Annotated in this window: 50 protein-coding genes and 5 tRNA genes (1 of these 55 running past the window's edge); 46 read left to right on the top strand and 9 right to left on the bottom strand. The window is 41.6% G+C overall.

Features of this window, described 5'->3' with window-relative positions; translation table 11 throughout:
- From htpG to IEV91_RS13780, 9 genes are all read left to right on the top strand, one after another.
- Window positions 1–839: the 3' end of a molecular chaperone HtpG gene (gene htpG / locus IEV91_RS13820; protein WP_188498003.1), read on the top strand. 1,042 nt of this gene lie to the left of the window's left edge; only the last 839 of its 1,881 coding nucleotides appear in the window; its start codon lies beyond the left edge, outside the window; its stop codon occupies window positions 837–839.
- Window positions 840–953: 114 nt separating this feature from the next.
- Complete coding sequence (locus IEV91_RS13815; RefSeq protein ID WP_188498002.1) at window positions 954–1,379, top strand: OsmC family protein; 426 nt, start codon at window positions 954–956, stop codon at window positions 1,377–1,379.
- A 403-nt stretch (window positions 1,380–1,782) separates the two neighbouring features.
- Window positions 1,783–1,858 (top strand) — tRNA-Val (locus IEV91_RS13810).
- A 144-nt stretch (window positions 1,859–2,002) separates the two neighbouring features.
- Window positions 2,003–2,077, top strand: a tRNA-Met gene (locus IEV91_RS13805).
- 192 nt (window positions 2,078–2,269) lie between these two features.
- Window positions 2,270–2,345 (top strand) — tRNA-Asp (locus IEV91_RS13800).
- Between the two features lie 181 nt (window positions 2,346–2,526).
- Window positions 2,527–2,602, top strand: a tRNA-Phe gene (locus IEV91_RS13795).
- A gap of 12 nt (window positions 2,603–2,614) precedes the next feature.
- Window positions 2,615–2,690: transfer RNA gene (locus IEV91_RS13790), tRNA-Thr, on the top strand.
- 148 nt (window positions 2,691–2,838) lie between these two features.
- Entirely contained in the window at window positions 2,839–3,363 is a 525-nt protein-coding gene (locus IEV91_RS13785; RefSeq protein ID WP_188498001.1) for an RNA polymerase sigma factor, read from the top strand.
- Window positions 3,356–4,129, top strand: a complete 774-nt coding sequence (locus IEV91_RS13780; RefSeq protein WP_188498000.1) for a hypothetical protein — start codon at window positions 3,356–3,358, stop codon at window positions 4,127–4,129. Before IEV91_RS13785 ends, IEV91_RS13780 begins: the two co-directional genes overlap by 8 nt.
- A gap of 92 nt (window positions 4,130–4,221) precedes the next feature.
- On the opposite strand, the gene IEV91_RS13775 is transcribed toward IEV91_RS13780, so the two are convergent.
- On the bottom strand, window positions 4,222–4,779 hold the full coding sequence (locus IEV91_RS13775) for a GbsR/MarR family transcriptional regulator (protein ID WP_188497999.1): 558 nt from the start codon (window positions 4,777–4,779) through the stop codon (window positions 4,222–4,224).
- Between the two features lie 303 nt (window positions 4,780–5,082).
- On the opposite strand from IEV91_RS13775, the gene IEV91_RS13770 reads away from it, so the two are divergent.
- From IEV91_RS13770 to IEV91_RS13755, 4 genes are all read left to right on the top strand, one after another.
- Complete coding sequence (locus IEV91_RS13770; RefSeq protein ID WP_188497998.1) at window positions 5,083–6,219, top strand: betaine/proline/choline family ABC transporter ATP-binding protein; 1,137 nt, start codon at window positions 5,083–5,085, stop codon at window positions 6,217–6,219.
- Window positions 6,220–6,426: 207 nt separating this feature from the next.
- Entirely contained in the window at window positions 6,427–7,083 is a 657-nt protein-coding gene (locus tag IEV91_RS13765) for an ABC transporter permease (protein ID WP_188497997.1), read from the top strand.
- 108 nt (window positions 7,084–7,191) lie between these two features.
- A complete protein-coding gene (locus IEV91_RS13760; protein ID WP_188497996.1) occupies window positions 7,192–8,118 on the top strand; it encodes an osmoprotectant ABC transporter substrate-binding protein in 927 nt (308 codons plus the stop codon).
- Between the two features lie 13 nt (window positions 8,119–8,131).
- Complete coding sequence (locus tag IEV91_RS13755) at window positions 8,132–8,806, top strand: ABC transporter permease (protein ID WP_188497995.1); 675 nt, start codon at window positions 8,132–8,134, stop codon at window positions 8,804–8,806.
- 56 nt (window positions 8,807–8,862) lie between these two features.
- Here the strand turns inward: IEV91_RS13755 and IEV91_RS13750 are convergent, their stop codons facing one another.
- Together IEV91_RS13750 and IEV91_RS13745 are read right to left on the bottom strand one after the other, a co-directional pair.
- On the bottom strand, window positions 8,863–9,732 hold the full coding sequence (locus IEV91_RS13750) for a hypothetical protein (protein ID WP_188497994.1): 870 nt from the start codon (window positions 9,730–9,732) through the stop codon (window positions 8,863–8,865).
- Between the two features lie 135 nt (window positions 9,733–9,867).
- Window positions 9,868–10,776, bottom strand: a complete 909-nt coding sequence (locus IEV91_RS13745; protein ID WP_188497993.1) for a nuclease-related domain-containing protein — start codon at window positions 10,774–10,776, stop codon at window positions 9,868–9,870.
- Between the two features lie 178 nt (window positions 10,777–10,954).
- Here IEV91_RS13745 and IEV91_RS13740 point away from each other — a divergent pair, with 178 nt between their 5' ends.
- From IEV91_RS13740 to IEV91_RS13715, 6 genes are all read left to right on the top strand, one after another.
- Window positions 10,955–11,827, top strand: coding sequence for a proline iminopeptidase-family hydrolase (locus tag IEV91_RS13740; RefSeq protein ID WP_188497992.1), 873 nt, complete (start codon window positions 10,955–10,957; stop codon window positions 11,825–11,827).
- A 325-nt stretch (window positions 11,828–12,152) separates the two neighbouring features.
- Window positions 12,153–13,130, top strand: a complete 978-nt coding sequence (locus tag IEV91_RS13735) for an ABC transporter ATP-binding protein (RefSeq protein WP_188497991.1) — start codon at window positions 12,153–12,155, stop codon at window positions 13,128–13,130.
- Window positions 13,127–13,930, top strand: a complete 804-nt coding sequence (locus tag IEV91_RS13730) for an ABC transporter permease (RefSeq protein WP_188497990.1) — start codon at window positions 13,127–13,129, stop codon at window positions 13,928–13,930. Before IEV91_RS13735 ends, IEV91_RS13730 begins: the two co-directional genes overlap by 4 nt.
- A 4-nt stretch (window positions 13,931–13,934) precedes the next feature.
- Window positions 13,935–14,717: an ABC transporter permease gene (locus IEV91_RS13725; protein WP_188497989.1), complete on the top strand. Its 783-nt coding sequence runs from the start codon at window positions 13,935–13,937 to the stop codon at window positions 14,715–14,717.
- 118 nt (window positions 14,718–14,835) lie between these two features.
- Window positions 14,836–16,275 (top strand): MFS transporter, encoded by a 1,440-nt coding sequence (locus IEV91_RS13720; RefSeq protein WP_188497988.1) that lies wholly within the window; start codon window positions 14,836–14,838, stop codon window positions 16,273–16,275.
- 749 nt (window positions 16,276–17,024) lie between these two features.
- Window positions 17,025–18,236 (top strand): threonine synthase, encoded by a 1,212-nt coding sequence (locus tag IEV91_RS13715; protein WP_229745603.1) that lies wholly within the window; start codon window positions 17,025–17,027, stop codon window positions 18,234–18,236.
- Window positions 18,237–18,488: 252 nt separating this feature from the next.
- Here the strand turns inward: IEV91_RS13715 and IEV91_RS13710 are convergent, their stop codons facing one another.
- A complete protein-coding gene (locus IEV91_RS13710; protein ID WP_229745602.1) occupies window positions 18,489–20,210 on the bottom strand; it encodes an alpha-keto acid decarboxylase family protein in 1,722 nt (573 codons plus the stop codon).
- 205 nt (window positions 20,211–20,415) lie between these two features.
- Between IEV91_RS13710 and IEV91_RS13705 the strand changes: the two genes are divergently transcribed.
- From IEV91_RS13705 to IEV91_RS13685, 5 genes are all read left to right on the top strand, one after another.
- Window positions 20,416–22,356, top strand: a complete 1,941-nt coding sequence (locus tag IEV91_RS13705; protein WP_188497986.1) for an aconitate hydratase — start codon at window positions 20,416–20,418, stop codon at window positions 22,354–22,356.
- 38 nt (window positions 22,357–22,394) lie between these two features.
- Window positions 22,395–22,574: a hypothetical protein gene (locus tag IEV91_RS13700; protein WP_188498028.1), complete on the top strand. Its 180-nt coding sequence runs from the start codon at window positions 22,395–22,397 to the stop codon at window positions 22,572–22,574.
- A 389-nt stretch (window positions 22,575–22,963) separates the two neighbouring features.
- Window positions 22,964–23,875, top strand: coding sequence for an AEC family transporter (locus tag IEV91_RS13695; protein WP_188497985.1), 912 nt, complete (start codon window positions 22,964–22,966; stop codon window positions 23,873–23,875).
- A gap of 306 nt (window positions 23,876–24,181) precedes the next feature.
- Complete coding sequence (dgoD, locus tag IEV91_RS13690; RefSeq protein ID WP_188497984.1) at window positions 24,182–25,330, top strand: galactonate dehydratase; 1,149 nt, start codon at window positions 24,182–24,184, stop codon at window positions 25,328–25,330.
- Window positions 25,331–25,605: 275 nt separating this feature from the next.
- On the top strand, window positions 25,606–25,752 hold the full coding sequence (locus tag IEV91_RS13685; RefSeq protein ID WP_188497983.1) for a hypothetical protein: 147 nt from the start codon (window positions 25,606–25,608) through the stop codon (window positions 25,750–25,752).
- Window positions 25,753–25,825: 73 nt separating this feature from the next.
- Here IEV91_RS13685 and IEV91_RS13680 read toward each other — a convergent pair whose 3' ends face one another.
- Together IEV91_RS13680 and IEV91_RS13675 are read right to left on the bottom strand one after the other, a co-directional pair.
- Window positions 25,826–26,368 (bottom strand): EXLDI protein, encoded by a 543-nt coding sequence (locus IEV91_RS13680; RefSeq protein ID WP_188497982.1) that lies wholly within the window; start codon window positions 26,366–26,368, stop codon window positions 25,826–25,828.
- A gap of 87 nt (window positions 26,369–26,455) precedes the next feature.
- On the bottom strand, window positions 26,456–27,730 hold the full coding sequence (locus tag IEV91_RS13675; RefSeq protein ID WP_188497981.1) for an MFS transporter: 1,275 nt from the start codon (window positions 27,728–27,730) through the stop codon (window positions 26,456–26,458).
- 90 nt (window positions 27,731–27,820) lie between these two features.
- Here IEV91_RS13675 and IEV91_RS13670 point away from each other — a divergent pair, with 90 nt between their 5' ends.
- Window positions 27,821–28,555: a thermonuclease family protein gene (locus tag IEV91_RS13670; protein WP_188497980.1), complete on the top strand. Its 735-nt coding sequence runs from the start codon at window positions 27,821–27,823 to the stop codon at window positions 28,553–28,555.
- Between the two features lie 137 nt (window positions 28,556–28,692).
- On the opposite strand, the gene IEV91_RS13665 is transcribed toward IEV91_RS13670, so the two are convergent.
- From IEV91_RS13665 to IEV91_RS13655, 3 genes are all read right to left on the bottom strand, one after another.
- Complete coding sequence (locus IEV91_RS13665) at window positions 28,693–29,223, bottom strand: HD domain-containing protein (protein ID WP_188497979.1); 531 nt, start codon at window positions 29,221–29,223, stop codon at window positions 28,693–28,695.
- 198 nt (window positions 29,224–29,421) lie between these two features.
- Window positions 29,422–29,661, bottom strand: a complete 240-nt coding sequence (gene yvfG / locus IEV91_RS13660; protein WP_188497978.1) for a protein YvfG — start codon at window positions 29,659–29,661, stop codon at window positions 29,422–29,424.
- 18 nt (window positions 29,662–29,679) lie between these two features.
- Window positions 29,680–30,345 carry a B3/B4 domain-containing protein gene (locus IEV91_RS13655; RefSeq protein WP_188497977.1) on the bottom strand — a complete coding sequence of 222 codons (666 nt, stop codon included), beginning with the start codon at window positions 30,343–30,345 and terminating at the stop codon, window positions 29,680–29,682.
- Between the two features lie 94 nt (window positions 30,346–30,439).
- Here IEV91_RS13655 and queG point away from each other — a divergent pair, with 94 nt between their 5' ends.
- From queG to ilvA, 21 genes are all read left to right on the top strand, one after another.
- Window positions 30,440–31,591: a tRNA epoxyqueuosine(34) reductase QueG gene (queG, locus tag IEV91_RS13650; protein WP_188497976.1), complete on the top strand. Its 1,152-nt coding sequence runs from the start codon at window positions 30,440–30,442 to the stop codon at window positions 31,589–31,591.
- 120 nt (window positions 31,592–31,711) lie between these two features.
- A complete protein-coding gene (locus tag IEV91_RS13645; RefSeq protein WP_188497975.1) occupies window positions 31,712–32,242 on the top strand; it encodes a methylated-DNA--[protein]-cysteine S-methyltransferase in 531 nt (176 codons plus the stop codon).
- A gap of 278 nt (window positions 32,243–32,520) precedes the next feature.
- The gene (locus IEV91_RS13640; protein WP_188497974.1) at window positions 32,521–33,438 is read left to right on the top strand and encodes an amidase domain-containing protein; all 918 of its coding nucleotides are present in this window, start codon (window positions 32,521–32,523) and stop codon (window positions 33,436–33,438) included.
- A 140-nt stretch (window positions 33,439–33,578) separates the two neighbouring features.
- Window positions 33,579–34,058: a tRNA (uridine(34)/cytosine(34)/5-carboxymethylaminomethyluridine(34)-2'-O)-methyltransferase TrmL gene (trmL, locus tag IEV91_RS13635; RefSeq protein WP_188497973.1), complete on the top strand. Its 480-nt coding sequence runs from the start codon at window positions 33,579–33,581 to the stop codon at window positions 34,056–34,058.
- Window positions 34,059–34,648: 590 nt separating this feature from the next.
- Window positions 34,649–36,544 carry a PrkA family serine protein kinase gene (locus IEV91_RS13630; protein WP_188497972.1) on the top strand — a complete coding sequence of 632 codons (1,896 nt, stop codon included), beginning with the start codon at window positions 34,649–34,651 and terminating at the stop codon, window positions 36,542–36,544.
- Window positions 36,545–36,691: 147 nt separating this feature from the next.
- On the top strand, window positions 36,692–37,246 hold the full coding sequence (lepB, locus tag IEV91_RS13625; RefSeq protein ID WP_188497971.1) for a signal peptidase I: 555 nt from the start codon (window positions 36,692–36,694) through the stop codon (window positions 37,244–37,246).
- A gap of 536 nt (window positions 37,247–37,782) precedes the next feature.
- Window positions 37,783–38,934, top strand: a complete 1,152-nt coding sequence (yhbH, locus tag IEV91_RS13620; RefSeq protein WP_188497970.1) for a sporulation protein YhbH — start codon at window positions 37,783–37,785, stop codon at window positions 38,932–38,934.
- Between the two features lie 144 nt (window positions 38,935–39,078).
- Entirely contained in the window at window positions 39,079–39,945 is an 867-nt protein-coding gene (locus IEV91_RS13615; protein ID WP_188497969.1) for a ComEC/Rec2 family competence protein, read from the top strand.
- Window positions 39,946–40,031: 86 nt separating this feature from the next.
- The gene (locus IEV91_RS13610) at window positions 40,032–40,439 is read left to right on the top strand and encodes a CBS domain-containing protein (RefSeq protein WP_188498025.1); all 408 of its coding nucleotides are present in this window, start codon (window positions 40,032–40,034) and stop codon (window positions 40,437–40,439) included.
- An 807-nt stretch (window positions 40,440–41,246) separates the two neighbouring features.
- On the top strand, window positions 41,247–41,912 hold the full coding sequence (locus tag IEV91_RS13605; protein ID WP_188497968.1) for an HAD family hydrolase: 666 nt from the start codon (window positions 41,247–41,249) through the stop codon (window positions 41,910–41,912).
- Window positions 41,913–42,009: 97 nt separating this feature from the next.
- Window positions 42,010–43,746, top strand: a complete 1,737-nt coding sequence (locus IEV91_RS13600) for a phospho-sugar mutase (protein ID WP_188497967.1) — start codon at window positions 42,010–42,012, stop codon at window positions 43,744–43,746.
- Between the two features lie 226 nt (window positions 43,747–43,972).
- On the top strand, window positions 43,973–45,547 hold the full coding sequence (locus IEV91_RS13595; protein WP_188497966.1) for a peptide chain release factor 3: 1,575 nt from the start codon (window positions 43,973–43,975) through the stop codon (window positions 45,545–45,547).
- A gap of 488 nt (window positions 45,548–46,035) precedes the next feature.
- Window positions 46,036–47,703: a dihydroxy-acid dehydratase gene (gene ilvD / locus IEV91_RS13590; RefSeq protein WP_188497965.1), complete on the top strand. Its 1,668-nt coding sequence runs from the start codon at window positions 46,036–46,038 to the stop codon at window positions 47,701–47,703.
- A 363-nt stretch (window positions 47,704–48,066) separates the two neighbouring features.
- The gene (gene ilvB, locus IEV91_RS13585) at window positions 48,067–49,776 is read left to right on the top strand and encodes an acetolactate synthase large subunit (protein ID WP_188497964.1); all 1,710 of its coding nucleotides are present in this window, start codon (window positions 48,067–48,069) and stop codon (window positions 49,774–49,776) included.
- On the top strand, window positions 49,773–50,294 hold the full coding sequence (gene ilvN, locus IEV91_RS13580) for an acetolactate synthase small subunit (protein ID WP_188497963.1): 522 nt from the start codon (window positions 49,773–49,775) through the stop codon (window positions 50,292–50,294). Before ilvB ends, ilvN begins: the two co-directional genes overlap by 4 nt.
- 122 nt (window positions 50,295–50,416) lie before the next feature.
- Window positions 50,417–51,448 carry a ketol-acid reductoisomerase gene (ilvC, locus tag IEV91_RS13575; protein ID WP_188497962.1) on the top strand — a complete coding sequence of 344 codons (1,032 nt, stop codon included), beginning with the start codon at window positions 50,417–50,419 and terminating at the stop codon, window positions 51,446–51,448.
- Window positions 51,435–52,979 (top strand): 2-isopropylmalate synthase, encoded by a 1,545-nt coding sequence (locus IEV91_RS13570; RefSeq protein WP_188497961.1) that lies wholly within the window; start codon window positions 51,435–51,437, stop codon window positions 52,977–52,979. The genes ilvC and IEV91_RS13570 overlap by 14 nt, the downstream gene beginning before the upstream one ends.
- Before the next feature lie 31 nt (window positions 52,980–53,010).
- Entirely contained in the window at window positions 53,011–54,111 is a 1,101-nt protein-coding gene (gene leuB, locus IEV91_RS13565) for a 3-isopropylmalate dehydrogenase (RefSeq protein WP_188497960.1), read from the top strand.
- A gap of 85 nt (window positions 54,112–54,196) precedes the next feature.
- On the top strand, window positions 54,197–55,615 hold the full coding sequence (gene leuC / locus IEV91_RS13560) for a 3-isopropylmalate dehydratase large subunit (RefSeq protein WP_188497959.1): 1,419 nt from the start codon (window positions 54,197–54,199) through the stop codon (window positions 55,613–55,615).
- 54 nt (window positions 55,616–55,669) lie between these two features.
- On the top strand, window positions 55,670–56,257 hold the full coding sequence (leuD, locus tag IEV91_RS13555; protein WP_188497958.1) for a 3-isopropylmalate dehydratase small subunit: 588 nt from the start codon (window positions 55,670–55,672) through the stop codon (window positions 56,255–56,257).
- A gap of 51 nt (window positions 56,258–56,308) precedes the next feature.
- Complete coding sequence (gene ilvA / locus IEV91_RS13550) at window positions 56,309–57,262, top strand: threonine ammonia-lyase (protein WP_188497957.1); 954 nt, start codon at window positions 56,309–56,311, stop codon at window positions 57,260–57,262.
- Window positions 57,263–57,671 lie beyond the last annotated feature (409 nt).

Genomic DNA, 57,671 nt, shown 5'->3' with positions numbered 1-57,671 from the left:
GTCAGCTTAAAACGATTGCTAAAAATATAAAAAATAAAATCAAAAGCAATTTGAAGAGTATGATCAAAGAGTCTAGAGAAGACTATGAAAAGTTTTTTAATGCTTTTGGTAGACAATTAAAATACGGTGTATATAGTGATTTTGGAGCCAATAAGGATGATTTACAAGACTTACTCATGTTCTACTCATCCAAGGAGAAAAAGCTTGTTACCTTAGACGAATACGTTTCCAGAATGCCTGAAGACCAAAAGTATATTTATTATGCTTCTGGGGAAAGTTTTGATCGTATCGAAAAACTGCCACAAACCGAAGTTGTCGCAGAAAAGGGCTACGAAATTTTATATTTCACGGATGAAGTGGACGAGTTTGCGATTAAAATGCTCATGAATTATAAAGAGAAGGAATTCAAATCGGTCTCTAGTGGCGACTTAGGTATTGAAGAAGAGGGCAAAGAGAAAACTGAATCAGAGGAAAAGGAAAATAAAGAGCTCTTTGATTATATGAAAAATGTGTTATCTGACAAGGTCAAAGCAGTTCGAGTATCGAAACGCTTGAAAACTCATCCTGTTTGCTTGTCTTCGGAAGGTGACATATCCATTGAAATGGAAAAAGTCTTACAAGCGATGCCTGATAATCAAAATATAAAGGCAGATAAAGTCTTGGAAATTAATACTGATCACGAAGTTTTCCAGGCTCTTAAAGCGGCTTTTGACACAGATAAAGAAAAACTCGATCTCTATACCCAATTATTATACAATCAAGCACTGCTTATTGAGGGCTTGCCTATTCATGATCCTGTGGCGTTTACAAATGATATTTGTAAGATAATGGTTTCCTGATATTGGAGGGAGACTCTCTTGTAATAAGAGACAACAGATCATGAAAGTTGAAAATATGCCCACTGATCTATAAAATGAAGACGATTATTCCTTCAAAGACAAGGTGGTCTGATTATGAAAACAACAATTAAGTGGACGGATCCGATGGGCTTTTCTGGAACAACACCCTCAGGACATGAGCTTAAAATGGATGCCGCGCCTGAAGTCGGTGGGCAAAATACGGGGGCAAGACCGACAGAGCTCCTTTTATATGCGGTCGCTGGATGTACAGGCATAGATATTATTTCAATCCTGAAAAAGATGCGCTTAGAACCCTCCAATTTCGCTATGGATGTTGAAGGAGAGCGTGCCGACGATCATCCTAAACGCTTTACTGCTATTCATATTCACTATGCCTTGGACGGAGAATTACCAGAAGATAAAGTTGTACGAGCAATCAAACTTTCAAAAGACAAATATTGCTCCGTCGCGCACTCACTCAATGCTGAAATCACAGCGAGCTACTCCATCAATGGTAAAGAAGGAGAACAGGACGTTTAATAAAATAATAAGGCTGATTCCTATGAGTGTGGGAATCAGTCTTTTCTATCTGAATTGCAACATACCCTTCTTATAGAAGGGAGGACAAAATATGCTCCAAAAAAGGGGCATGACACTCATTTTAAAAGAAAAAAGATAAAGTAGTGGATGCTTGATCTAACATAGGTTTTTAAATATGGGATTGACAGATTGTCCCTCAAAAGACTAAACTAAAACTTGCGGTTGAATTAAAGGATAGACACTATTAGAAGGAACCTACAGGCTGACCGTCTTAAACCGCGAATACCTGATATTTAAGTCAGTTATCAAGCGTAGTTAAATGGATGTGACAACAAAATAAAAAAATTTTAAAAAACACTTGCTTATTTAATTTATGTATGTAATAATAATACATGTCGCTAACGGAGGATTAGCTCAGCTGGGAGAGCACCTGCCTTACAAGCAGGGGGTCGCAGGTTCGAGCCCTGCATCCTCCACCATCTTTAATTACATAGCTTTATATTGCCGCAAGGTGGAGCAAGCCAACAACTTTGAGGATTCATCAGTGTTAGCTTGTAAAATTTAGCCTAAACCTCTTGAAACACATCGGATTTTACAGGGGAAAGCGGCCGTATTAACATCGTCGCGGGGTGGAGCAGGGGTAGCTCGTCGGGCTCATAACCCGAAGGTCGCAGGTTCAAATCCTGCCCCCGCAACCATAATGTATTAAACGTACTACGTCGAATATATGTCAAGCTCGTTTAATATTAGGTGTGCTGGAAAGTGCAACCATAATGTGTTAAACGTACAACATCGATTAGACATCAAACTCGTTTAACATCAGGTGTGCTGAAAATCTTAATCAAGTGGTAGTTAAACCCTACATTGAATTAAAGATAACCTTTCATAAAGGACCCGTGGTGTAGCGGTTAACATGCCTGCCTGTCACGCAGGAGATCGCCGGTTCGATTCCGGTCGGGTCCGCCATTAAAAATACCTTTAATGAAAAGTATTTAATAAAACAATGGCTCGGATAGCTCAGTCGGTAGAGCAACGAGCAAAGCTTCAGTGAATAATGTACGAGTTGTCCCGATGCATAAGCATCGAAGCGAAAGCTTGAAGAAGCAGGGACAGAGGCTTTTAAAAGAACCGACACAAATATTAGCATGGCTCGATAGCTCAGTCGGTAGAGCAGAGGACTGAAAATCCTCGTGTCGGCAGTTCGATTCTGTCTCGAGCCACCACCATAAATATATGCCGGCCTAGCTCAATTGGTAGAGCAACTGACTTGTAATCAGTAGGTTGGGGGTTCAAGTCCTCTGGCCGGCACCATTTAAATTTAGAATAATAACAACGCTGATCCTATAGAGGAATCAGCGTTTTTTGCGTTTAAATAGGGTAAAGTAATTTTGTTTGTTTGAAACTGTAAGCAATGGTCTTTTCATTACGTCAAATTAAGTAGCAAAGGGGGAGGGGCTTATTGTCTGCTAAAGAGACCATTGAAGAATGGTTCATTACATATGGAAAAGAAATCTATAATTACTTAATTTATTGTGTGTGGTCGGAGGATGTGGATGATCTATTACAAGAAGTCTTCCTAAGGGCATATAGGGGGTATGGATCTTTTAAAGGAGACAGTCATCCGAAGACATGGCTCTATACTATTGCAAGGCGTGTGATTGTCGATGCAAAGAGAAAAAATAAGAGCAGCTTTACAAAACTCAATTTATTAAAAAGCGCTTTACATGATACACCAAAAACACACCGATCTCCAGAACAAATTTATGAATATAGTAAGCGTTATCAATTACTCATGAAACATGTCAATACATTAAACAAGAATCAACGAGACGTAGTCATTCTCAGAGGGATTAAGGAGTTTTCTGTAAAGGAATCAGCAGAAATTCTTAGGTGGACGGAAGCGAAGGTCAGTGACACGTTTCATAGGGCTTTAAAACATTTAAAGGTGAAAATTGAAGCAGAAGGTAGGGAAGACTTTGAATAGAGATCAAGAGATACTTGAGAACTTAAAGCAGCTTCCATTAGATAAAGAGATCCCAGAGAAAACGCATCTACGAATCAAAAAAATGCTCGAAACTGTAGGTACTACAGAAGAGAATGAGAATCTAAGAGTACGAAAGCTCCCCACATTTCCTTCAGCTTCAAAAATATGGTTGGCAGCAGTTGCTTGTCTCATTATCGTATTGCCCTTAATCTTTTTTACTATGCAAAATAAAGAGGCCACAAATGGAATATCTGGAGATTCTGCCTTAGATAGAGGCTTCCAGTCGTATATGAGAAGCTTTGACTACCATGAAGGCGATTACTCGGTTCTAACGGAACATGTCAAAGGTAATGATGGTCTCATTATTTATGAGGACAAAAAACAAGAAGAACCAGAAGCTTACTGGATGGCATTTTTTAAGAAGGAACATAATCAATGGAATTGGGCAGGGGGAACCTCATGTGCAGATGGCTGGTCCTCAAATCCAAATCAACCTGACTTGTGGTGTGGGAGTTTGCAAGGTTCACACTTTAGTAAAGTATTGATTGGTGGTAACAGCACAACCCCTAATAAAGAAGTGAACCTACTGCGAATAAAGGATAACAAAATTATTTGGTACTATCTAGATTATGATCATTATAAGGATATAAGTATATTGGCCAAAAAGGATGATGGAGCGAAACTGTGGGTGAAACTGCTCTCCTCTCAAAAACCAGTAGATGCAAAAGACCATTACTTTACATCAGATGAGCGCAAAAAAGAATAAGTTTAAAAAACGAACCTGTCGAATGTTGACAAGTTCGTTTTAGGTTGAAGTGTGCTATTTGAAAGGCAACGCTTCATGAGATGATGTTGGAATCATTCTTCAAATTCAGGGACTCTTTTTTTGGGAACATGTTTAAAAACTTCTCCACTCTCAAAGAAATCCACTAGTCGACTAATCCAATCATAATAAGCAAGCCATATTTGTGTTTCCTTTAATAATTCATTTATTTCATTTTCGACGTCAGGACTCAATGATCCCTCATTTTTAATGTCTAAAATTCTTTGCCGCCATTTTTGTTCGAATAAGCGACTTTTATTAATCGCTTGTCTCCAGTTTGAAATGAATAATGAAATGAACGTTTGATAATAGTCTTGCTCTACTGTATATAAGTCTTTCCTAACGCCTTTTTCAAACACTTTATCTGCAATATTGAGATCAATCATCTCACGGACAACTTGACTCATACGTGTTTTACTCATACCAGTGGCTTCGGATAATTGATCGAGTGTCATGGGTTCTTTATTCATATAAATAATCCCCAGCACCCGTCCTAGAGTCGGGGAGATCCCGAATGCGCGCATATTATCAGCAATCTTTTCAATGAAGTGCTCTTTCGTCTGTTCTACCATGTTTGACGATACATCTCCCATAGTCTGACTCCTTTCTACCACTTTTCTCTCAGTTAACTTACCATATTCACAAAAAAAATCAAATTACAAATTAGCAAGAATTTTGACGTAAATGTGAGTAATTATAAGAAAACCCTCTCATTAACATTGTACAATATATAGTTTACAAATATTATTCACTATATGGATTGAATACAAACTTTATGCAATATAAATTTTATATTATACTTATTAAAGTGAGAAAAAAAGGAAAAAGGAAATATATTGAGTTTCCAAAATGATGAACGGATTAAGTTTTTATTTTTTATTGGAGGTGGCTGTGATTTGCTAACATTTGATCATGTTTCAAAAGTATATGATGAAGGTCATAAGGCAGTCGATGATATGTCTTTGGAAGTGAAAAAGGGTGAGTTTGTTGTTTTCATAGGCCCAAGTGGCTGTGGGAAAACGACAACAATGAAGATGATTAATCGTCTGATTGAGCCGACCGAAGGGACCATCCTTTATGAAGGTGAAGACATTATGAAGAAAAATCCGGTAGAGCTTAGAAGATCTATTGGTTATGTTATTCAGCAAATTGCCCTTTTCCCTCATATGACCATTCGTGAAAATATAGCTTTAGTCCCCAAACTTCTCAAGTGGCCTAGTACAAAACGGCGAGCTCGTGCTGAAGAACTTCTCGAACTGGTCGATATGGATGCAAGCTATTTAGACCGTTATCCACATGAATTAAGTGGTGGGCAACAACAACGTATTGGTGTGTTGCGTGCACTTGCGGCGAATCAACCGCTTATTTTGATGGACGAGCCGTTCGGCGCTCTTGATCCAATTACAAGAGATTCATTACAAGAGGAATTTAAAAAGTTGCAACAACGCTTGCAAAAAACCATTGTCTTTGTCACTCATGACATGGATGAAGCCATTAAACTTGCGGATAAGATCGTCATTATGCGTGCAGGTCAAATTGTGCAAGTGGGAGAGCCGGAAGAAATTTTACGTCATCCTGCTAATGATTTTGTAGAAGAATTCATTGGTAAAGATCGTTTGATCCAAAGTCGTCCAACCGTGAAAACAGTGGATCAGATTATGAGTAAAACACCTGCTACGATTTTGAAAGAAAATACTTTAGTTGAGGCTATCCAAGTCATGCGTGATAAACGTGTCGATTCTCTTTTAGTTGTGGATCAAAATAACCATTTGGAAGGTTTTATTGATGTTGAAACCATTGATGAGCACCGGAAGAGAGTCAAGACGGTTGGGGATGTCATGACGAAAGAACTTTATACCGTGTCATCGGGTGATCTCTTACGTGATACAGTGCACAAGTTTCTGCGCCGTGGGATTAAATATGTTCCTGTTGTGAACGATCAGCGCCATTTAATCGGTATTGTGACCCGTGCGAGTCTAGCAGATTTAGTTTATGACTCTATCTGGGGGGAAGAAGAGCCGACCCCATTGTAGGGGAGAAATGGGCCTCTTTTAACGTCAGAATGTAAAGTTTGTGCAAGATCTTTTAAGGCGAGTTTAGTTTCAGCATGAAGGCTTGGGCTATACCTTTAGTGGGTGAAGGCATAGGCCTAATCATCAGGCTGTGCTTAGTGAAGCGGTGAAGTATAAGCCAAGTTTTTTAAACCAACATGATCTATTTTAGATAAAAGGAGGGTTTTGATGGGGGCATTCATGGATTTTTTATCTGATAATGGAAGTCAAATTTTACTTAAAACGTGGGAGCAACTCTATATTTCTCTTATCGCCGTAGTGCTAGGGATTATTGTTGCGATTCCCTTAGGTATTGTTCTATCGCGCTTTCCTAAGGTTTCTGGATTTGTGATTGGCATTGTTAGTGTGATTCAAACCTTTCCAAGTTTGGCGATTCTCGCTTTTTTTATCCCCCTTCTAGGTGTCGGAAAGTTTCCAGCTATCGTTGCTTTATTTATTTATTCAATGTTACCGATTCTGCGTAATACGTATACAGGTCTAAAGGGTGTGGATAAAAACTTACTAGAAGCCGGTAAGGGGATGGGAATGAAAACCCTTGAATTAATCTTCAGTGTAGAGTTGCCACTTGCGGTCCCCGTTATAATGGCGGGCATTCGTTTATCAACAGTTTATCTTATCGGTTGGGCTACACTCGCTTCTTTTGTAGGCGCGGGGGGCTTAGGTGATTTTATTTTCGACGGTCTTAATCTCTTTCAACCTTCATTAATTCTAGCCGGCGCAATTCCCGCAACCATTTTGGCACTCATCATTGATTTTATCTTAGGTAAATTAGAAAAATGGTTAACCCCCAAAGGCCTAGCAAAATCAAATGAAGAGACGGCCTAATGAGGAATAGAATAAAAAAATTGTAGTGTTTGATAGATTTCAGTTTTAAACGCTTGGATAGAAGCGACGGTTTGAGACGAACGTGTGAAAAGGAGGGAGCAACGATCGATGAAAAAGATGGTAACTATATTCGTCCTCACCATATTGTCTCTTGTTCTTTTGACGGGATGTTCTGGTGTGGCATTACCGGGATTAAGCGGATCATCAAAAAACACAATAAAAATAGGCTATATAACAACAACAGAGTCAGCAATACTCGCTAATATAACGAGTCAAATGATTACTCATTATACCGATCTTCATGTCGAACAAATCGGAAATTTAGGCTCTTCAATTGTTCAACAAAAAGCGATGGTAGATGGCGAGGTAGACATTACGCCAACACGTTATACAGGGACGGATATGGCGGCTCTTGGCATGGAGCCTGTAAAAGATCCAGATAAAGCAATGGCAATTGTTCAGAAGGAATTTAAAAAGCAGTTTGATCAAACCTATTTTGATTCTTACGGGTTTGAAAATACCTATGCCTTTACGATTAGAGCAGACCTAGCGAAAAAAGACCATATCACAAAAGTTTCAGACCTTGAGAAATATAAGGACCAGTTTAAATTTGGTGTCGATAACTCTTGGGTTCATCGCAAAGGTGATGGTTACGATGAATTTCAAAAAACATATGGATTTAAGTTTGCTGACACCTATCCTATGCAAATTGGTCTCGTCTATAAAGCGGTCGATAGTAAAAAAATGGACGTTGTCTTGGCTTATTCAACGGATGGGCGCATTAAGGCGTTTAATTTAAAAACGTTAAAAGATGATAAGCATTTCTTTCCGCCCTATAATGCAGCACCTGTCGCTCGCAATGAGATATTACGAAAACATCCAGAAATTAAAACGATTTTACAGAGGCTTGTAGGTCAAATAAGCACAGAGGATATGACAGAAATGAACTACGAAGCGGATGTAAACTTAAAAGAACCAAGCACTGTGGCGAAAGAGTTTCTAAAGAAACACCATTATTTTGAAGATGGAAAATAGGAGGTGCTAAAAAATGAATACCCTAAGTGAATTAGTAACTTACTATGGACAGAACTATGGCTATGTTTTGACAGAGTTTTGTCGGCACTTTTTAATGTCGGCTTATGGTGTGATTTTTGCTGCGATTGTGGGTATTCCAGTAGGTATCCTTATTGCCCGCTACTCTAAGCTAAGTCCTTGGGTGATAGCCATTGCGAATGTCATTCAAACAATCCCTGCTCTCGCTATGCTTGCTATGCTGATGTTAGCTATTGGGTTAGGGACAAATACAGTCGTATGTGCACTATTCCTCTATTCACTCTTGCCAATTATTCGTAACACTTATACGGGGATTAAAGGGGTCGATAGTGCTTTGTTAGAAGCGGGTAAAGCAATGGGTATGACCCGCTTTCAAGTACTAAAAATGGTTGAGCTGCCCCTTTCTCTTGCGGTGATTATGGCTGGACTGCGGACAGCACTTGTTATTGCGATCGGGATCACGGCTATTGGGTCCTTTGTAGGTGCTGGTGGCCTCGGAGATATTATCATCCGTGGGACGAATGCCACAGAGGGTGCCTCCATTATTTTAGCTGGAGCCATACCCACCGCTCTAATGGCTGTAATCGCTGATATTGTGATGGGCTGGCTTGAACGACTTCTTACTTCAGCTAAAGGAAAAGGCGTTAAAAAATTGAAAGAAGCTGCCTAAGACGGTCATCGTAAGAAAGCGATGGTGCTGTTTTAGAAAAGGCGTTAAAACAGGTATCATAATAGAGCAATGATACCTGTTTTTTTATGAGCAGAAAAAACGGTCATCAAAAGAGAGTAGTGAAGCCCGTTTTCAGACAGAGCAGAAAAAACGGTCATCACAGGAGCGTAGTGGTGCCCGATTTCAGACAGAGAGGAAAAAACGGTCATCAAAGCAGAGTAGTGAAGCCCGATTTCAGACAGAGAGGAAAAAACGGTCATCAAGGAAGCGTAGTGAAGCCCGATTTCAGACAGAGCAGAAAAAACGGTCATCAAAGCAGAGTAGTGAAGCCCGATTTCAGACAGAGCAGAAAAAACGGTCATCACAGGAGCGTAGTGGTGCCCGATTTCAGACAGAGAGGAAAAAACGGTCATCAAAGCAGAGTAGTGAAGCCCGATTTCAGATAGAGGGGAAAAAACGGGCATCAAAAGAGAGTAGTGAAGCCCGATTTCAGACAGAGCAGAAAAAACGGTCATCAAGGAAGCGTAGTGAAGCCCGATTTCAGACAGAGCAGAAAAAACGGGCATCAAAAGAGAGTAGTGAAGCCCGTTTTCAGACAGAGCAGAAAAAACGGTCATCAAGGAAGCGTAGTGAAGCCCGATTTCAGACAGAGCAGAAAAAACGGGCATCAAAAGAGAGTAGTGAAGCCCGTTTCCAGATAGAGGGGAAAAAACGGTCATCAAAGCAGCGTAGTGAAGCCCGATTTCAGACAGAGGGGAAAAAACGGTCATCAAAGCAGCGTAGTGAAGCCCGTTTTCAGATAGAGGGGAAAAAACGGTCATCAAAGCAGCGTAGTGAAGCCCGATTTCAGACAGAGCAGAAAAAACGGGCATCAAAAGAGAGTAGTGAAGCCCGTTTTCAGACAGAGGGGAAAAAACGGTCATCAAAGCAGTAGTGAAGCCCGTTTTCAGATCGAGAGGAAAAAACAGTCATCAAAGCAGGGAAGTGAAGCCCGTTTTCAAATTGAGAATCCAAAACGGGCATCAAAAGAAACCGTATTAACTTATGCTCTTAGGAAATGTCTAAACATAATAAGAAGAAATTCCATGGCCCATGATTTTAAAATTTTTTAAAAGGATTCGGCGGATCGTTTTCTTTGATTTAATAATTTTACACCATTCGAAAACAGTGTTTGTTGTTAACTTTCTATCTGGAAAGAGTAACTTTAATTCTTCTATACTCCGCAAAATTGCAGATTCGAGCTTTTCTTCATGGCCGCACTCATTACAGTGTATTAAGGCTTGTCCCTTACAATCGGTATGTAATGAGCAGCAATCCTTACAAATTATACCTTTCTTCAGTGTGGCATAAGTATAATCTGGCACCCGCTTATAAGGCGATGATTTTACATGTAGAGAGAGTAACCTATCCGCAAGTTGTGAATCCTTTTCGTTCAATTTTGCCTTTTTCATATTGAGTTTTTCTATAAAGCGCTTGAGTTGTGTAGGGAAGATAATGGGTAAGTTCAGTGGTGCCTCGTATAAATAAAATTCGGGGTTGACGAAAATAAGGTAGGGTTCAATCGAAAAGTTAAAACCGAGATCTTGGAGGAGACGCCGGAGTAGAGATTCACTTCTCTTTAGCTGTAATAAGGGGTTCTTTATTTCGGCCCCGGAGCGTGTGAACCATTTGTCGTTATCAATGTAAAAGTCACCATCGTAATTTTTGATTTCAAGAGGAAAAAGTGTCTCGTGGGAGATTAACAGAGTATCAATTTGAAAAAACGTATTGTTCTTCTCAAGAAGTAAATCATCAATAATGATCCAGTCATTGGAAAGCGTTTCTGACCAAATATCAAAGTTTTGCTCACCTTCAAAACCCTTTTCGAGGTTTAAATAATAACTGGAATCCTTCACAGACAGGTTCATACGGAGATTTAATGCTCTTAGAAGCTTTAATTCCAATGACTCATTCCGTTGTTTAATAGCCATTTCCCACATCCTTTTTAATAATTTTAATACTATTTTATAAATAATTACCTATATTCACAATGATTTATTATATTTTATTTTTGAGAAAAACTTATTAAAAAACTAAGCATTAGGACATGGCTTAAATATTTAGTAAAATGGAATGAGACGTGTTTTACATACTGAAGGGGTTGATAGCATGGAAGAGGGATATGTATCAGTAACGGGTGGTAAGGTTTATTATAAAAAAGTAGGAACGGGATCAGGGTTACCTCTTATTTTGCTGCATGGAGGTCCTGGCGGGACACATGTTTCTATGAAGGCCTTAGAGGCATTAGGTGATGAGCGGCCGGTTATCTTTTACGATCAATTAGGTGCGGGGCGATCGGACCGTCCCGAAGATCCTTCGCTCTGGCATATTGATCGCTTTGTTGAAGAACTCGGGCAAATTCGTGAGGCGCTTGGATTAGAAGAGCTCCATATTTTGGGACATTCGTGGGGCACCATGCTCGCAGCGGAATATTTATTGAAGCAACCTAAAGGCGTTCACAGTGTGATTTTTTCCGGTCCTTGTTTGAGTGCACCACAATGGGCAAAGGATCAGGATGAACATCGTAAGGAACTGCCGCAGGATGTTCAAGATACCCTAGCGAAGTGTGAAAAAGAAGGGACCACTGATTCTGAAGAATATAAAGAAGCGATTAAGGTATTTAACAAGTATTTTGTGAATCGCATGGATGAGCGCGATAAACCCGCTGAACTAAAATCAGAGGCTGCCAAAGGGAATGATGTGGTCTATCAAACCATGTGGGGGCCATCAGAATTTTATACAACAGGTAATCTTAAGCATTTTGATGTGACCTTAAGATTGTCAGAAATCAAAATCCCCGCCCTATTCACTTGTGGACGTTATGATGAGGCGACACCAGCCTCAACTGAAAGCTACAGCCGTCAACTTCCGGGATCGACATTTCATGTCTTTGAAAAGAGTGCTCATGTCCCTTATTTAGAGGAGCCCGAAGAATATATTCGAGTAATGCGGGACTTTTTACAAAGTGTTGAGGGAAAATAGAGTATTTTAAGGAAGAGGGTAGTCTCACACTCATAAATTTAAGTTTTTAGACTTTAAGCCCACGGGTTTAAGGTCTTTTTTTATTAATTTTTTACAACGTCAGAAGTTAGAGATTTAATGAAACCTTTTTATCGATAACTTTGACCTCAGCTATTAAGGACTGGCACCCCTCCTTAGTATGCGAGTGTGAAAGCCTGAACATCAGGTTGTACTTAGAAAAGTGGTAAAGCATAAGCCAAGTTTCCTAATAAAAAAAATATTGTGTCTTTTGATTTTTAGTGGTAGAATAAGAGCCTTCGACTGAAAAATGAGGAGGGATAAAGGAATGATTTCGGTACAAGGCTTAAATAAATCTTTTAAGGTTGCAAGGCGGTCGAGTGGATTAAGACAAGCGACCAAGGCGCTTTTTCATCGTGATTATCAGACGGTTCATGCGTTAAGTGACATCTCATTCTCCATTCAGCCGGGTGAGATTGTAGGCTATATTGGTCCGAATGGGGCGGGGAAATCGACGACGATTAAAGTGATGAGTGGGATTTTAGTGCCTGACAGTGGCTCCTGTGAGATTATGGGTTATACACCGTGGAAAGATCGGGCGCGCTACGTAAAAAATATCGGTGTTGTTTTTGGGCAACGCTCGCAGCTCTGGTGGGATGTTCCCGTTATTGACTCATTTGAACTCCTTAGAGATATTTATAAAGTATCGCCATCAGAATATAAGGCAAACTTAAGTCTTCTTGTTGAAACCCTTCAGCTTTCTGACCTCTTGCACACCCCTGTGAGACAACTTAGTCTCGGTCAGCGCATGCGTTGTGAAATTGCCGCTTCTCTCTTACATAGTCCAACTCTCTTATTTCTTGATGAACCGACGATTGGTCTTGATGCTGTTTCAAAACTTGCAGTCAGGCAATTTATAAAAACTTACAACAACGAGCGGAACCTGACCGTGATTTTAACAACCCATGATATGAATGATATTGAGGCCTTGGCTGAGCGCCTTATTTTAATTGGAAAAGGTCACATCTTATTTGATGGGAGATTAAAAGCATTACGCGAGAAATTTGGTGCCCATAAAACATTAACTATTGATTACAAGGAAAGCGCCTCTAACATTGACATTATTGGCACCACTATTCTGTCACAAACGGGTCAAAGAGCGGTGCTCGGTGTGGATACAAAACAGATTAATGTCTCTGAAGTTATCGGAAAACTTTCTGAGCAGCTAGAATTGTCTGATGTGTCGGTTGAGGCGCAACCCATTGAGGAACTGATTGTCCAACTGTACCAGGAGTATGAATTATGAAGCCCTATTTTTCGGTGATAAAACTGCGACTTCTTTATGGTTTGCAGTATCGTGGGGCTGCTTTTGCAGGCGTGGCCACACAATTTTTCTGGGGTTTTATGTACATTATGATTTTTGAGGCCTTTTATAGTCACACCCATACGGAACCTCCGATGACCTTGAATGAACTGGTTGCCTATGTGTGGTTACAGCAAGCGTTTCTCACACTAATGGCTTTATGGTTTAGCGATAATGAAATTTTCGATTTAATTACCAAAGGAAATATTGCCTACGAGCTTTGCCGACCTTGTGAGCTGTATGGCTTATGGTATGCTAAATTACTCGCTCAGCGTCTTGCTGCGGCTCTACTTCGTTCATTTCCAATACTCATCATTGCTTTCTTGCTTCCGCAGCCTTATAGAATGATGCTTCCTCCGAGTTTAACAACGTTTTTATTCTTTTTGATTGCTTTAGTCCTAGGTTTATTGATTCTTGTCTCTATTTCTATGTTTATTTATATTTCAGTGTTTATCACCATGTCGCCAACAGGCTCTTTGCTGATGCTAGGGGTTGTGGGTGAATTCTTTGCCGGGCTGATTTTACCGATCCCTTTGATGCCCTCTTGGATGCAAGTACTGGCGAGTTGTCTGCCGTTCCGCTGGACAATGGATTTTCCTTTTCGTGTGTATTCCGGACAAATTCCCGAGGACCAGGCTTGGATTGGGCTTGTGGTTCAATTGGTTTGGCTTGTAGTTCTAGTAATCCTTGGAAGGTTTTGTTTGCGAAAAGCGCTTGGAAAAGTGGTTGTACAAGGAGGCTAAGCGGATGATACTTTTTGGAAAGTACATGAGTATTTTATTTAAGGCCCAGATGCAGTATCGGACGTCGTTTTTCCTTCTCTCTCTGGGGCAATTTTTCGTACCGTTTTCGGTCTTTGCGGGGTTGTATTTTTTGTTTGCGAGATTCGGGCAGGTAGAGGGATGGAGCTTCTATGAAGTCGGGCTTTGCTTTGCGGTCATTCATATGGCGTTTGCGATCAGTGAATGCTTGGCGAGAGGCTTTGATTCCTTTTCTAGCTTGGTCGCTAGTGGGGAATTTGATCGCTTACTCGTTCGCCCGAGAAATACGATACTCCAAGTGCTCGGTTCAAAATTTGAGTTTACAAGAATCGGGCGATTAGCTCAAAGTGTTGCGGTCATGATCTGGGTTCTCATTCATCTCCCTATTGAGTGGGATGCGATAAAAGTCGTGACGCTTATTCTGATGGTCATCAGTGGGGTTTTTATTTTTACGGGGATCTTTATGCTAGCGGCAACACTTTGTTTTTGGACGATCCAAGCGATAGAAGTGGCGAATATCTTTACGGATGGCGGACGAGAGATGGCCCAATATCCCTTGAGTATTTATAAAAAATGGGTGACACGATTCTTTACTTTTGTGATCCCGTTTGGCTGTACCAATTACTTGCCTTTGTTATTTTTACTCGGGAAAACCACGGGTCCTGACTTCATCTACATGCTGATCCCGCTCGTGGGAGTGTTCTTTATCCTCCCTTGCTTACTTATTTGGCAATTTGGGGTGAAGCACTATCGTTCAACCGGCTCTTAAGCTTGTTGAAAGGAGGGTCTTAGGTCATATTCTTTTAAAATTAGTGTTTATAAGAGTATAATAAGAGTGATTTTATGGGCGGAGCGTCATCTTGATTTTATAGAAGGAAGCGTTTGTCATGAAAAAGAACTCTTATCCTTGGCTTGTCCTATCTGTGACAAGCCTTGGTGTTTTATTATCAGCTATGAATTTAAGCACACTGAATGTCGCCTTACCTGAGGTATCTAATCATTTTCACGCAGGGGCAGTGGCCTCAAACTGGATCTTACTTTCTTATATGCTTTTTAATACGGTTCTTATTTTAGTGTTTGGGAAGCTTGCGGATATTTACGGGCGACGCAAGCTTTATTTATTTGGTTTAACAGAATTTTCTATCGTCAGCTTGCTGATCGGTTTTTCCCCCAATATTTGGGTCCTGATTCTTCTAAGAATTTTCCAGGCCGTGGGTGGTGCTCTCGTGATTACCAATACTACTCCATTGATTACGGACGCTTTTGATAAAAGACGGCTTGGAGCAGCGTTAAGTATTAATGTGCTTGTGGCCTCTGTTGCCCAGCTTGCCGGTCCTGTTGTCGGGGGCGGCTTAGGTTTTGCCTTGGGATGGCGCTGGGTCTTCTGGTTTAATGTCCCGCTTGGCATTATCGGTGTTATTTGGGGCTTCTTCGTTCTGCGTCCCGTTCCTGGCCGGGCGAAGGAAGAAAAAGTGGATTGGCTTGGAAATATTACTGTCTTTTTAGGGCTTGGCGGATTAATCTTTGCTTTATCGGAGGGAGGCATTGTCGGTTGGGGAAATCTGTCGGTGATCCTTGGTTTGGCCGCCTTTGTTATTTTTACAGCTTGTTTTGTCTGGGTAGAAAGGCATGCCAGATTCCCGATGATCGATTTTTCTTTATTCCGCATTCGTCCCTATACGATGGCTAATTTAGCGACGTTTATTAATTCATTAGCGCGCTCATCCATTGTTTTATTAATTGCTTTATTTTTTCAGGTCATCGACCATGAAAATGCCTTTGTAGCGGGATTAAAGGTTTTACCCGTCACCATAGGGATGATCATTGCGTCTCCGATTGTAGGGGCCTTAGCATCGAAGTATAGCTCACGGCTATTATCGACGTCCGGATTAATTGGCACCTGTATCGGGATGTGCTTATTGGTTTGGAATATTGGACCTCATGCCTCCGTCTTTTGGATAAGTTTCGGACAATTGCTGATTGGGATGGGAACAGGCATCTTCCAAACGCCAAATACACAGTCGATTATGTTAACGGTGCCCATAGAGAGGCGCGGGGTGGCCAATGGCTTGCGTTCAATGTTACAAAGTATGGGTCAGGTCATCAGCACAGCCTTATCGTTAATGATTGTGACGAGCGCGCTACCTACTCGACTCAAGGATGTCATTTATGCGGGAACAAGTGCCCATCTTGCCTCTGATGATGTTGTGCTCATCTCTAATGGTTATCGCTTAGCTTTTATTGTGATGATGCTGTTAACGGTCCTCGCTATCGCGGCATCCTATTTGCGCAGTTCTGGCCGATCTAGACAGAGTGTAAAAGAATAAGATGTTGAAAAGAATGCGGTGGCCTAGTGCTTCCGCATTTTTGTAACGTCAGCGTTATAGCCTTGTGGAAGGCCTTAATAGGGTAACTTTGTCTTTCACCACTAAGGGTTGGCGACAACCTTAATGTGTGAAGGCTATGCCTGAACATCAGGCTGTGCTTAACAAAGTGTAAGAGTACAACCTTAATGTGTGAAGGCGTATGCCTGAACATCAGGCTGTGCTTAACAAAGTGTTAGAGTACAACCTTAATGTGTGAAGGCTATGCCTGAACATCAGGCTGTGCTTAGCGAAGCGGTGAAGTATAAGCCTAGTTTTCTAACGGTTCTAAGATAAATGTTGGGGTAATAAAAGATTGTAACCAATAATAAGATTTCAAAACGAAAATGATAAAACTCGATAAAAGACCAAAAAGGCGCACGAAACAAAGGTGGAACGAACAAAAGGGCGTTGCGCCTGCATAAAAGAATCAGCGGACTTATAAAAGAGGCATCGTAACGAATGATTGGCTTTGTAGAAAGCGTGTGTATTCTACCGGAGGGGTTGTTTGCACCAAATAAAGTAAAAACAAGTTTTCAAATGGTTATTTTTATCATACGAACAAGAAGTGGCAAAATATAATGATTCATAGATCGTTCCAGGAGCAGAAATGAACATTCTAAGGTATGAGTGCTCACATCCTATAAATTAAAGTGTCTCATTCGGAGAGCCACCAGAAAGACGATACTCTAAAAATGAAGCGGGTGGAGAATGTGCAATGTCAACTTGTCTGTTCGAAATGTTCCAAGGTGTTGCCTTTAAACACGTTAAGAGGACAATGTGATTGTGGCGGGGTACTGCTTGCAGAATATGATTTTGAGCGTATTGGTCAGGCGTTCACGAAAGAAAGCCTCAAGCAACGCCCAACCACTCTATGGCGGTATTTCGATGTATTGCCAGTAGAGGATAAAAAATCGGTTATCTCACTTGGAGAAGGCTGGACACCTTTAATACGTTTGGCGGCTCTGGAAAAGCGATGGCCTCTTCAAGAACTCTGGATCAAAAGAGAGGAACAAAACCCTACTGGAAGTTTCAAGGCACGTGGTTTTTCTGTTGCGGTCTCTCTTTTAAATGAACATGGAATCCATAAAGTGGCGGTACCCTCTAACGGCAATGCTTCAGCTGCCTTAGCAGCCTATGCTGGACGTGCTCATATGGAGGCTTATGTCTTTGTCCCGAAGGATTGCCCAAGTCCCATTATTAAAGAATGTCTTCATTATGGGGCAACGGTATATAAGGTGGATGGGCTTATCCATGACGCGGGATCAATTATTCAAGAGGGACAAAAGGAGCAAGGATGGTTCAACGTTGGAACATTAAAAGAACCAGGAAGAGTTGAAGGCAAAAAAACGATGGGCTATGAGGTTGTTGAACAATTAGGCTTTGAATTCCCTGATGTTATTGTGTATCCCACTGGGGCCGGGTCAGGTGTTATTGGGATGTGGAAGGCCTTTCATGAAATGAAACAATTAGGGTGGATTGATGGGGACCTTCCACGCTTTGTTTCTGTTCAGGAAGAAAATTGTGAGCCGCTTGTAACGGCAATAGAGCAAAAGAAGGATTCTGTCACCTTTGAGGGCAATGAGGCGATCACTTCAGCGCCAACCGGGATGAGGGTGCCCCAACCTGCGGCTGGCAATCTCCTCTTATCGATTTTAAAAGAAACAAATGGAACAGCGATAGCCGTAAGTAAAAATGAAATTAAAACAGCACAAAGAGAATTGGGCTGTCAAGGAATATCCTCGTCACCTGAAGGGGCAGCAACTTTTGCGGCACTTCAACATCTTTTTGACAGGAGAGAGATAAAACCGACTGATCGTGTTGTCTTATTCAATACCTCTCATGCTATGAAATATATGGAAAGCTTGGCTCATACTGTTCCACAGATTAGAAATTATCGTGAGGTTTATGCCACACTTTCATAAGACTAACTTTGGTTATAGTAATATTTTTATCCCCTGGTTAATGTTTAGCGTTTCTAGACGAACCAGGGGCTTTTAATGACTAGTAAGAAAACAAAGGCAGACGAAGGAGGAGTTGCTGCGGAAAAATATGTCTTATTGGAGGAAGCCAAGCTTTTCTTAAAGAATAAGAAAGTATAAGCCTTCGAAGCAATAAAGAGATCGCTAGAAAAATTTGTCTTCTCTGATTAGGACTTGGCCGAAGCCAAATTTTTCTTAACTCCGTTGCTTCTCTTGCTTCTCCAAATAATTTCTCATGTTAAGCATATATTGAGGTGCGTCCATAGGATCTTGAACAATCATTTCAATCAGACAGAGCTTATTTTGAGATTCCGTCTCCACGCGTGTCAAAGCGGCATCCAGTTCTCCATTGTTTTGGACAGTCGTTGAAAAGGCCTCGCCTCCAAAGACTTCCATAAGTTTGGCATACGACCAGTTGGGGACTTGGTTGTAATTTTGGTTTTCAGTTTTGACATTCAAGTATTTTTCAATAGTGTATCCATGGTTATTGAGAACAAAGATAATCGGTCGCAAGCCATGAATAAGCATTGAACTAATTTCCTGTACCGTAAGCTGTAGAGCACCGTCGCCTGTAAATAATAGAACGCGCCGATTCGGTGCAGCGATACAAGCGCCGTAGGTGGATGGAGTGGCATAACCAATGGATTGCCAGCCTCCCTGAGCAATAAAGGTTGCGCTTTGAGGAAGCTTTACCTGGGTCATGCCGTAGTAAAAGGTGCCTGTTTCAGCAATAACAATATCCCCTGTCTTTAAGAACTGCTGAAGACGTGGATAATAGGAGGCAGCAGTAAGAGCCTGCTCAGGTTCACCGATGACTTGATCATAAGGAAAAGCGCCTTTTATGACAGTCCCTTGCTCTTGATAGCCAATGGATTGCAAGGCTTGCAGCATATCTTCTGCCAGCACTTGAGGATACTCGGCTGCTCCGATTTTAACTTTATTAGGTTGAATCTGTATAAGCTGTGATGGGTTCAACTTTGCTGTAAAGTTGGCTGTATTGCTATCGGCCCAAACTAAGCCGACAGCGATGATACAATCAGCATTCTCGACAGTTGTCCGGACGGTCTGTCGTCCAAAAGCGCCGCCATAGACCCCGATAAATTGAGGATGACTTTCGTCAAAGCCTCCTTTTCCATAGAGGGTAGAAGCCACGGGGATGTTCATAGCCTCTGCGAGTTGAATAACGGGTTGTTCTAAAGTAAATCGTATGGTTTTGACATCGACTAATAATACAGTCTTTTGAGCTTGTTTTAACAGTTGTTTGGCGTGATCTAATGCCGCTTGTAACGTGGTTTGATTTGTCTTGGTGCTTGGCAACGTTATTTGTTGTTGGGGGAGGACGATAGGTTTTGTGACGAGATCAATGGCAACCATCAAATAGACTGGCTTCCTTTTTTCTTTAGCAATATGAAGGGCCTTAGAAATCTCAAATACCGCATTTTCAGGAGTGAGGACAGCGGTATACGCAGATAGGGGTTCATAAACCTTGCGAAAGACATCATAATTCCCATCCATCAAAGTATGATGCATGAGTTTATGTTCTTGTTGAGCCATGGAAGGTGGGGTTCCGACAATATGGACAATGGGGACGTTTTCGCTGTTGGCACCTGCTACGGCGTTACAGGCACTCATTTCTCCGACACCAAACGTTGTAATCAGTGCCGATAACCCTTTCAATCGGGCATAAGCGTCAGCAGCATAGCCAGCGTTTAACTCATTACGCCCATTGACAAACCAAATGTTTTCAAACTTTTCAATGGTATCAAGTAATGAAAAATTATAATCTCCAGGGACACCGAAGATTTCTGTTACCCCTTCCTGACTGAGGCGATCCAATAAATAGTGTCCAAGTGTAACCTGCGACATTATCTTTGTTTCCATCTGGTTAGCCTGCATCGTTTCCACCTCTTTGACCATTGTCATCTCTCCTTAGTGCTTAGACTTCTTTGTGTATACATTCCCCATTTTTGCTAGAGATATGCCTTTTGATAGGAGCGAGAGGACCTTATTATTTTATCCTTATTTTGACTGCATACTTTTTCAGAAATTAGCTTACCTTATAAAAAGTTACTAGAGATGGTTTTATATTATTTTTAGAGTCATTTTATTGGAGGTAAATGGAATGGGGAAAAATGTAACCCAAAAATTAATTAGTGATCATTTGATGGCCGGTGAAATGATCCCCGGCACAGAAATTGGACTGAAAATTGATCAAACCCTCTGCCAAGACGCCACGGGTACGATGGTCATGCTTGAGCTTGAAGCCATGAAACTCGATCGCGCCAAAACAGAGGCGTCGGCACAATATGTTGATCACAATGTTATTCAAGAGGATAGTAAAAATCCTGACGATCACTTATTTTTACAAAGTGCAGCTAGACGATTTGGATTGTACTTTAGCAGACCAGGGAATGGGGTCAGTCATCCGGTTCATATGCAGCGATTAGCTAAACCAGGGAAAACGCTCTTGGGTTCCGATAGTCATACATGTGCTAATGGGTGTATGGGGATGCTCGCCATGGGGGCCGGGGGAATCGATGTCGCCATGGCCATTGCTGGGGAGCCCTTTTATGTTAAAATGCCGCAAGTATGGGGCATTAAATTAACAGGGGAATTGCCAGATTGGGTCAGTGCCAAAGACGTCATTTTAGAACTCCTTCGTCGTTATGATGTTAAAGGGGGCGTTGGAAAAGTAATCGAGTATTATGGTCCAGGACTTAAAAATTTAAGTGCAATGGATCGCCATGTTATTGCCAATATGGGGGCTGAGCTGGGGGCAACGGGCACGGTCTTTCCATCAGATGAAGAAATTAAACGTTTTCTAAAGACACAGGATAGAGAAGAAGATTGGATTGAACTCGTTGCAGATGAAGATGCAGAATATGACATACACGAGGAAATCAATCTTTCTGATCTCGAACCGCTCATCGCCAAACCGTCTAGCCCCGGGAATGTTGTTCCGGTTAAAGACTTGCAGGGAGAATCGATCTACCAATCCTATGTTGGTTCCTCAGCTAACCCTGGTTTTCGTGATTTTGCCATAGCTGCAGAGATTGTAAAAGGAAGAAGGATAGCACCAGGCATTTCCTTTGATATCAATCCAACATCAAGACAAATGCTGACAGACCTTGTTAAAGAAGGACATATTGCAAGCTTCCTAACGGCAGGAGCACGTCTCCATCAAGCAGGATGTAATGGATGTATCGGGATGGGCCAGGCGCCAGCAACTGGACGAAATAGTCTTCGTACAACACCACGGAATTTTCCAGGTCGTTCAGGGACGAGAGAGGATAGTGTCTTTCTTTGCAGTCCAGAAACCGCGGCTGCCTCTGCTTTAAAGGGTGAAATTATTGATCCTAGAAGCTTGGATTTTGATTACCCAAAGGTGAAGGATCCAAAGCATCCCACCATTGATGTTAATTTATTGGAAGCCCCCCTTCCTTTAGAGGAAGCTCGTAAAGTTAAACTGGAGAAGGGGCCGAATATTGCTTCCATTCCAGATATGGATGCTCTTCCTGATACATTGGAAATCCCAATTTTATTAAAGATGAAGGATAATATCTCTACCGATGAGATTCTTGCAGGAGGTGCTCGCGTCCTCCCGTACAGAAGTAATTTACCGGAAATAAGCAAATTTGCTTTTGAAATTATTGATGACACCTATTATGATCGGGCAATGGCCATTCGTGATCAGGGAGGACATGCTGTTGTCGGTGGCTTTAACTATGGACAAGGCTCCAGTCGAGAGCATGCGGCTTTAGCGCCTCGATATCTCGGTTTACGTGTTGCCCTTGTGAAGGATTTTGCGCGGATTCATTGGCAAAACCTTGTGAACTTCGGAGTCCTCCCATTGACCTTTGACGATGAGTCAGATTATGACAAGCTTGAGCAAGGCGATATTCTCCAACTGAAGGATATAAGAAATCAAGTTAAAAACGGCAATGACATCATCATCAAGGTAAAGGATAAAGGGACTGAAATCAAAGCCCATTTTGCGTTATCAGAGCGCCAAAAAGACATTATGTTAAAAGGTGGCTTGATTAACTGGGTGAAAGAAGCTTAGATAGCGATAAAATTTGTGGCTTTAGAAAGGGGGATTCAATGATGACGCCAAGAGAGCAAGTATGTAAAGCCTGTGATGGCACAGGCTTGCAAGCCGATGACGAAAATTGGCAGTATAAGTGTCCGGTTTGTGGCGGTGACGGTATTTTAGATTTGGAAGGAAATTATGAAACCGCTCGAACCGTGGCTGTAGACGAGAATAATCGTGTTTTAGATTAATCTGAACACTAGTAAGGCCGCATCTCATTCCATTGAGGTGCGGCTTTTTGGTTTATAAGCTGAACGCTTATAGTATTGATCGCCACTTCAGGTCGCTCGCTTTCCTCGGGTTCCCAAGTGGATCTTCGGACACGTGCTGTTCCCAAAGGAGCCAGAGCGCCTTCCGTTCCGATCAACTGGGTTGCTGCCGGTGCCTTTTGGGATTAAAATCTTATTCTGTGTTTTAATAAGGACCAGGCATGCTTTTTACCTGGTTTCTCAGGTCTTTTAATTTTGGAAAAAAAGGAAAAGTCGCTACAATAAACAGTAGACCTTGATAGGGCTTTTATATTACCATATTCATAGACTTCATTTGCATTGACTTACAACGAAGAGAAGGGGAAGATGATTTGGCTAGTTTTAATCAACAATTTTTATATTCTGTACTCATTATTGCACTAGGATACGCACTTAAGCGGTTTAATATTCTGAAAGCGAAGGATGGGGAAGGGTTATCGAGAATTGTATTTAATTTAACCCTCCCCGCTTTAATTGTTGTGACCTTTAGCGATTTTGTCATTGATCCTTCGTTGCTTTTACTCATTGCTAGTTGCTTTTTATTCGGATTATTAGTAGCTGCTATTGGGCTCTTTGTTTTTAGGAATGAGCCTAGAAAGATTAAAGGCATGGTCTGCATGATGGTCCCTGGATTCAATATCGGTTTGTTTGCCTACCCACTTGTGGAGGGCATTTGGGGAGAAAAGGGAATAAAGTACTTTGGGATGTTCGATGTCGGGAATTCCTTTCTTGTTTTTGGGCTCATTTATTTAATTGGGAGTTATTATTCTTCGGATGATGTAAAGCTTACGGCTAAAGACATATCATTTAAGATGCTTAAATCAATTCCTTTTATGACTTATATTGTTGTATTTATATTAAGCATTATCGGCATTCATTTGCCTGCTTTTATTGTTGATACCTCGAAGATCATCTCTGTTGCGAACATGCCGATGTCCTTGCTTTTGCTTGGTCTTTATTTGAATTTTAGATTTGATAAAAGTTATAACAAACTATTATATAAGTTTTTAGGAATTAGGTACTTGATTGGACTAGGCTTAGGCATTCTCCTATTTTTTATCCTTCCCTTCGATAATATGTTCAAATACACTTTGCTTATGGGACTCATATTACCTACTTCTGTAGCCGTGCTTCCTTATTCAGTAGAATTTGATTACAATCAAAAGTTTGTAGGGATCGCTTCGAATGTTACAATTCTCCTAAGCTTCTTTTTATTATGGGGAATGACAAATATTATTATGTAAATGTCTTAGACTTTAAGGTTCCTTGTTACGCTCATGTAAGAAGGTCCTTTTTTTACACCAGAATGTATAACTTTTTAGAAGCCCTTAAAAGGACAGTTTTGGCTTCCGCCGTTAATGGTTTGGCGAAGCTATGTTTTTTCACTGTGGCTTCAAGATTCTTTTTTTATCTATGTTTACGCTTTCATCAATTTATTGTAAAATCGGTATAATTAAACGATGACCAAAAAATAAAAAAGTCTTAGAGGCGTTATAAGTAAAGAGAGAATCAATGCGCATTTCTATCTCCTGAAAAGAGGCTGTTTTTAGATGAAAATTAGTCAACTGGAAACTTATATTGTTCCCCCGCGTTGGTTATTTGTGAAGATTGAAACCGATGAGAGGATTACAGGCTGGGGAGAACCCATTGTTGAAGGACGGGCAGCAACAGTAGAAGCAGCAGTCCAAGAATTAAAAACCTATTTATTGGGGAAAGATCCTTTGCGAATTGAGGATTTATGGAATGTGATGTATCGCAGTGGGTTTTACCGTGGAGGGCCTGTATTAATGAGTGCTATTAGCGGGATTGACCAGGCTTTATGGGACATTAAGGGTAAGTATTACCAGGCGCCCATTCATGATTTAATGGGAGGCGCTTGTCGCGAGGCTATTCGCGTCTACTCATGGATTGGCGGGGACCGTCCGAGTGATGTGGGTGATGCTGCTCGAGAGGTTGTAGAAAGAGGATTTACTGCAATTAAAATGAATGCAACCGAAGAGCTTCAGTACATCGATACACATGAAAAAGTGGATCAAGTGTTAGAAAGAGTGGCAGCTATACGAGAGGCTGTTGGTCATTATATTGGGATTGGTATTGATTTTCATGGTCGTGTGCACAAGCCCATGGCAAAAATCTTAGTAAAAGAGTTAGAGCCATTCCGGCCGATGTTTATAGAAGAACCTGTTCTGCCTGAAAATAATGAGGCCTTGCGAGAAATTGCTCGTTTGACGACGACACCGATTGCAACGGGTGAACGAATGTTTTCGCGCTGGGATTTTAAAAAGGTTTTAGCAGAGGGTTACGTGGATATTATTCAGCCTGACCTTTCTCATGCTGGTGGGATTACAGAATGTAAAAAGATTGCTTCAATGGCAGAAGCTTATGATATTGCGTTGGCGCCGCATTGTCCACTGGGTCCTATAGCACTAGCAGCCTGTTTGCAGGTTGATGCCACTAGTCACAATGCTTTTATTCAAGAACAAAGTCTTGGGATTCATTATAATCAAGGAAATGACCTTCTCGATTATGTTGTTGATCCATCTGTCTTTGCCTATAATGAAGGATTTGTGGCGATGCCAACAGCTCCGGGACTTGGCATTGAAATTAATGAAGCTTATGTAAGAGAAATGGCACAAATGGGCCATGATTGGAAGAATCCCGTTTGGAGACATCCAGATGGTAGTGTAGCTGAGTGGTAACACATAGGTTGTCAAACTTCTTGAGATTAATAGGTGATGATTAATCTTCGAAAAAAGGAGGAAATGGAGGTTTAAAGTATAGCATGAGGGGGTATAAACTGAAAGTGTGGCTTATAACCCCCATTTTTAGGAAAACTGACACTCTGGGGTAGGTATTAAGTCTTATACTGAATATTAAAAATAATAGATTCGTCCGATATTCAGTAAGAGAGAATGCATGGTAATCTAAAAATAGATTCCGAAAACCTAAATTCACCTTAAGGGGCGTGAGTAGGATGGACATTATAAAAGAAGATTTAAAGAAACAATTTGAAGAAAAACTAAGAAGAGAACTCACAGATAAGGAATTAGATTTTGTTTCCTGGATAGCGAGAAGGAAATTAGAGGTTGATGTCAATGAGCCGTGTTACTCTGTAAAATGAGATAAATAATAGACAAAAACCCTTCATCAAAGAAGGGGAGTGGGGGGTGTGAAGGATCAAGTTAAAATGAAGGTTATATATCTAGAAAGTCATCATCTGATTGTCCCTGTTGACGACTTAGTGTGTTAAAAAGTTTAACAGGCAGGTGTTCTTTGAGCTCCTCAAAGGTATGATAGACGTCTAATGTATAACGGTTGGGCTGTATCCACAAGGCTTCCTCGTCCGATTCTCTCTCTAGGTTATATTTTTCCGCTAACTTTCTCTCTGTCTCTAAGCGCATTAATTCATGAATGGATCGATGGATCTCTTTAGTATAAAGAGCATAGTTTTGCTTTACTGTTTTATAAACAATGTAGACATGAGCTGTTTCTCTATCATCATCGATCGTTTGGCTTCGACCTAATTCACGACCAAGAAACCGCTTATAAGAATAGGTACCATCTTCTCCTAATTTAATTGTTATTTCTTGAAATCCCTCTTGTTTGGCCTCTGATGTTTTAATAAATTGTTTAAGTGCTGCTGCAATTGTTGCGGACAAGTTGCTGCCTGCGCGTTTTTGTGCCTCTTCAAAGACTTCAAGATCACCTTCAGCGACATAAATTGTTTTGTTTGGCATTGACTTCCCCTCCGTCCACGCGTTCTGCTTTAATTGTAACGAATTTATGATAAGAAGACTAGTCAAGGCTACTCTTATGACGCTGGATTAGGGATCCGTGCGCATCTCCTCCTCTGAATGATGGACAACCGTGTGACGAAAAGTTTTGATAAAAGTGGCCATGACGGATGAAAAAATGTTAAGACCACCGATAAGTGAAAATACCATTAGAGGACCGAAAAGGTTAGTGAGCCATCCACCAACAGCTAATCCTATCGGAACGGCACTCATGAAAAAAATACCGAAGCTAGCCATGATCCTCCCACGCATCGCATCAGGGGCGAGAAGTTGAAGTGTCGTAATGAGTGGTACATTAAGTAAACTATTTGCGGCCATAGACAAACCAAAAAGGACCACAGCCAGAATGAGAGAAGGAAAAAGGGCCATGCAAAGCAACGAGATTCCGGAAATGAAAAATGAGAGTGCCATCCATTGACCTAAGTTTAAAACACGTGCATATTTTCCAGAGAAGAGTGCTCCTATCAAGGTACCAACCGCTGCAGCTACTTCTAAATCACCATAACCTATTGCCCCCGCATGCAAAATAGCCTCTGAATAAATGGGAGTGAAAAATTGTAAGGGCGCCCCTAACATATTAATAACGGCACCAAAGAGGATAAGTAACCGCAACTTTTTTTGTTTCCAAATAAAATGTAATCCTGCGCTAGAATCCTTTAAAAACCCGATAAACCCCTTTTGCCCTTTAATGGACCGATCAGGGACCTTAATAAACAGAAAACTGATCGCACTGATAAAAAAGGTGATCGCGTCCACTAAAATAGCATTTGGTGAGCCAAAGAAGGCCACGAGAATACCGCCTAAACCATATCCGCATAAGGTCACCCCATTTTTGGCAGCTGAGAGCAATCCATTAGCCCTCGAAAGTTGACGCTCTTTATGAGTGAGGATATTGGGCAATGTCGCTTGCTCAGCCGTTGAAAACATAATTCCCCCAATTGTTAGAAGAAAGTTTCCTATGTAGACCTCAAGAGCATTGACCTGGTGGATAGCCATAAGACAAAACATAATAATCACAATAAGACCACGAAAAAGCTCCGTGCCGATAAGGACCCCTTTTTTAGGCAGCCGATCAGTCAAAGTGCCGAGGGGCATGGATAGAAATAAGAAGACGAGAGCAGGAATCAGTGGTATAGTCGCAACCCCTAATGCAGAATGCGTCGTTGTGAATACGTACCACATGGTGGCCATTGTAAACAAAATATCTCCAAATTCTGAGACCATCCGACCGCTTAAGTAAATAAAGAAGGCGGGTAATTTAATGAGTTGCCAATAACTTGTTGAGGTATGATGTTGTTGTTTCATAGACATTCCCCCTATAAGTATATTATAAGTATAATTATACGTATATTGTCAATAGGCGTTTGAAAATAAGGGGAGAACGGAGGGAGAAAAATGAAATATGTCATGATGGGATGTATTTTACTTGCAGTGCTCATGGGGTGTCGTGCAGATCATACGGAGAAGGAGGGCACTAGATTAACTGTCCCAGTCACAAACGTGATTGATGGCGATACATTTAAAGTAGAGATAAACGGCAAGGAAGAAACGATTAGAGTCTTGCTGATTGATACACCTGAGACCCATCATCCAAAGCTGGGCGTTCAACCTTATGGACAAGCTGCGGCCGCATTTACAAAAAAATCTCTTAATGGAAAAAAGGTGACGTTAGAGCTTGCGGTTAATGGAGAAAGAGATGCTTATGGTAGAAGACTTGCCTATGTTTTTGTGGATGGGAAATCATTAGAGGAGCAACTTCTCAGACGGGGACTAGCACGGCTGGCTTATGTATATGAACCGAATACGAACCACCTCCAGGCATATAAAAAGGCAGAGGATTACGCTCGAAAAAGAAAACTCAATATTTGGAGTACCAAAGGATATGCTGAATCTGATGGCTTTCACCCTGAAGTGATTCAAGGCTACAACAGTTCTCCTGGAAAAGAAAATAGAGGATTCGATCCTGATGATAAGGGGAATTGTCAGGGGAAAATAAAAGGAAACATCACTCATTCCGGAGACAAAATCTATCATCTTTCTAGTGATCCCTACTATTTTGATACGGTGGCAGAACGCTGTTTTAATAGTAAGAAAGAAGCAAGAATAGCAGGTTTTAGAGCGGTGAAGTAAAGCCCCAAAGAAATAATGATCAGAGATGAATTAAAGCAAAGATTTGTATGTTGAGCAATTCGAAAAGGTTGGGGTAGGATAAAAGTTTGAGAGGAATGCAAAGAGGGTGGGGAATCCCCCCAAATGGCAAAAGAGATTTAAGCACTTCCGGCAGTCTGATCCCTATCTCTATCAATGCGTTGGTCCAAAAGCCGAATCCGAGCAAGGGCGCTGTTGTCATCAATCGTTTTATAATGATGATGCCCTGAAGGTTCTTCATCAGCTTCATCGGCAAGGGCAACAACTTTTTGCAGCGGACTAAGATGGAGCTGACCTTCTGGCAAGTAAGAATCTGTATGAAGTAAGATAGCTAGGGCGATTTGCTTAGCATTTCGAGGATCCTCGCCAATCCGAATTAATAACTTATGGGCGCGGTTAGCTCCCTTAATAGCATGAATATCATTTTCTTTATACAGTTCAAAGTCCCATTCGCCATTTCTGTACCATTTGTAGTGTCCAATGTCATGTAAAAGAGCGGCTTTAGTGGCTAAATCGGGATCAACATTCGCTTCCTTAGCAAAGGTATAGGCATATTCAGCGACTTTCACGGCATGTGCAATACCAGAACGTCGTAGATATCTTTGAGTGATAGGATGGTTAAAGACCATTTCTAATGATACTTTTCTCATACCAATAACCTCCTTAACAATAAATGTTCAATAAAGTGAAACTTCAAACAGTGGGGGTTTTTTCCTCTCATTGTGAGTTGCACCAGGATAAAATATATTGCTGAAAAATATAACACGTGAAGCGTTTCCAGTGCAAGCCCGAAATTTTATCGCTCTATATAGAGAGAATCATTAGCCACTAAAAACCCCCTGTGCGATTTAGCGCAGGAGGTTATTTTCACGTAATTCAGCTTTGACTTCATTATAAGCCTGATCGAGATTTCGGAGGCGTACGAGCAAATCAATACTCTTTTGCCGTGTTTCATACAGGCTAGAGGAGACAATCGACCGGTAATAACTGTTGAGAGAGTGAATAGGCTTTACGGCATCTATGTTTTTATTCATGTGTGTCTTTAAAGCTTCTTTAAAATAATCAACGCTGAAGATCTCTGTATTCATATTCTTGCACCTCGCGATTTATAAAATAAATGGATCATGAGACTGTCCACCATTCACTTCTGTAAAGAGGTGACTTATCGATTGAAGTAATTGATAACAGGTCTCAAGACTGTCTGATGGTTTTAAATAGACGATATGTAAAGCATTTCGTGTATCAGCGGTTGTCATGGTTCGCTTAGAATCGACGATAGGACTGCCAAAGGCTCCAGCACGATCGGCGGAAACGAGCTTTTGAGCCATCTTCATCTCACGTCCGTTTAAGGCGTCATAATCGTCATCTTGCCCACCTAAACGAATTGAAAGGGGGGCACTAAGCTTGTCGCAATCATATATCCCTAAAGGAATTTGGTAACGAGCAGACAGATAATTATTCACGTCAGCTGCTGAATGAATCAAAGGAAAAGATTGTCCCTTATAAAGGCGTCTTAAAAGGGCTTCATGAGAAGGCCGGTAACGCGAGGGATCAGTTCCTAATCGTTTGAAGAGTTGTCGCCATTCTTTTACTCCTTCAAGCTCACCGACAGATTTTTCCTCAAATGACAGCATTAATTCTTTTTCTAATGCATGCATTTGTTCTTTAAAGAATTGCGGTGAATCACTAACCGCGATATCATGATAAGTAATAATACCGATTTTAAAATCAGGGATAGAGTGCTTGAGTGTTTCGGAGATGATCGTTTTCATGAAGAATGCCTCCTACAACAAACGTTATTCATTCACAAAGCATTATTATCATATCATATTCCTGCAAGAAGGCTAAGTAATTGAGGGATTTATTATGGACATGCATGCGTTAAAAGAAGAGATTATAAAATACAGTCAAGCGATCGGTATTGACAAAATTGGGTTTACGACGGCTGCTCCCTTTACAGATTTAAAGGCCCGTCTATATCAACAGCGTACCTTAGGCTATCAATCCGGTTTTGAAGAGAAGGATATTGAATTGAGAACAGAACCCACCCAGATCATGCCTGAGGCTCAATCGATTATCGCTATCGCTTTGGCTTATCCTACAAAAATGCCTCACCGTCCGGAGAATACGAAAGGAAAAAGGCGAGGGAATTTTGCTCGTGCTTCATGGGGACAAGATTACCATGATGTTTTAAGAGAGCGAATGAAAAAGCTTGAAGCTTATATTTTAAACAGGGTTCCCGATGCTATTGTTCAATCGATGGTAGACACAGGAGCACTTTCTGATCGTGCTGTAGCCGAACGTGCGGGGGTTGGCCGCGTAGGGAAGCATACCAACCTTATCACGAAGGAGTTTGGATCTTATGTTTATTTAGGTGAACTTTTGACAAGCCTACGGTTTCCTTCAGACACCCCTATCGAAGATTTGTGTGGCGAATGTAATCTATGTGTGGATAAATGCCCAAGTGGGGCCCTAGTCCAAGGCGGGCAGCTTAATGCACAAAAGTGTATCGCTTTTTTAACCCAAAAGAAAGATTTTATTCCTGAACCCTACAGGAAGGCTATAGGTAACCGCGTGTACGGTTGTGATACATGCCAACAGGTTTGTCCTTACAATAGAGGAGTGGATTTTCACCACCATCTTGAAATGGAACCAGATCCTGAAAAGGTAAAACCAGAGCTTAAAATGCTCCTAGGTCTGTCTAACCGGGAGTTTAAAGAACGCTTTGGATCCATGTCAGGTTCTTGGCGTGGAAAAAAGCCTATTCAACGCAATGCGATTATTGCGCTTGGAAATTATAAAGATGCAACAGCTGTTACCCTATTGATTGATTGCCTTTTAAGGGATCCTCGCCCTGTGATTAGGGGGACAGCAGCATGGTCCCTCGGCAAAATTGCCAAGGCAGACTCTGAAGTCCTTCAAAAAGTGCTGGATGTCTTTCAACAAGCTATGATTTCGGAAACAGACGACCAAGTTTTAAAAGAAATAGAACATTCGAAAAAAGAATTAATAAATTAAAAGTAATAGGGCAGTCAAGTGATTTTATATACTCTACCTTAAAATAGGATCTCCTACGTTTGCTTTACATCCTTTAGCGTTAGTAAGCAATGAATAGACTTTAATAAGGGAGAGGTTAAAGTGGAAAAGCAACCACTTATTTATGTTGGGGAAACCGAAAGTCCCATTGGCGCTCTCACCGTCGCCTGTATTGGAAAAGGCGTCTGCTACGTTGCTTTTGGATCTATTCAAGAAACGGAAATTCAAATTAAAGCGTGGGCCAATAAGCATATGTTGCATAACGAACTCATAAGCGATAGTGAGCATACTGCTCTGCCTATCCAACAATTGCAGGAATATTTTGCAGGGGAAAGAAGACAATTTACTGTTCCATTATGCTTAAAGGGAACCCCGTTTCAAAAGAAGGTTTGGACGGCCCTACAAGATATTGAGTATGGTAAGACGCAGTCTTATAAGCAACTAGCAGAATCAATAGGTCGTCCGAAAGCAGTAAGAGCAGTCGGGAGAGCAAATAATCAAAATCCACTCGCGATTTTTATCCCCTGTCATAGGGTTGTTGGTTCTAACGGTGCTTTAGTAGGGTATGGTGGAGGATTATCTAAAAAAGAGTATTTATTAAATCTCGAAAGAAAACATGCAGCGGCTGAATAATGCAAGATTTTATTCAAAAGGGGCTCACAGTCCCCCGCTTGGATTTTAAAAGAACCCGCTCCTCCTTCTTGGTGATCCTGGAAGGAATCAGCGGCTTTTTTTGTGAGTCCGCATCTTCTTTATAAGAAATATAGGCTGACGAGGGAAGCAAGCGCTTCGTAGAACTATTTATCTTCCTTCATAAAGCCTTGGTGGGAGCTAAGTTTTTCTCATATGGGTGCCTATCTGCCTCATTTCGTCATATAGATGATAAAAACAGGGGTGGAAGGTGATACAAGATGACTTGGATTGAACAGTTAAAGGCGCACTTGCAAAAGACAAGTGACCTTTGGGTCGATAAAAATCGAGAGTTTTACCAAGTCTGTCCCGATTCAGAGAGCCGTGCGATACGCAGGAAGAAGGAGTCTTTGAAGGAGCGACAGACACAAATTATTAAGGCAAATGTTATAGGGAATGTTCTCGGAACAACCTCCTATGGTGAGAGAAGAACAGTTGAATATAGTTGTTATTTAAGCCTTTTGCACAAACAAAAAGGGGAGCATTTTTATGTGGAAGAAACACTAAAAAGAAAAAAGGCGACATTTAATGATGGCCAATTAATTCAGGATGAAACATTGGAGTGGGAAGGTTCACAAGAAAAGACTAAGGGGCTTTCTGACCAGAGACTGAGCCTGTCAAGTGATGAGCTACGATTATCGGAGAGGAGTAAGGCTTATCAATATGATCGCTTACAGGTCGTTAAATACGCCGATCGATGGTGGAATACTTACAATCCAGAATTTAAGGCCTTTGACGTTGATTGTACCAATTATATTTCTCAATGTGTTCATGCAGGCGGGGTCCCAATGACCGGGAAGTATAACAAACATTCGGGCTGGTGGTTTGAGCAAGAGGCTTGGAGCTTGAGTTGGGCAGTCGCCCATTCTTTTCGCTGGTACCTATCGAGTGATCAGAATATACATGGTGCGATAACAGTAGATAAGCCTGAAGACCTGCAGCCGGGTGATGTTATCTGTTATGATTTTGAAGGAGATGGTCATTGGGATCATTCGACGGTAGTGACTGAAAAAGATGCGAATAATATGCCACTTGTGAATGCTCATACTACCAACTCGCGTCATCGGTACTGGGCTTATGAGGATTCAAGTGCCTGGACGCCTAATATACAATATAAGTTTTTCCATATAACTGATTAATCCCGGTGTAGGCATCCGTTCGTTCTACCATAAACACTTTGTTTTGCAGAGAATCATTGATGATATAATATTTTTTGGAGAGTCATTATAGTACTTTAATAAATCAAACACGACATAACAATTAAACGAGGTGTAAGACGATGGGACTTAATGTTGTCCTTTACCAACCAGAGATACCTGCCAACACTGGGAATATTGCAAGAACGTGTGCCGCAATCAATGCCACCCTTCATCTGATTCGACCATTAGGCTTTTCGACTGATGATAAAAGACTTAAAAGAGCTGGTTTAGATTACTGGCAATATGTTAGCGTAAAATATTATGATAGCTTGGATGAATGTTTTGAACAAAATGTTGGAGGAGAATTTTTTTATTTAACCAAATTTGGAGAGCATTCTTACACGGACTTTGATTATAGTGACCGGAATAAGGAGTACTTTTTTGTCTGTGGCCGGGAAACGACGGGATTACCGGATGAGCTTAAGAGAGCTAATCGCGAGCGTTGTCTGAGAATTCCTATGGGTGAACATGATCATGTGCAATCCTTGAACCTTTCGAATGCTGTGGCGATCATGGTTTATGAAGCCCTGAAACACCAAGGGTATCCGCAGCTTTCCTAAAATGTAGTCGCACTGGTCTAGCGCCCTACTCGTATCCAGTGGGCTTCACAGTCAGCTTTCTCGGAACAACTCGGGGGTCTATTCGGAAAGTGGTGCTATCCCCGATCCCAAAGACTCTGGTAGAGACACCCGTGAGTCAGCGGCGCTGAGGAATACACTTTCCTAAAGCGTTCGGAATCTCGCGACTTGCGCTTCAATCCATTGGCTACTGACAGTGTTTTTGTGTTTAAAACTTTTTCCAACTGCATAGGCTTGCATAAAAACGGTACCCCAGTCAGTGGGATACCGTTTTTATTACTTGGGCCGAATTAACTTTTATCCGCTTCAGGTTTATCATTGTATCCAGCTGTGAAAATGGCGACAATGAAGGAAATTACGACGGCCAATACTAAAAATAAATGCACTGTCCATACCCCTTTCCTAGCCTTTCTCTCGTCCTATTATACCTAAATTAGGCTATAATGTATACGCTTTGATTTTACTCTTTTGGGCTTGGCGTTTCTTTTGAAGATAAGAATTCGAGGATTTAGGATAATAGAAGCCCCTTCCTGCATAGGATGTATTAGATTGCTTTTTCTGGAGGGGTCTTAATGGATTTCTTAGACAAGGTCAAAAGACAACAAGAACAAGAATCGAGTCTTAAATGGGAAGGCACATTTCGTGATTATTTAGCATTACTTAAAGAAAAGCCATGGGTAGCCCAATCGGCACACAGCCGACTGTATAATATGATTTGCTCAGAGGGCGTCACTGAAGAAAATGGGAAGAAGTATTTTAAGTTTTTTGAGAAAGATATTTTTGGTTCACAAGAAACCATTCAACGCTTAGTGGAGGAATATTTTCATCCTGCTGCCAAAGGCTTAGATGTTAAGAAAAGAATCTTACTGCTCATGGGTCCTGTAAGTGGAGGAAAGTCAACCTTAGTCACTAAACTCAAACGAGGGTTGGAACAATTTACCCGAACCGATGCGGGCGCTGTTTATGCCATTAAAGGGTGTCCGATGCATGAAGATCCCCTTCATTTGATTCCAGAGCATCTTCGCCAAGATTTTTATAATGAATATGGGATCGTTATTGAAGGGAAGCTCTCGCCGCTAAATACATTGCGGCTGAAGGAAGAGTATGATGGCGATATCGAAAAGGTGCGAGTTGAACGTGTCTTTTTCTCTGAGAAAGATCGTATAGGGATTGGTACTTTTAGCCCTTCTGATCCAAAATCTCAAGATATTTCAGAACTCACGGGGAGTATCGACTTCTCCACCATTTCAACTTATGGTTCTGAGTCTGATCCCCGAGCCTATCGATTTGATGGTGAATTGAATATTGCCAACCGTGGATTGATGGAGTTTCAAGAAATGCTTAAATCCGATGAAAAATTTCTTTGGCATTTGCTTTCATTGACGCAAGAAGGTAATTTTAAAATTGGTCGCTATTCGTTAATCAGTGCGGATGAAATGATTATTGCTCATACCAATGAATCTGAATTTAGAGCCTTTATTGAGAATGATAAAAACGAAGCCCTGCGCTCGAGAATGCTTGTCGTCCCAGTTCCTTATACATTAAGCGCTAGGGAAGAAGAACGGATTTATGAAAAAATGCTCCGTGAAAGCAGGCTATCTGGCATTGATCTTGCGCCTCATTCTTTGGAAATTGCCGCTATCTTCTCGGTGATTACCCGCCTTAAACCCTCGAAAATTCGACAAATTGATTTATTAAATAAACTTAAGCTTTATAATGGTGAAAAAGTGGATGGCTTTACTCATGAAGATGTCATTGAACTGAAGAATGAACATCGCGATGAAGGGATGTCTGGCGTTGACCCGCGATTCATTATGAATCGTATTTCCTTGGCGGTGACTAAAAATGAAAGCGGCCCAGTGTCTGCTCTTGATATTCTTCGATCTATTAAAGAGGGTCTCCTTGACCATCCATCGATTAAGCTTGAGGAAAAAGAGCATTACAAAAACTTAATTATGATTGTCCGCGAGGAATATGACGAGATTGTGAAAAACGAAGTCCAGATGGCTGCCATCGAATCCTTTGAGGAGTCAGCCCAGTCTTTACTCAATCTTTACCTCGATAACGTCGAGGCTTATTGCCAAAATGGGGGTGACGTCGATCCGCTTACGAGTACGGCGAAAGAACCTGATGAAAAGCTTATGCGGTCTATAGAAGAACATCTAGGGATCTCTGGGAATGCAAAAAAAGATTTTCGGGAAGAAATTTTAATTCGGGTTTCAGCTTTTGCTCGTAAAGGGAAGGTCTTTGATTATAAGTCTCATGATGGCCTTTATCATGCGATTCAAAAGAAACTATTTGCTGATTTTAAAGACTTGATTAAAGTGACCACTGCCATGAGTCCCACGAACTTGGAAACCAAGGAGCGACTGAAAGAAGTCGAGGGACGTCTTGTCCAAAGGTATGGTTACAGTAAGCGGTCGGCGGAACAACTTTTACATTATGTCAGTGGCTTGCTTCAACACTAATTTTTTTATTGTTTTATTTACAGCATGATCAGGAGACAATGAAATAAGACTATTTTAGTCGTGCCAGCCTTGAGCAAATAACTATAAACATGGTAAAGTTAATGATGTTATATTTATTGAACGGATTATATAGTTGGAGGTAAGTGCATGAAAAGGGGAAAAAGCGATTTATTTGAATGGATTAAAGCATTAGCCATAGCAGTCATCATAGCCATTGTTGTACGATCATTTATTTTTACAAATTATATAGTAGACGGCAGTTCAATGATGCCAACTCTTCAGGATGGTAATCGTCTCATAGTCAATAAAATTGATTATGACTTCACGCAGCCAAAGCGATTTGACATCATTATCTTTCATGCCACTCCAACTGATGATTATGTAAAGCGTGTCATTGGTTTACCTGGGGATACGGTTCAGTATAAGAATGATACTCTTTATGTTAATGGCAAAAAATATGATGAACCTTATCTTAAGCCTTATAAGGAGCAAATTAGCCAGGGCAATTTAACTTATGATTTTACGTTGAAGGACATTCCAAATGGTCAAGAAAGAGTCCCTAAAGGGAAGGTCTTTGTTTTAGGTGATAACCGACGAAATAGCCAAGACAGTCGTTATTTCGGCTTTGTCGACATGGATAAGATTGTAGGAAAAGTAAATGTTCGTTATTGGCCCTTTGATGAATTTAAATATATGCATTAAATGTAGGCTAGATTTGAGAGGTTGGGTTCCCCCAGCCTCTTTTTTGTTGAATAAATGCAATTTTTTGATGTGGATAGTGTTTATCTTCACTCCAGGTTGTTTGACTGGGCATGGTTGCCCAGTTTTTCTCAAAAGGTAAGAAGTATAAAATTTCTGGTCATCAGGATAGTGTGGATTTCCGCTTCAGACCACTCGCTTTCCACGGGCACGGCCTCAGCTAACTTGGGAATGGTCACCTTGGTTCCCAAGTGGATCTTCGGACACGTGCTGTTCCCGTAGGACTCTAGTTTAGGCATCCGTGAGTCAGCGACGCTGAGGAACACACAATGTTTAAGTGTTTCGAATCTCGTGTCTTCCACTCCGATCCACTTGGTACTGACGATGCCTGTTGGTAAAAAACATTTTAATGCCCAACTGATTGAGGACTGGGCATGGTTGCCCATTTTTTCTCATTTAAAAATAAATAAACGTGTAAATTCTTATGTCCTCCGCATAAACTGTGGTAATAGCGATTTTTTCTTTTAGGAGTGACGCTCATGAAGGATTTCCATCTCTCATTCGGTGAATGGGATATGTACCATAAAGCCAATAAGGACCAGCAAAGGCATAAGGAGAAGGTTGAGCAGGCCATTAAAGATAATCTCCCTGATTTATTAAGTGAAGAAAGCATTATTATGTCAGATGGGCAAGGGCTCACACGCTTACCTATCCGATCATTAGATGAGTATAAATTGCGTTATGGCAGTGGCGAGCAATCTCAAGTAGGGCAGGGTGATGGCGATAGCCAGGTGGGGGATGTTTTAGAAAAGCTTCCTCCAAGTAAATCTGAGAAGGGCAATGGAGCGGACAGTAAGCCAGGAATTGATTATTATGAGGAGAATGTGTCTTTAGAAGATATTGAGGAACATTTGTATAAAGAATTAGAGCTACCTGACCTAGAGCAAAAGGATTTTGTTATGGAAAGCAGTGTTCCTGAAATTGTTTTCCGGGATATTAGAAAAAAAGGGTTAATGGGAAACCTTGATAAGCGCAGGACTTTGTTACAGGCATTAAAGAGAAATGCTATCAGTGGAAAGGGACAACTGGGTTCACTGTCAGAAGATGATTTGCGATTTAAAACCTGGGAAAACATTGAACAGCCAGAGAGTCGAGCGGTTGTCTTTGCAATGATGGATACCAGTGGAAGTATGGGCATGTGGGAAAAATATATGGCTCGTAGTTTCTTCTTCTGGATGAAGCGTTTCTTAGAAACAAACTACAAATCGGTTGAAATTGTTTATCTCGCCCATCACACCGAAGCCAGATTGGTGACAGAAAGTGAATTTTTCTCCAAGGGTGAAAGTGGTGGAACCATTTGCTCCTCTGTTTACCAAAAGGCTTTGGATCTCATCGAAGCCCATTATTCCCCAGCTTCCTACAACATTTACCCAGTCCATTTTTCAGATGGTGATAACTTATCCTCAGATACTGACCGCTGCATTAAACTTGTCCAAGAACTAACAGAGCTATCAGCATTATTTGCTTATGGAGAAATAAATCCTTATGGCCGGAAATCGACACTTATGGAAGTGTATCAACACATCGATCACGAGAAAAACCGCTGTTATGTTTTTAAGGACAAAAAGGATATATACTATGCGCTCAAACACTTTTTTAGTAAAAATGGGCTAGAAAAAACAGAAAGTTAACTTTTTCTTATAAGCAATTCCCCCACCCCCACGCAGGGCTTTTAAATCATTTTATCGTTTGATTAAGCGAATGTATTCCAGACAAAATAACTCTAAGCGAACTCGGAAAACCTAAGGGTAAATATGGTGGATGGGGGGGAATTCATGAAGAAGTTTATACTTGTGCTCCTCTGTCTCTTCTTTGTTATACCGCCACAAACGACAGAAGCGGAAGAGCCAAAGGAATTGCAAATTCATTTTATTGACGTAGGTCAGGCTGATAGCATCCTTATTCGAACACCTCAAGGAAAAAATATCTTAATCGATGCTGGAGGGAAAAAATCAGCCGTAAAACTGATGAACTATTTAAGGGCATTTGGGATCACTACCTTTGATGCTGTGATCGCAACGCACCCACATCATGATCATATTGGTGGCATGTCGGCCATTTTAGAAAATTTTACAGTTAAAGCCTTTTATATGCCTGATATTTCCCATTACACCCACGCCTTCAATGACCTTTATACGACCGTTAAGAAAGAAGGCATTATGATATTTAAGGCTAAGGCTGGCAATAAGATTGATGTTGAGCCGGGTGTGAAGATCAATATTATTGCTCCTCTTAAGGGAAACTATGATCACCTAAACGACTATAGTTATGTGTTAAAAGTGATTCATAATGAAAATTCCTTCTTACTCATGGCCGATGCGGGTGAACAAAGTGAAACCGAACTGTTAGAAAAGAAGGTAAATGTTAAGGCTGATGTCATAAAAATTGGTCACCATGGTGCAGATACAAGTTCTACATTACCCTTCCTAAAAAAAGTTAATCCAGATACAGCGGTTATTTCGACAGGCAACCGAATAAAACAGGGCTATCCTTCAAAAGCGGTGATCAATCGCCTTCACTATTTAAAGATCCCTACTTATCGTTCAGATTTACTTGGTACGATTGTTGCCCATTCGGATGGACACAATATCACGTTTACTTATGGAAAAAGTGAACAAGAGCATCAGGAAGAAAAGGAGTAAAAACTGGGATTCATGAATCGAGTGCCTATAGGCAAAAATAGTGAGGAAGGGGGTAGTTAAGCTTGGCACAAACATTAGGACAACTTATGACAAAGAATGTCGTTTCAGTAACTCCTAACCAAAGTATTGAAGAAGCTGCTCAGTTGATGAGTCAGAATAATATTGGTGCTCTTCCGGTTGTTGAAAATGGTCAATTACGAGGGATTATTACTGACCGTGATATCACGCTTCGTTCAACGGCAAAAGGTGGTAACGAAAAGGCGAAGGTATCGGAATGTATGTCTAATCAAAATCTTGTTTCAGGGACAACGACTATGGATGTAAATGAGGCCGCTCAAATCATGGCTCAACATCAGATTCGGCGACTTCCAGTTGTTGACAACCAACAACTTGTTGGTATGGTCGCATTAGGAGATCTCGCAACCGAACAAGAAACACAACAAGAAGCAGGTCAAGCCTTAAACACCATTTCATCACCATCCCATCCTCAATAATGTAAACCCTTTTTAAAGGTTTACATCCGCAAATGTGCGGGGAAAACTCCCCCTTTAAGCTCCTGATCTCGGTCAGGAGCTTTTTTATCTCACCACCAAGAGCCTCATGATAAAGCGTGCCAGAGAAATAGGCATAATATAGGCAGGCCCAGCAACAGTGAAAAGACATCATCTTAATAAAAATCGGCTTAACAGAATGGCTGCGCTTCCAAAAAAGGGTTCAGACAAATAAAAGAACTGAACGGGGAAACAAAAGAAGAGCAATGAGAAACAAAACCCGAGCGAGACAGCCAAAACCCCTCCAAATGAAGCATCGCTTGCTCCAAAAAAAGGGTTCAGACAAATAAAAGAACTGAGCGGAGAAACAAAAGAAGAGCAATGAGAAATAAAACCCGACCGAGACAGCCAAAACCCCTCCAAATGAAGCATCACTTGCTCCAAAAAAAGGGTTCTGACAAATAAAAGAACTGAACGGAGAAACAAAAGAAGAGCAATGAGAAATAAAACCCGAGCGAGACAGCCAAAACCCCTCCAAATGAAGCATTACTTGCTCCTAAAAAGGATTCAGACAAATAAAAGAACTGAACGGAGAAACAAAAGAAGAGCAATGAGAAATAAAAGTCTATCCCATTCTTGTAAATAAAAACACTTTAAGTCCATGTATATGCTATATTATCTATTTAAACCTTTTTTAAGAAAAAATGGCATCTAAACTTTTAGCCAGGTTATTCTTAACAAATGTTTGACTGCGATCTACAGAATTTTAACTCACTTTTTGATACACTATAGCAATAAAGGAGGATGCACATGATTAAAGCATTGGTGTTTGACTTTGACGGACTTATTTTAGATACGGAAACAGCCATCTATAAGGCCACACAAGAAATATACAAGGAATATGGGGCAGAGTTACCGATCAGTATTTGGGCCAATCTTGCAGGGACCCAGGATGACGGATTTGACTTAACCACCCATTTAGCGGAACAAAGCGGAGTCACCATTGACAAAGAAGCATTGCTTAAAGATCAAAGACAAAGAATAAATGCATACATAGAACGTGAGACGATTCTTCCGGGCGTTTTACCCTTATTAGAGATGGGGAAACAGCTTGGACTTAAAATTGCTTTAGCGACAAGCTCAGGGAATCAATGGGCTAAGAGACACCTTAAGCGCTTAGGCATCATTGACTTTTTCGAGGCCATTATTGAGGCGGATGACGTTGAAAAGGTGAAACCCGACCCAGAATTGTTTACTAAGGCGGTTGAAGCTCTTCAAGTCAAACCCGACGAAGCTATTGCCTTTGAAGATTCCTACCACGGGATGATTGCTGCTAAAAGAGCCGGTCTTTATTGCGTTGTCGTTCCCAACGAGGTGACGCAATCGCTTGATTTTAGTCAGGCTGACCGTCAATTGAAGTCTCTTGCAGACATCACTGCTGAGGAACTCATTCAGGCCTTTTCCGAAAAAGAATAACCCAAAGGAATTAAAGCCTTGAGGAAATGAATTACTAAATAATGTATAATGTACAAAAGAGATACTGATAAGCAAAGAGAGTGAGTGGAAAAGAGTAATGACTTGGAAATCGGCTTATGACAAATGGAAAAATTACAGTGAACTCGAAGCGGACCTTCGTGAGCAATTGGAACAATTGAGCGGAGATGATGCTCTTTTAGAAGACAGTTTTTATAAGGAATTGGAATTCGGTACCGGTGGGATGCGTGGTGAATTAGGACCTGGAACAAACCGTATGAATATTTATACGGTCCGAAAAGCATCAGAAGGCTTGGCCCAATACATATTAAGTCAAGGTGAGGAAGCTAAGTTTAAAGGCTGTGTCATTGCCTATGATTCCCGTCATCGTTCACCACAATTTGCGATGGAAGCAGCGAAAACAATGGGAAAGTACGGGATCCAAACCTATGTTTTTGAATCTTTAAGACCCACACCGGAGTTGTCCTTTGCAGTTCGTTATCTTCAGGCCAAGGCTGGCATTGTCATTACAGCGAGTCACAATCCCCCTCAATATAATGGGTACAAAGTCTATAACGAAGATGGTGGACAATTACCACCTGTCCAGGCTGAGCAAGTGATTCAATATGTGAATCAAGTTGAAAATGAATTGACTGTGTCTGTTGCCGATGAAACAGAATTAAAGGACAAAGGGTTATTAACAATGCTTGGTGAGACTGTTGATCGCGCTTATCAAGAACAGCTTAAAACAATTTGTGTCCATCCAGAGGTGATTCAAAAGGCTGCAGATGACCTTAAAATTGTCTATACGCCATTACATGGGACGGGATATCATCCAGTCGTCGAAGGTATGAATAATTGGGGATTTAAACATGTCAGTGTAGTCGCAGCCCAAGCCGAGCCAGATGCCAATTTTTCAACGGTAAAACTTCCGAATCCTGAAGAGCATGAGGCATTTGCTCTTGCTATTGAATATGGCAGGCAGCAAAATGCGGATCTCCTATTAGCCACTGATCCAGATGCCGATCGTGTCGGTGTTGCGGTTAAAAACAAAGAGGGAGAGTATGTTGTTCTTACAGGTAATCAAACAGGAGCCATTCTTTTGCATTATTTACTGACCCAGAAAAAAGCAAAGGGACAGCTGCCTAATAACGGTGTCGTTTTGAAAACAATCGTTACCTCAGAACTCGGACGTACTATTGCGGAGTCCTTCGGCATGACAGCAGTGGATACGCTGACCGGTTTTAAATTTATTGGTGAAAAAATCCGTGAGTATGAACAGTCGGGAGAACACACGTATCTCTTTGGCTATGAAGAAAGCTATGGGTATTTAATTGGCGATTTTGCCCGTGACAAGGATGCGGTACAGGCTTGCTTGCTAGCGGCAGAGGTTGCTGCCTTTTACAAATTACGAGGGAAAACACTCTATGATGGTTTGGAGGAAGTTTTTGAGACCTATGGTTATTATCGTGAAGGTCTTGAGTCATTGACTTTAAAAGGGATTTCGGGGTCTGAGCAGATTCAAACAATATTGAACAGCTTTCGATCTGAGCCACCAACAGAAATGGTAGGCAGCAAAGTCACAGTAATTGAAGATTACAAAGTTCAAGAGCGTATCCGCGTTGAATCGAAGAGGAAAGAATCGATAGAGCTTCCTTCTTCCAATGTGTTGAAATATATTTTAGCAGATGGTTCTTGGTTCTGCCTTAGACCCTCAGGTACGGAGCCAAAGATTAAATTTTACTTTGGCGTCAAAGCCGATAATGATCAAGAGAGTCGTGAAAGATTGCAGCAACTCCAAAAAGGCGTCATGGCACGTGTGAATCAAGTATTATAAGAAATTAAGAAGAAAACCACAGTGGATGGCTGTGGTTTATCTTTTGCTTGCAGAGGAACAAGATTGCCCTTAGATAAGTCTATTAACCGCGAGTTTATCTCATCTTAATACTAGATTCTTGTTAGTGAATGTAATAGAGGGATTCCAATCATCATTTTACTTTATGGCTCACGTATGGTATCTTTTTGTCATATGTGTATATGGGATTAAAGAAAGGAAATGCAGCATGGCGAAGCTTGAACAAGAAGCATCCCGTCGTCGGACATTTGCGATTATATCGCACCCTGATGCTGGGAAAACGACATTGACAGAAAAATTGCTCCTTTTAGGAGGCGCGATTCGTAGCGCTGGCTCTGTTAAGTCAAGGAAATCGAAAAAATTTGCGACATCGGACTGGATGGAGTTAGAAAAACAACGGGGAATATCGGTCACCTCGAGTGTAATGCAATTTGTTTATGATGATTATAAAATAAATATTTTAGATACACCAGGACACCAAGATTTCAGTGAGGATACTTATAGGACACTTATGGCTGTTGATAGTGTGGTCATGATTATTGATGCTGCAAAAGGTGTTGAGGCCCAAACCCTCAAGCTTTTTAAAGTATGTCGCGATCGGGGAATTCCGATTTTCACGTTTATTAACAAGCTTGACCGCCAAGGAAAAGAGCCCCTTGAATTATTTGAGGAGCTTGAAGAAGTCTTGGGCATTCAAACCTGTCCTGTGAATTATCCAATTGGCATGGGGCAATCTTTCCGCGGCGTTTATGATCGCTTCAAGAAAGAGATTGAACTCTATGATGATAAGAGAGAACAGACGCTTATTCCTGCCGATTCTCTAGAGACCGTGCGTGAACGCTTAGTCCAAGTGGCTGATGAAGCGACCATTGATCAATTAGAAGAAGAATTGCTGTTGCTTGAAGAGGCCGGCAATCCTTTTAATGCCGAAGCTGTCAAGGCTGGAAAGCAAACACTTGTATTCTTTGGTAGTGCCATTTCTAGTTTTGGTGTGCCGACCTTCTTAAAGCATTTTCTAGAGCTGGCTCCGGGTCCAGCGGGGAGAGAGACGAGTAAGGGGCATGTAGACCCTGCTGATGAAACTTTCTCTGGTTTTATTTTTAAAATCCAAGCGAATATGAATCCGGCTCACCGCGACCGAATTGCCTTTTTGCGTATTTGTTCAGGCAAATATGAGAAAGGAATGGAGACGTGGCTCGATCGAACGGGGAAACCTGTAAAGCTGGCCCAACCCCAACAATTTTTTGCGGATAGTCGGGAAAATGTTGAGGATGCCTATCCAGGGGATATTGTCGGCATTTATGACCCCGGTCTCTATCAAATTGGCGATACATTGTGTGCTACTAAGGATACGTTTAATTTTGGAAAGCTGCCGACGTTTCCACCGGAGCATTTTTCTAAGGTCAGAGCCAAAACGGCGATGAAGCAGAAGCACTTTATCAAAGGCATTGAGCAGCTTGCCCAAGAAGGAGCTGTCCAAATTTATAAGACTGAGCGGTATGAAGAATATATTCTTGGGGTTGTTGGTCAACTGCAATTTGATGTCTTCAAATATCGAATGGAAGCAGAATATAATGTCGATCTAGATATTCAGCCAATGTCCTTTCATTTAGCTCGTTGGTTGTTAAATGATGAGATTCCACGTGAGGCGCTTAGGAGTACGACAAACATGGTAGTCCATGATTCCCAGGATCGCCCGGTGATTTTATTTGAAAATGAGTTTGGATTAAATTGGTTCATGCAAAAAAATCCGGATATTAAATTGGCTGAATCTGTCATTTGATTATATAAAATTAATAAAATTGGAGGTCCCTAAACCTAGCGTTCAGGGATCTTTCTTTTTGTAACGGAAAAATTAAAACAAGTGGAAGCTCTAATAAGTGAACATTAGCTTTCATCATTAAGGCTTGGAGGAAGCGAAGCTTTCTCATTTTAATGATAAAGCGCCTAAGTGCCTCTTATTTTGAAAACGCTTTATAAAAATTTACAATTGAAAAATCTTTGTCAGAAAATATAGCATACTAACAAATACTAAAGCGCTTACAATTTGAATGATAAGTAAAAATAATTCATATTTTTAGAAAAAGACGGTTGACCTCTGATTGGAAAGGGCGTATTATGTCCACAACAATAAATTAATTTTTTAGAAAAACCATAACAAAATAAAAAGCAATTAGGTTAATCTCTCGAACATTTTTGGACACCGTGAAATAACATGAATTATCTCAAAAAACAAAAAATAAAAACTTGAAGGAATAGAGGAGACGGATTATGCGCAGCGATACGATCAAGAAAGGTATTGATCGGGCTCCTCATCGCAGCTTATTATATGCTGCTGGTGTAAAGACAAGGGATCTTGATAAACCCTTTATCGGGGTTTGCAATTCCTATGTAGATATTATTCCCGGTCATAAACATTTAAACAAATTTGCTGAAGTTGTAAAAGAGGCTATTAGAGAAGCAGGCGGAGTTCCTTTTGAATTTAATACGATTGGTGTAGACGATGGAATTGCGATGGGACATATTGGGATGCGTTATTCACTTCCCAGTCGTGAAATCATTGCTGATTCAGCTGAAACAGTGATTAATGCCCATTGGTTTGATGGCGTGTTTTATATTCCTAACTGTGACAAAATTACACCGGGAATGCTCATGGCAGCAGCACGGACGAACGTCCCCGCGGTTTTCGTATCGGGAGGTCCGATGGAAGCTGGGCGATCTAAGACAGGTGAAAATCTTTCGCTTGTGTCTGTCTTTGAAGGTGTAGGCGCGCATAGTTCAGGAAAGATGACCACAGCAGAGTTACAAGAGTTAGAGACTCTCGCTTGTCCGACGTGTGGTTCTTGTTCCGGAATGTTCACCGCTAATTCTATGAATTCATTAATGGAGATGCTAGGGTTAGCCTTACCAGGAAACGGTACGATTGTTGCAACGTCTGATGAACGTCATGACCTCATTTATAAAGCAGCTTACCATCTTATGGATCTTGTCAAAAACGATATTCGTCCTCGTGACATTATCACGAAGGAAGCCATCGACGATTGCTTTGCATTAGACATGGCGATGGGAGGATCAACGAATACAGTCCTTCATACGCTGGCTCTTGCTCACGAGGCAGGGGTAGATTATGACCTACAAAGAATTAATGAAGTGGCAGAACGTGTCCCGTATTTGTCCAAAATTAGCCCGGCGTCAGAATATTCCATGCATGACGTTCATTTAGCTGGCGGTGTGAGTGCTATCATTAAAGAACTCTGTAGTATTGATGGTCTCATTAATAAAGATCGCATTACTATTACAGGAAAATCATTATATGAAAACATCAAAGAAGCTGAAATCAAAAACGATGTCGTGATTCGCAGAAAAGAAAATCCATACAGTCCAGTAGGAGGATTATCCATCCTATTTGGTAATTTGGCACCGGATGGTGCGGTCATAAAAGTGGGTGCCGTTGATCCATCGATTAAAACTTTTACTGGGGAAGCTATCATCTTTAATTCACAAGATGAAGCCCAACAAGGAATTTTAGACGGAACAGTGAAATCAGGGCACGTTGTAGTTATCCGTTATGAAGGTCCTAAAGGGGGACCAGGGATGCCAGAGATGCTATCGCCAACCTCGGCAATTTCCGGACGTGGGCTTGATAAGGAGGTCGCATTGATAACCGATGGACGCTTCTCAGGTGCTACTCGAGGTATTTGTGTTGGACACATTTCACCAGAGGCGGCTGAAGGTGGACCACTTGCTTTCCTAGAAGACGGAGATAAAATCGTGATTGATCTCACACATCGCACCATCAATGCCCTTGTTGATGAAGAAGTGATAGAAGAACGTAAAAAGAATTGGGTACGTCCAGAACCAAAAATTAAAAGTGGTTATCTTGCACGCTATTCAAAACTTGTAACCTCAGCCAATACAGGTGGCGTATTTAAAATTTAAGAGTTTAAAATGAAGACGGGGACGAATTATAAGATGGGATTTACAGAGAGCCGCGGTAGGTGGAAAGCGGTAATACCTCTTATAATGCACTCACCCCTGAGTGCTGATCTGAAAGGTCTTATCTCATTAGGATCAGCCGTGTGAGACCATCACACGTTATCAAAAGAACTCATGCGTGAGTTACTGAGGCGGCATTTGTGAAAATGTCGTGCAAAAGGGTGGTACCGTGGAAGAGCCTTTTCACCCCTTTATCTTATCAATTCCGATAGGTAGAGGTGTGGAAAGGCTTTTTGATTGTAAATAGATTAACGGCTATTCAAGTCAATGACTTAGTTAAATAAATTATCGTGTGGAGGGAGAGCCTTGCAAGCAAAAGCGAAGTATGAGCAAACAGTTGCTAGTCAGACAGGTGCAGATGTATTGATGCAAACCTTGATAGATGAAGGTGTTGATTTAGTCTTTGGCTATCCTGGAGGAGCGGTCCTCCCGATCTATGATGCCTTATATAAAACGGACCTTCGTCACATTTTACCTCGCCATGAACAAGGAGCGATTCATGCGGCAGAGGGTTATGCCAGAATCAGTGGGAAGCCTGGGGTGGTTATTGGAACATCCGGTCCTGGCGCGACAAATTTAATTACGGGTATTGCTGATGCCATGATGGATTCCTTACCCCTTGTTGTTTTTACAGGTCAGGTTGCTCGTGGTGTTATTGGAACCGACGCCTTTCAGGAAGCAGATGTCACCGGCATTACGACCCCGATTACAAAGCATAATTATCAAATTCAAGAGTTGAAGGATATCCCAAGGGTTGTAAAAGAGGCCTTTCATATTGCTACAACAGGACGACCAGGCCCCGTCGTTGTGGATATACCTAAAGATATTTCTGGAGAAATAGGGGAGGTTGACTATCCTGAGACCATCCATTTACCAGGGTATCAGCCGAACTATATGCCTAATCTCTTGCAAGTACGCAAATTAGCAGAGGCCATGAGAGAAGCGAAGCGGCCGGTGATTTTGGCTGGGGCAGGAATTATCCATTCCGGAGCGCACAAAGCACTGCTTGAACTTGTCGAACGACAAGGGATTCCCGTTGTTCACACGTTGCTTGGCTTAGGGGGTTTTCCGGCCGAACATGAATTGTTCCTTGGAATGGCTGGCATGCACGGCACTTATGCTGCAAATATGGCCTTATACGAAGCAGATTTATTAATTAATATAGGGGCTCGGTTTGACGATCGTTTGACAGGGGACCTTCAACATTTTGCGAAAAAAGCCGTAGTTGCCCATATTGATATTGATCCTGCGGAAATTGGGAAAAACGTTCAAACCCATATTCCGATTGTTGCAGATGCAAAATTCACGATTGAAGCGTTGCTTGATGAAGTGACCACACCACCGGAAATCAATGAGTGGGTGTTTCGCCTAAAGCAGGACCGTATAGAAAAACCATTATGGTATCGCAAGCAACCTAAAGTGATGGCGCCACAGTATCTCATTGAAAAGTTGCATCAAGAAACAAATGGTGAGGCGATTGTCGTTACCGATGTGGGTCAGCACCAGATGTGGGCAGCCCAATATTATCCTTTTTCAAAGCCCAAAAAATGGGTGACCTCGGGTGGTTTAGGGACGATGGGTTTTGGTTTTCCAGCAGCTATTGGTGCTCAACTGGCAGCACCTGATGATACGGTGATCGCTGTTGTTGGAGACGGCGGTTTTCAAATGACTTTGCAAGAGCTCTCTGTACTTCAAGAACTCCGGCTGCCGGTTAAAATTGTCATCGTCAATAACCAATCCTTAGGCATGGTGAGACAATGGCAAACATCCTTTTATGGCGGACGCCACTCACAGTCTCTTATCCCTGTTCAACCTGACTTTGTTAAGTTGGCAGAAACCTATGATATTAGGGGTTATAGAGTAGAAACAGAAGAAGAACTTCAAGAAGTATTAAGTGCAACACTCCATGATAGAGAACCTGTTCTCATTGATTGTCGTGTTAATGCCGAGGAAATGGTGACACCGATGGTCGCACCTGGAACAGGTATTCACGAAATGATAGGGGTGAAACCATGAAAAGAATAGTCACTGCACTGGTCAATAATCAAAGCGGTGTGCTCAACCGCGTGACCGGACTCATGTCTAAGAGACGCTTTAATATCGAAAGCATCTCAGTGGGTCGTACAGAAACCGATGATATTTCTAGAATGACTTTCGTCGTTGATGTTGAAGATGAAGCCCAATGTGAGCAGCTCATCAAGCAGCTCCATAAACAGATAGATGTCTTAAAAGTTTGGGATATTACTGATCAAGCGATTGTGGCAAGAGAATTAGTGTTAATTAAGGTTTTGAGTAACCCACAAATTCGCACTGAGATTAATGGTATTGTTGACCCATTCCGGGCTTCAATTATAGATGTAAGTCGCGATAGTTTAACCGTCCAAGTCACTGGTGATTCCGAGAAAGTCGATGCATTAATTGAACTCTTGCGTCCTTACGGGATTAAAGAACTCGCCCGTACAGGATTAACGGCATTCCCAAGAGGGCAACAGCGACAGGTTACAGAAATGAAGCCCTATTCGCTGATTAAATAACGCTATAAAGTTCAAAATGTTAGGACAATATGAAGACCATTGATCTGTCATTGACCGCATTTGAACGTTTGTTTAGTCGCAAGGCCCAAAAAATAATTAAAAATGGAGAGGAAGATTGGAAGATGACAAAAGTATATTATAACGGTGATATCGAGGATGCAGTCCTCAGAGGTAAGAAAATTGCAGTTGTAGGCTATGGTTCTCAAGGTCATGCCCATGCTCAAAACTTAAGAGATAGTGGCTTTGAAGTTATTGTTGGCTTACGTCCAGGACATTCATGGCAACGTGCTGAAGAAGATGGTTTTACGGTAAAAACAGTCGCTGAAGCCAGCCAGGAAGCTGATGTCATCATCCTGCTTTCACCAGATGAGAAGCAAACAAAAATTTATAATGAATCTATTGAACAAGGTCTGACAGCGGGTAAAGCGCTTGTGTTCGCACACGGCTTTAATATTCATTTTAGCCAAATCGTCCCACCAAAAGATGTCGATGTATTCCTTGTTGCCCCTAAAGGCCCAGGACATTTAGTCAGAAGGACATACACAGAAGGGGCTGGCGTTCCGGCACTTATCGGTATCCATCAGGATGCAACAGGTGAAGCCAAGAACGTTGCTCTTGCTTATGCGAAAGCGATTGGCGCAGGGCGTGCGGGCATCCTTGAAACGTCCTTCCAAGAGGAAACAGAAACAGATCTTTTCGGAGAGCAAGCTGTCCTTTGTGGCGGTCTAACCTCACTCATTAAAGCCGGTTTTGAAACGCTTGTTGAAGCTGGATATCAACCTGAAGTAGCTTACTTTGAGTGCCTCCATGAAATGAAGCTCATTGTAGACCTTATTTATGAAGATGGTTTAGAAGGCATGCGTTATTCCATTTCTGATACCGCTCAGTGGGGCGATTTTGTTTCTGGACCACGTGTGGTAAATGAAGAAACAAAAGCACGGATGAAAGAAGTCCTTAAAGATATCCAAGACGGAAAATTTGCTAAAGGCTGGATTCTCGAAAATCAGGCGAACCGTCCACAATTTAATGCGGTGAATAAGCGTGAAAAAGAGCATCAAATTGAAGTCGTTGGTCGAGAACTTCGTCAATTAATGCCATTTGTGAAGAGTCAATTTTCTAAAGAAAGGGAAGTGGTAACTGGTGCGAAAAATTAATGTCTTTGACACTACTTTGCGTGACGGAGAACAATCAGCAGGTGTGAATTTAAATACTCTTGAGAAACTAGAAATTGCCGCTCAACTCGAAAGACTGGGTGTAGACATGATTGAAGCCGGTTTTCCTGCTTCGTCAAAGGGTGATTTTGAATCCGTCAAAAAAATAGCAGAAACGGTCAAAGGCAGCTCGGTCACCGGACTTTCCCGGACAAGGCAAACCGATATCGATACAGCGTGGGAGGCCTTGAAGTATGCCGAAGAACCTCGCCTTCACATATTTTTAGCAACATCACCGATTCATATGACCCATAAGTTAAAGAAAACTCCGGAACAAGTGATGGAAATGGCGATCGAAGCTGTGAGTCATGCTAGCCGATATTTTCCACACGTTCAATGGTCAGCAGAAGATGCAACCCGCTCAGATTGGCAGTTTCTTGTCAAAATCATTGAAAAGGTGATTGACGCAGGGGCAACAGTGATAAATCTTCCTGATACGGTAGGCTATACGACACCAGACGAATACGGAAGACTCTTTAAATTCATTAAGGAAAATGTTTCAAACATTCATAAAGTAAGCTTGTCCGGTCACTGCCATGATGATCTTGGGATGGCGGTAGCCAATTCTTTGGCAGCTATTGAAGCGGGTGCAGATCAAATTGAAGGCACGATCAATGGGATTGGTGAAAGAGCGGGGAATGCTTCACTTGAAGAAATTGCTGTGGCTCTCCGCATCCGTAATGACTACTTTCAAACGGATACAGGTCTTGTCTTGAAAGAGATTAATCGCACAAGCAAACTCGTCAGCCGCCTCACCGGACTCTCTGTTCCAGCGAATAAAGCGGTGGTTGGGAAAAATGCCTTTGCTCATGAATCGGGGATCCATCAAGACGGTGTTTTAAAAGAGAAAACAACCTATGAAATTATTACACCCGAGCTTGTCGGTGTCGCCTCCAATAGTCTTGTTATAGGAAAACATTCTGGTCGGCACGCTTTTAGTAATAAGGTTAAAGAATTAGGCTTTGAGCTTACGGAAGCCCAAGTCAATGAAGCTTTTCAAACCTTCAAGGCGCTAACGGATAAAAAGAAGGATGTCACCGATGAAGATTTGTTTGCTATCTTAACTGAGAAGCGTACAGAGAATACGGATGTGCCAAAGTACGAATTAAGATCAGTTCAAGTTCAATATGGTACCAATCACATCCCAACAGCTACTGTGGCTCTACAAACTCCAGAGGGTGTTGAAAAAGAGGAAGCCGGTACAGGGTCAGGAAGTGTAGAAGCCGTCTATAATACTCTAGCACGAATGATTACCGGTGATATTAAACTCGAAGACTATAAACTCAATTCTATCGGTGGCGGCCGCGATGCTTTAGCTGAAGCTTATGTCAAAGTGATCTTCAATGGAAAAGAATCTGGAGGCAGGGGCTCAAGTCAAGATGTTCTTGATGCTTCAGCACGTGCTTTCTTAAATGCCGCAAACCGAGCACTCTATAATGAAAGTCTTCAAGCATTGAAAGAAGCAAAGGTCTAAAGAATCTACATTAATAAGGGAGGGAAAGCGTATGAAAAAGAGAATTGCACTTTTACCTGGCGACGGGATTGGACCTGAGGTCATGGCAGGATGTCAAAAGGTCTTAGAGGCGATTGCTGAACGATTTAACCATGAGTTTTTATTCGAAGAGGGGAAAATTGGTGGGGGTGCGATCGATGCAGAGGGCACCCCACTTCCAGAACAAACAGTTGCGCTTTGTGAAAAGAGTGATGCGATTCTTTTAGGCGCTGTCGGCGGACCGAAATGGGATGATGCACCTTCCCATCTTCGCCCTGAAAAAGGTCTTTTAGGTATTCGCAAGAAAATGGGATTGTTTGCGAATCTCCGTCCCGTATCAACCGTTAAATCCTTGATTCCTGCTTCACCCCTTAAAGAAGAGGTTGTCAGCAATGTTGACTTACTTATTGTGAGAGAACTCACTGGTGGTATTTACTTTGGTCAACCCAGTGGTCGAGAAGGCGACAAGGTCGTTGATACACTTGAGTATACGAAGCAAGAAATTGAACGGATTGTCAGAAAGGGTTTTGAACTCGCCAGTGTCCGTCGTGGCAAACTAACGTCTGTAGATAAGGCGAATGTGCTTGAATCAAGTAAGGTCTGGCGGGAAACAGTGAATCGAATTGCTCCTGAGTTCCCGGATGTTGAAGTCGAACATCAACTCGTTGATTCAGCTGCGATGCAATTGATCCGTTATCCCGAACAATTTGATGTCATTGTCACAGAAAATCTTTTCGGTGATATTTTGAGTGATGAAGCCTCAATGTTAACAGGATCACTAGGCATGCTCCCGTCTGCAAGTCTTAGAAGTGATGGCTTTGGTATGTACGAACCTGTCCATGGTTCTGCACCAGATATTGCGGGAAAAGGGATTGCTAATCCACTGGCCATGATTATGTCAGCCGCTATGATGCTCCGCTATACTTTTAATCTCTTTGAAGAGGCTCAAGCCATTGAAGTGGCTGTACAACACACTTTGGAAGAGGGCTATCATACAAAAGATCTCGTAATAGAAAATGGCCAGGAACTCGGAACAGAAGGCATTATTGAAAAAGTTATCGAGCAAATAAATGAAGAAAACACCATTAAAGGCATTTTAGAAACCTATTCTTAAGATAAAAGCATCACGGCTAATTCCCAGAAAGAATGGGCCGTGATGACTAAACCGTTCACTACAAAGATAAGGAGGACTCGCCAAAATGAAGCCAAAGACAATTGTTGAGAAAATTTGGGAGCGTCACGTTGTACATGAAGAACAAGGGAAGCCGAATCTTCTCTATATCGATCTTCATCTTGTCCACGAGGTCACTTCTCCCCAAGCCTTTGAAGGCTTGCGCATGAATGGCAGAAAAGTGCGACGCCCAGATTTAACGTATGCGACTGTTGACCATAATGTGCCAACAAAGCATCGAAATGTCATTTCTGATGAAGTGTCTAAGAAGCAAATGACCACACTTCAACAGAATTGTAAGGAATTTGGAATTCCACTTGCAGATATTAACCACCCTGATCAAGGGATTGTCCATGTTATCGGTCCACAGTTAGGCTTAACACAACCGGGAAAAACGATTGTTTGTGGGGATAGCCATACTTCTACTCATGGAGCTTTTGGTGCTCTTGCTTTCGGGATTGGTACTAGTGAAGTTGAGCATGTCCTCGCTACACAAACGATTTGGCAAGCGAAGCCTAAAACAATGCAAGTCAAAGTCAATGGTACGCTTGGGTTAGGCGTGACGGCAAAGGATTTAATCTTGGCCATTATTGCTAAGTTTGGCGTGAAGGTTGGAACAGGCTACGTCATGGAATATACCGGTGAAGCGATTCGCAATCTTTCCATGGAAGAACGCATGACAGTATGTAATATGTCCATCGAAGCTGGGGCGCGTGCTGGTTTGATTAGTCCTGATCAAACCACCTATGAATTCTTGAAAGGGAAGCGCTATGTGCCAGAGGGTGACGCCTATCTCGAAGCAGTTGAAAAGTGGGAAGAATTCGCAACAGATGAAGGTGCTGTTTACGACCGTACGATTGAAATTGATGCCGCTGAAATTGAACCACAAGTCACATGGGGAACCAATCCTTCAATGGGCGGCCCGGTAAGTGGTCAAGTCCCTGATCCTTCTCATTATGAAAAACAGAATGATCGCGCGGCAATCGCCCAAGCCTTAGACTATATGGGCCTCGCACCGGGTACCCCTATCGAGTCTATTACTATTGATCATGTCTTTATCGGATCCTGTACGAACGCACGTTTAAGTGATTTGCGGGCTGCAGCTGAGGTTGTCAAAGGGCGCAAGGTCCACAGTAATGTGAACGCAATTGTCGTTCCAGGTTCACAATCGGTGAAATCAGCCGCTGAAGCAGAAGGTCTTGATAAAATATTTACTGAAGCCGGCTTTGAATGGCGAAGCGCGGGATGTAGCATGTGTCTTGCTATGAATGACGATGTGCTTATGCCGGGAGACCGCTGCGCTTCAACATCGAATCGTAATTTTGAAGGTCGACAAGGCAATGGTGCGCGTACCCACCTTGTCAGCCCAGCGATGGCTGCTGCTGCTGCGATTGCCGGCCATTTTGTTGATGTTCGTACTTTTAGCAATAATCCTGTGTTTTCTTAAATCTTGAGTGTCGTTTACTAAAAGCAATGAATGATTAGAGGAGGGAAAAATCTCATGGAAGCGATCCGTAAACATAAAGGCCTGGTTTGCCCATTAAACCGTGTAAACGTTGATACCGATCAAATCATACCCAAACAATTTTTAAAACGTATAGAACGTCAAGGCTTTGGGCAGTTTTTATTCTATCATTGGCGTTTTGACAATGATGGAAATAAGCGCGCTGATTTTATCTTAAATGAGCCTGTATATGAGCAAGCCTCCATTTTGATTGCCGGTGATAATTTTGGGTGTGGTTCCTCCCGTGAACATGCACCATGGGCATTATTGGACTATGGCTTTAAAGTGATCATTGCACCAAGCTTTGCCGATATTTTTTACAATAACAGCATGAAAAATGGCATTCTACTTGTTAAACTTGCAGAAGATCAAGTAGAGGAACTTTTGGAGAGAGCAAAAAATGGTCGCTATGCTCTTACGGTTGATCTAGAAGAGCAAACGGTAAAGGATGAGGATGGCTTTAATGCTGCTTTTGATATTGATCCTTATCAAAAGAAACTCTTGCTCAATGGTTGGGATGAAATCTCCTTAACCTTGCAGCTTGAGGATAAAATTAATGCGTTTGAAGAAAAAGTCAAAAATTAGGAAGGTGAAACCCTTGGGGATTACGTATTAAAAAATGACGTTTTACATGCAATGGAGCACTTGTTTTCAGTCGTTCATCGCACACCGATTAAAAGGTCAAAGACCATTGATCATTTAACAGGTGCAAAAGTATTTCTTAAAATGGAGAATATGCAAAAAACAGGTTCATTTAAGATTAGGGGAGCTACCCACAAAGTTTTTTCTCTCTCAGCGCAAGAGCTGAAAAAGGGCGTCGTCGCAGCGTCGGCAGGAAACCATGCACAAGGAGTTGCGTATGCAGCCGCTCAAAGAGGGACAAGGGCTAAAATATTTATGCCACAATTAGCACCCCAAACGAAAGTGGATGCAACGCGGGCATATGGTGCTGAAGTCGTCCTCATCGGTGATACTTATCAAGAGTCCTATGAAGCAGCACTAAAAGAAGACGCTACTTTTGTCCACGCCTTTGATGATCCATTGGTCATGGCCGGTCAAGGCACCGTTGCTTTCGAGATGCTGCAACAATGTCCGGATTTGGAGACCTTAATTGTGCCGGTTGGTGGTGGTGGTCTGCTTGCAGGCACAGCTGTAGCAGCCAAAACATTAAATCCTTCGATTCGGTTGATTGGGGTTCAAGCAGAGGGCGCTGCGGCCACCTATAATCGCTTTAAAAATAGTGGGCCAACGACGTTAAAAAGGGTCTCTACGATTGCAGATGGTCTTTTAGTTAAAGAGGCGGGGCGCCTTACCTTTCCGATCATTCGAAAGTATGTCGATGATATCGTGACCGTTAGCGATGAAGAAATTGCTCGCGCTATGCTTCTCATGCTGGAACGTGAAAAATCTTTTGTGGAAGGAGCTGGCGCTGCTGCTTTGGCTGCCCTAATCTATCGTCCATTGCAGACGTCAAATGAAAATGTCGGGATCTTTATTTCCGGGGGTAACGCCGATCCGAAGAATATACCGCATTACATGAAGCTTGCCTATCGCTTGAATTTTCAAGCGGATGTTGCTTCAAATATTTAAAAAACTTGCCCATGGGCAAGTTTTTTTAGTATTAAGTTGTAATATCTTGTGGTAGAGTTGAACCTCGTTTAATCTCTTTTCTTTCTTTGCCCAAGCCAGTACATGAACCCCCCAATAATAATGATCACAAGCCCCCCAATAATCCAATTTTTGATGCTTCTTGATGAAGGGTGAGTTGTTGTGATATTAGGCTGTTCATCCACCTTTTTGATTTGCTTATTATTGATACTAAATTTGTGGGTGATCTGCTTTTCTACTCCATTAGCGTTTGTATTCAGAGATAAGACATAATCTCCTGAGGCAATGTTGTTAGCCCCCCAGGCTATCGGATAAAGAATTTTTGATTACGACTTTAGTCAGTTGAGCTCGCGATAGCGTGCGAAACAATAAACCACCTGCTATGCAGGTG

Source organism: Pullulanibacillus pueri (assembly GCF_014639255.1).
Lineage (GTDB): Bacteria > Bacillota > Bacilli > Bacillales > Sporolactobacillaceae > Pullulanibacillus > Pullulanibacillus pueri.
This window is presented reverse-complemented; position numbering and strand designations above follow the sequence as displayed.

What these genes read in the sequence shown, in the direction of transcription:
- yhbH (WP_188497970.1), top strand. Translation starts at nt 37,783, where the DNA reads ATGAAGGATTTCCATCTCTCATTCGGTGAATGGGATATGTACCATAAA.
- ilvN (WP_188497963.1), top strand. Translation starts at nt 49,773, where the DNA reads ATGAAAAGAATAGTCACTGCACTGGTCAATAATCAAAGCGGTGTGCTC.
- dgoD (WP_188497984.1), top strand. Translation starts at nt 24,182, where the DNA reads ATGAAAATTAGTCAACTGGAAACTTATATTGTTCCCCCGCGTTGGTTA.
- IEV91_RS13605 (WP_188497968.1), top strand. Translation starts at nt 41,247, where the DNA reads ATGATTAAAGCATTGGTGTTTGACTTTGACGGACTTATTTTAGATACG.
- IEV91_RS13595 (WP_188497966.1), top strand. Translation starts at nt 43,973, where the DNA reads ATGGCGAAGCTTGAACAAGAAGCATCCCGTCGTCGGACATTTGCGATT.
- IEV91_RS13725 (WP_188497989.1), top strand. Translation starts at nt 13,935, where the DNA reads ATGATACTTTTTGGAAAGTACATGAGTATTTTATTTAAGGCCCAGATG.
- IEV91_RS13705 (WP_188497986.1), top strand. Translation starts at nt 20,416, where the DNA reads ATGGGGAAAAATGTAACCCAAAAATTAATTAGTGATCATTTGATGGCC.
- IEV91_RS13760 (WP_188497996.1), top strand. Translation starts at nt 7,192, where the DNA reads ATGAAAAAGATGGTAACTATATTCGTCCTCACCATATTGTCTCTTGTT.
- IEV91_RS13755 (WP_188497995.1), top strand. Translation starts at nt 8,132, where the DNA reads ATGAATACCCTAAGTGAATTAGTAACTTACTATGGACAGAACTATGGC.
- yvfG (WP_188497978.1), bottom strand. Translation starts at nt 29,661, where the DNA reads ATGAATACAGAGATCTTCAGCGTTGATTATTTTAAAGAAGCTTTAAAG.
- leuD (WP_188497958.1), top strand. Translation starts at nt 55,670, where the DNA reads ATGGAAGCGATCCGTAAACATAAAGGCCTGGTTTGCCCATTAAACCGT.
- IEV91_RS13720 (WP_188497988.1), top strand. Translation starts at nt 14,836, where the DNA reads ATGAAAAAGAACTCTTATCCTTGGCTTGTCCTATCTGTGACAAGCCTT.
- IEV91_RS13610 (WP_188498025.1), top strand. Translation starts at nt 40,032, where the DNA reads ATGACAAAGAATGTCGTTTCAGTAACTCCTAACCAAAGTATTGAAGAA.
- IEV91_RS13640 (WP_188497974.1), top strand. Translation starts at nt 32,521, where the DNA reads ATGACTTGGATTGAACAGTTAAAGGCGCACTTGCAAAAGACAAGTGAC.
- ilvA (WP_188497957.1), top strand. Translation starts at nt 56,309, where the DNA reads ATGGAGCACTTGTTTTCAGTCGTTCATCGCACACCGATTAAAAGGTCA.
- lepB (WP_188497971.1), top strand. Translation starts at nt 36,692, where the DNA reads ATGAAAAGGGGAAAAAGCGATTTATTTGAATGGATTAAAGCATTAGCC.
- IEV91_RS13745 (WP_188497993.1), bottom strand. Translation starts at nt 10,776, where the DNA reads ATGGCTATTAAACAACGGAATGAGTCATTGGAATTAAAGCTTCTAAGA.
- IEV91_RS13665 (WP_188497979.1), bottom strand. Translation starts at nt 29,223, where the DNA reads ATGAGAAAAGTATCATTAGAAATGGTCTTTAACCATCCTATCACTCAA.
- IEV91_RS13680 (WP_188497982.1), bottom strand. Translation starts at nt 26,368, where the DNA reads ATGCCAAACAAAACAATTTATGTCGCTGAAGGTGATCTTGAAGTCTTT.
- IEV91_RS13740 (WP_188497992.1), top strand. Translation starts at nt 10,955, where the DNA reads ATGGAAGAGGGATATGTATCAGTAACGGGTGGTAAGGTTTATTATAAA.
- IEV91_RS13730 (WP_188497990.1), top strand. Translation starts at nt 13,127, where the DNA reads ATGAAGCCCTATTTTTCGGTGATAAAACTGCGACTTCTTTATGGTTTG.
- IEV91_RS13710 (WP_229745602.1), bottom strand. Translation starts at nt 20,210, where the DNA reads ATGGTCAAAGAGGTGGAAACGATGCAGGCTAACCAGATGGAAACAAAG.
- IEV91_RS13600 (WP_188497967.1), top strand. Translation starts at nt 42,010, where the DNA reads ATGACTTGGAAATCGGCTTATGACAAATGGAAAAATTACAGTGAACTC.
- trmL (WP_188497973.1), top strand. Translation starts at nt 33,579, where the DNA reads ATGGGACTTAATGTTGTCCTTTACCAACCAGAGATACCTGCCAACACT.
- IEV91_RS13630 (WP_188497972.1), top strand. Translation starts at nt 34,649, where the DNA reads ATGGATTTCTTAGACAAGGTCAAAAGACAACAAGAACAAGAATCGAGT.
- leuB (WP_188497960.1), top strand. Translation starts at nt 53,011, where the DNA reads ATGAAAAAGAGAATTGCACTTTTACCTGGCGACGGGATTGGACCTGAG.
- ilvC (WP_188497962.1), top strand. Translation starts at nt 50,417, where the DNA reads ATGACAAAAGTATATTATAACGGTGATATCGAGGATGCAGTCCTCAGA.
- IEV91_RS13675 (WP_188497981.1), bottom strand. Translation starts at nt 27,730, where the DNA reads ATGAAACAACAACATCATACCTCAACAAGTTATTGGCAACTCATTAAA.
- ilvD (WP_188497965.1), top strand. Translation starts at nt 46,036, where the DNA reads ATGCGCAGCGATACGATCAAGAAAGGTATTGATCGGGCTCCTCATCGC.
- IEV91_RS13815 (WP_188498002.1), top strand. Translation starts at nt 954, where the DNA reads ATGAAAACAACAATTAAGTGGACGGATCCGATGGGCTTTTCTGGAACA.
- IEV91_RS13615 (WP_188497969.1), top strand. Translation starts at nt 39,079, where the DNA reads ATGAAGAAGTTTATACTTGTGCTCCTCTGTCTCTTCTTTGTTATACCG.
- IEV91_RS13700 (WP_188498028.1), top strand. Translation starts at nt 22,395, where the DNA reads ATGATGACGCCAAGAGAGCAAGTATGTAAAGCCTGTGATGGCACAGGC.
- IEV91_RS13735 (WP_188497991.1), top strand. Translation starts at nt 12,153, where the DNA reads ATGATTTCGGTACAAGGCTTAAATAAATCTTTTAAGGTTGCAAGGCGG.
- IEV91_RS13670 (WP_188497980.1), top strand. Translation starts at nt 27,821, where the DNA reads ATGAAATATGTCATGATGGGATGTATTTTACTTGCAGTGCTCATGGGG.
- IEV91_RS13685 (WP_188497983.1), top strand. Translation starts at nt 25,606, where the DNA reads ATGGACATTATAAAAGAAGATTTAAAGAAACAATTTGAAGAAAAACTA.
- leuC (WP_188497959.1), top strand. Translation starts at nt 54,197, where the DNA reads ATGAAGCCAAAGACAATTGTTGAGAAAATTTGGGAGCGTCACGTTGTA.
- IEV91_RS13775 (WP_188497999.1), bottom strand. Translation starts at nt 4,779, where the DNA reads ATGGGAGATGTATCGTCAAACATGGTAGAACAGACGAAAGAGCACTTC.
- IEV91_RS13765 (WP_188497997.1), top strand. Translation starts at nt 6,427, where the DNA reads ATGGGGGCATTCATGGATTTTTTATCTGATAATGGAAGTCAAATTTTA.
- IEV91_RS13655 (WP_188497977.1), bottom strand. Translation starts at nt 30,345, where the DNA reads ATGAAAACGATCATCTCCGAAACACTCAAGCACTCTATCCCTGATTTT.
- queG (WP_188497976.1), top strand. Translation starts at nt 30,440, where the DNA reads ATGGACATGCATGCGTTAAAAGAAGAGATTATAAAATACAGTCAAGCG.